The sequence below is a fragment of the Zooshikella ganghwensis DSM 15267 genome (genome assembly GCF_000428585.1).
GTDB lineage: Bacteria > Pseudomonadota > Gammaproteobacteria > Pseudomonadales > Zooshikellaceae > Zooshikella > Zooshikella ganghwensis.
Window position 1 is genome coordinate 1 of record NZ_AUAF01000026.1, and the last position, 48,191, is coordinate 48,191.

Below are 48,191 nucleotides of genomic sequence, written 5' to 3' on the forward strand. Positions count from 1 at the left end.
CCTTTGGTGTAGACTTGATCCGCTTGCCAGCTATTAGCCGGTGGTACAGGCTTATCACCGTCGTCGCCGGGAGTATCATCGCCTGGCGGTGGGGGTGGAGGAATATCACCATCACCTGGGTCTCCTGGTGGAGGGGGTGGAGGTGGAATATCATCATCGCCATCACCCGGTGGTGTGGGGGGCTTAGGTTTGTCACCGTCATCGGGTGGCGTAGGCGGCTCGGGTGGTTTGGGATTATCACCTGGCTTATTGCCTAGCCCTTCATGAATGGCTTTAAGAATATCACCATTATCAGCATCTATTTCCCACGAAAATACCCCTGCTAAGCTATTGGCCGTGACATATTGGGCTTTGGCTTTCACTGAACGAGGGTTGTCGTAAGTAATCAGTTCGCCTTTACTGGCATTCCATAAATAGGGGGCTTGTGCCGTATCATCATAAAAATACTTAAAGCCACTGGTGCCTTGACCATTGGTACCACCTAAGTACTTAGAGACGATATGCTTGTAGTCAATAACGCCAGGTTGCCAGGAGCCTTTTATGGGCTTACCGTTAGTGCCTTCCCAGGGATTATTGTCCTGGCCACCTTTAATACCTGTCCAGCCTCGACCATACATCGCGGCGCCCAGAACCAGTTTATTGCCTGGTAAGCCCGCCTGGGTGAGGTTTTGTACGGCATCATGGGCATTAAATTCAGGTACTTTTTCGTGAGGAGCGGCATATAACCCTGAATGATGACCAAGGGTACTGTCCCAAGCACCATAGAAGTCATAGGTCATGGCAAAAATGTAATCGACATAACCACTGACTTCAGCGTAATTAATGTTATCGATTTTTTTAGGACCAGCACTGGTTGCCGCGGTGAGCTGGTATTTTTTGCCCGTCTCTTGGCTTAACGCATCCAACGCTTGTCGTAAATCACGCATTAAGGCGGTAAAGGCAGCTTTGTCTTCAGGTGAACCCAGTTTGGGGTTGGCACCAGGTACGCCAGGAAATTCCCAGTCAATGTCCAAACCATCAAAGAATGGATACTGTTTTAAAAACTCAATGGCAGATTTAACAAACGTTGCACGTTTTTGTGTGTCTTTTGCTAAGTAGTAAAAGGGATCAGACAGCGTCCAACCGCCAATAGACGGCAGGACGGTCAGGTGGGGATTTGCTTTTTTCAGTTTGATGAGCTGGCCAAAATTACCGCGAATCGGATCATCCCATTTATCACCCGGATAGCTTTTTTCCAATGCGGCAAAGCGGTCATGAATCGTGACAGTATAATCAGCTTGATCAGCACATTCTCGTTTTAACGCACTGTAACCTTGGGGATTTTCTTTTTGTAATGACTCGTTCGGGCCACAGACTGCGATAAAACCATACAACACATGGGTGAGGTTTTTGGCAGGGATATCATTAACATGGAAGTTACGGCCATAAACCCCCCATTCCACAAAGTAAGTGCCGACGACTTTGTTGGCGTTATTTTCAAATAATGCAGAATCATTTGAGAGTGGAGTTGCTTGAGTTAAGTTTGATAAACCCAAACCCACAGCAATGCTTATGGCTAATTTATTCGGCAACCAGCGTCTAGTTTGCTTGGTTTGCATACAGATTTTCTCCTTAATGCATTTACCTAATAAAAAAAGCGTTATATACCCTTCACGAATCTGAAAACCCTTCGTTATAGGTATAGTTGAACGCTTTTAGGCAACTACTTTTTGCACAAATAGAGTTTGAACAAGTCGCACTATCTATCATGAACAATTTATCTATGCTTTTCCGTGCATCTCACCTGAAAAATAAACAGGTTGATCCTGAAGCTTTAATTGTCATATTCAAATATAAAGCTCATTGCAGGCCAGAGTCAGATATTTGGCTAATAATTAATAAAACGGCTTGTAATGTATAAAACAGTTCTACTTAATGTTGTGATTAATTAATGACTAAGTAATAAGGCTAACTCAATAGCGCCCATTAACACGACTTGAGGCGGTACTCTAAATTATGACAGCCTGTAACACTTTGTCGTAAATAATACCGAAAAGAAGTTTAGCAAATCGTCAGTGGAAGCGTGGTAATCGCGTTCCAATTTTGTGATGGTTATAACGGATATAGGCTAATCTGTTTAAATAAACAACATTTCGTTGTGAAATGGTTTAAAAGGGAAGGGTAGATTGTTCGCGATGATAGAAATATATAAAGCATAAGACGTATAAGTGAAGGTAGCAAATGTGTTGCAAAAAAGGAGCAAAGTATGAGTAAAACAGATCTTTTCCTCAAAGCTGCCATTGAAGAAGCTGAGCAAGGCCGAGAGCGAGGGGGTATCCCGATAGGTTCAGTACTGGTTTATCAACAGAAAATAATCGGTCGAGGCCATAACCAACGGGTACAACAAAAGAGTGTTGTGCTACATGCTGAAATGCATGCACTTGAACAAGCGGGTCGTTTACCAGCATCTATTTATAAGCAGTGTACACTTTATACAACACTATCCCCATGTGCGATGTGTAGTGGCGCAATTATTCTGTATGGTATACCTCATGTCATCGTGGGTGAAAACCAAACGTTTATGGGGCAGGAGCAATGGCTTAAGGAGCATGGTGTAAGGGTAGATGTAATACAGGATAAACACTGCGTGGAAATGATGAAAGCATTTATCAGTACCCACCCTGAGTTGTGGAATGAAGATATTGGTGAGTAATAATAACTTACTGAAGCTTAATAAATTAGACTAAAGCGGCTAAGCCGCTGAGTTAATGACTGACCGTCTTGGAAAATAGTTGTATGACAATAACACCTGATGTAATTAAAACCATGCCTAATATTGCAGGTAAATCAGGAATTTGTTTATACATCAGCATACCGACAATGGTGATAAATACGACTCCAAGGCCAGACCAAATTGCGTACGTGACGCCAACTGGAAGTGTACGTAATGTTAGTGACAAAAAGTAAAACGCCACAGCGTAACCTATTACAACAATAATAGAGGGAATTGGTTTAGTAAAGCCTTCAGCCGCCTTTAATGCACTGGTTGCAATTACTTCTGCAATGACTGCAACTGCTAATTGAATATAGATCATATTGATAGCCTAAATAATGCCTCGCAGTTTTAAATAGTAAGTTAATTGCCCTTTACGTACCACAAATTTTAATGGTAGTGAAAGAAGCTTGAGTTTTATTATATCGTATTGGTTTATGCCATACATAGTTGTTTTTAACTTTTTATGCTGTCAGGTTGGATAGAGAGAAGATGATAAGACTATTTACTTTTTCATTTAAAGCGTGGAGTTTCAAAACAGGGTAACGGTATACTAGAAATGATTGGTGAAGAATGTATATAAAAATAATTTTTGATAAATAAAAATTGAGCCAATGCACTGCTTGAAATAATTTGTACAGCCCATAGTAGAAGACCATCCTTAGTCTCTACTACCCACGTTGCTCCCAGCACTTGTTTCAGAAACCAACTTAAGCATTGCAGCCCCATCTTTTTTATATCTCAATCGAATTAAAAGTACATCTGTGGTATTTACCCATGATGGTATTTTTTGGCAGACAAAGGCGGGATAGCACACATCGAACTGTTTTCCGCAAGGATGCGGTAATCAAGCCTCCAGGGATGGGCTCACGGCGTGTTCGATGCGTGTGATCCCGCCTTTGAACAAAGGTGATTTAAAAGCCTGCTTTTGGAATGGTAAAAATATATGTAATTGCTTTGTTACTATCATCTTGGCGATGGGTATATGTTAACTTTTGCTCTATTATTGATTTCAGATAAAATACTTTCAATCAGTCAATCAATACATACCTATGGATGACAACCATTGTGGATGAAAAGACGCTCCAATCGTTAATTGATGCTCTAGCGGTATCACCAGATAACTTACCACTGTCCTTAACTGTTTTCCGTGAAAGTAAACGATTACATGGTATTGATCAGGCAATACAGCATCTTAGCCATGTTAAGTCTGAAGCCGTTACCAATGTTGAGGACCAGTTAGTTATTGCTGAAGCTTACCTAGAAGCTGGATTACCAGAAAAAGCAAAGCAATTTTGTATGAGTGATACTCCTGCAACCTATTTATTGCTGTGTAAAACTGAGCTTGCTTGTGGGAAGCCAGAGCAGGCAAAAGTCCACTATCAACAAGCTATTCAAGCCAGTTCAGCATTGCAGGATAAAACACTGGAAGCAAGGCTGGGTATAGCTGACCATGAGCGTCAGGAGAGCCGCCCCAAGCTCAAAGTCATTGCCAATGATGATACGAATATAACAGAGCTTAAGCGAATTATTGCACCTACTGAAAAGACAGTGACTTTTGCTGATGTGGGTGGGTTATCTGAAGTAAAGAAACAGATTCATAAAAAAATTATTTTGCCTTATCAAAAACCCTCACTTTTTCAGCGTTTTCGTAAACGTGTTGGGGGAGGGATTTTACTATATGGTCCACCGGGATGTGGTAAAACCCTGTTAGCACGCGCAACGGCTGGTGAGTGTCAAGCAAAGTTTTTCAATATTGAGCTTGCTGATATTCTTGATATGTATATTGGTGAGTCAGAAAAAAGGTTGCATGCTGTTTTTGAGCAAGCCCGAAACCAGTCACCTGCTGTTATTTTTTTTGATGAAGTTGAAGCCATTGGTGGAAAACGTCAATATTCAAGAGAAAGTACTTCCTCAAAGTTAGTTAGCCAGTTTTTGTCTGAGTTGGATGGATTTGCTCAAAATAATCATGGAGTTTTAGTTTTAGCCTCTACTAACGTGCCCTGGGCAATTGACTCTGCTTTTTTAAGGCCAGGTCGGTTTGATCGATTGATCTTTATTCCTCCTCCGGATCAAACAGCACGAGAAAATATCTTGAACATTTTGCTTAAAGATCGCCCGGTTGAGCGTAATTTGGATTTAGCGTCACTGGCAAAAATTACCAGCGGTTTTTCAGGAGCAGATTTACAAAATGTCGTTGAAACGGCTATCGACAATGCAATAGAAGACTCGATTAGTAGTCAGGAGGATGTTCTTTTGAATCAACAGCATCTGCAACAAGCAATGAAAGAAGTGAAAGCGACTACGATTGATTGGCTGACTTCAGCCAGGAATTATGCTAAGTATGCCAATGAATCAGGCTTGTATAATGATGTACTGAGCTTTATGAAAAAGCATGGTAAACATTAAAAAATGGAAATAGGCTATTTATTTACTGAGTAATCACAAAACAACATGACTTACACAATACCTGACGAACCCACTCCTAGTACCTTGGCAAAACTGGCTGTTAGACCTATGTGGCCACTATTTGCGTTAATGTTTGTTAATACGGGTGTATCTTGGCTATGGTTTATTGCTAATAGTTTTTTTCAAGGCAGTCCTTATCTAAAAAAAGAAGTTGCCTGGATTGCCTTAGGCTTGGCAGGCTCATGCTTGGGTGTATTTGCAATCGCTACTGCTCTTAGTCAAGGTTTTATTGATGAGTCAATGATTCCTTATTTGCTTATTATTTTAACCGTTTGGAAGCTTGGTATTTCCTACAAAATATTTGTACTACAAAATAACAGTTTTGAGTTGTTTGAGTATTTCCAAGAGTCTGTCAGTAATGGCGCTATTCCATTTATAGCAATGGTTATTATATTTCAACAAATTTCACTTTATCAGCTATTACCCAGCTATATTTATTTGGTGTTAAGGTAAGTATGAACGATAATCGAATTGAACAGCTGCTGATACACGCCAATCAACAACTGCATCATGGTGACACATATGGGGCTATTGACAGCTTAAAACAACTTCTGTCTTATGAGCCTGATATTGCAGATGCTCATGCACTGTTAGCCATTTGCTTATTTCATAGTAAGCGACTAGAAGCTGCAAAATATGAAGCTGGTATTGCTTTGCAATTAGCACCTGATTCTAGTTTTTCTCATTATGCCCAAGGCGTTATCTTAACCGCTGCGCGCCAGTTCACTGTTGCAGAGGATAATTTAAATCAGGCTATCCAACTAGAACCGACCAATGCAACTTATTTATTGGCAAAAGCAAACCTGTTGACGCTTTCCGGGAAAAATAAACAGGTTTTACCTTTACTCGAACAAGCTATAGCCACTGAGCCTGAGCTGGTTGACTGTTATGTTGCATTGGGGGAGTACTATTTAGAAAGAGGTGATTATAAAAAAGCTCAAACCTATGCGACTGAAGCCATGCATTTGGATTCAGATGACCAGGACGCTATTACCTTAATGGGGTCTATTCATTTACAGCTGGGTAATATGGATGAAGCAAAAGACCACGCGTTGTGGGCATTGAGCCATAATGCTATGGCAGTAAAACCATTATTTTTAATGAGTGCTATTAAAGCCAAACAAAGCATTTGGTTAGGGTTATGGTGGCGCTTTAATAGTTTTATGAGCAAGATTGGTGAGGCAAAACAAATTCTGATCCTGATTAGCCTATATTTTTTCTATCGCTTGGGGGATCAACTATTCAGTGATTTGGAAATGAGTAATGCAGCCACGATCTGTACCATTACTTGGTTAGCTTTCTGTGTTTATAGTTGGATGGGTCCTGTTATTTTTCACCGTTCACTTGTTAAAGAGTTACAGTCTTTTTCATTCGATAAGCATTTTTAGCGATGTCCTTATTTTTGTGGGATATGCCAGGGTTGTTTATGTATACGTTGAAATGCTGCTATTGTATCCTGATCGGCGCCTGACTTTAAAAGATAGTCTTGCATAGAGATATTTTCGGGTGGTTCTGCTTCTGACTTTTCCCATTTTTGCATGAGGTCCACTCGAAAAGTACGATAGTCTTCTCGTAATTTACACCATGCGGTAAATGTCCAACGGTCTCCCCAAAAAACCAGACCTACAGGCCAGACAAGCCGTTGGCTGGTGTTATCTTGAAGGTCAGTATACTCAATCCATAAACCAAAATTTTGTTCAACAGCTTGTCGTATTGGTGTTAAACGTTCAAGTGGATATGAATACATGGGGGGCGCATAAAGTGGTGGAATGGGTAAATTTGTTGAGCCTAAGGTAGTGTGAATTTTGGCTAATGCGCTCTTTGCTGCATCGGCTGTTTCTTTATCCGCACGGGCAGCCAACATACGAGCACCCACTTCGAGAGCCGCTAACTCACTCGCGGTGAATTTTACAGGCGGGGGGGTAAACCCCCGTTCTAACCAATAACCTTCACCTGCTTCGCCATTGACAGGGGCACCACTCATCATGAGGTCAGCCATGTCCCGGTAAATGGTTCGTGGTGATACTTCCAGCCATTCAGCAAGCTGTTGCGCGGTCGTCCGCCGACGACCACGTAGTAAAAGAAGGATTTGAACTAAACGATCTGCTCTGCGCATAACATTAATACAAAAATATTGGCGATAAACATAATATTACCTTGGTTTGTTGAGTAAGGCGAAATAATGGTATTTCTATTGGAAACTGGGAGCCATTATGGTTGAGAAAAAACTCCGAATAAATTTCCTTGACTATCTAAAAGGCATGCATGAACTAAGCCTGAGGCGGTACATGTTGGAGCATTGATTACCTGTCCACCTAGTTTCTGTGTTTTACACGCAATAGTGGTTACATCATTAACAAGGAAATAAGGAATTAAATAGTTCTGGTTTTTTGCACTTAATGAGTGGTCAGCCATTCCACCTGTAAGGTCTTCATTGTTAATTGATATACTGTAATAAGGTCGGTCAGTACCGGTTTCATATTGGCTAAATTGCCAATTAAACGCTGCTTGATAAAATTCCTGGGTTGCCTGGGTATCACAGGTACCCACCTCAAACCAACTAAAACTACCTAATACTGGAGGTGTGCTGGCTTGGTCAGCAAGACCATTGCACTTAAAAATAGAAAAAAGGTTGTCAAATGGATCTTGCATAATAGCAAAAGTGACATCGTTTACTTGGGTCGGTTTGTGGATGATTTTAGCCCCCAGAAGTACCAGTCGTTTAGAATCTGCCTGGACATCTTCAGATCGAATAGCAAGCATAATACCTTTAGGAATATTTGATGAGGCCTGCTGTATTCCTCCCATAGGTTGCTGAGCGTTTTGTGCTGTTATCATAATATAGCTTTGTTGCGGGTCACTTGTGATGGGTACGGCAGCAAAGGTCCAGCCAAAGAGTTCAGAATAAAACTGCTTAGTAGATTCTACATCTTGAGTATTAATTTCAAACCAGGCGACATTTCCAGGCACTGTTGTGTTCATTATTCGTTTACTCCATGATAAAAGTCGTACTCGACGGAAAATTTAAAATACTGTGAAAATTTGTTTTAAGCAGTACCTGTTATAGGTATTTAACTTTATACTTTATTTGAATGAAGTCATTTGGGTACTCTTTAGCTTGAGCGTCTTCTAGCTTAATATGGGACTTAGTTTTACCAAACAGTGGGATCCCATTGCCTAATAGAACAGGTGCTTGCGTGATTGTGATTTCATTAATCAACTCTAAGTTGAGGAAAGAGGTGATAGTAGAGCCTCCATCTATATATGCATGTTGAAATCCTTTACTTTTGAGTTGGGTGATTAATATTGGAATTTCTTCAGAAAACATTTCTATTTTGTCCTTAATAATCTCAGACGCCCCTTTTATTGAATGACTAAGAACAAATATGGGAATTTGGCCGTAAGGCCATTGCTCCGCGGGTAAGTTGAAACTGGCTTGTTTTTCCATGCATTTTCGGCCCATAATTATGCAGTCGATTGATGAAACAAAGTCACCAAATCCCATATCCGAAAATCACCCATTACAGCATCAGGCTTTCCTGCTTTTTCAAGCCAATCAATATCTCCATTCATAGTTGCGATGTACCCATCTGCACTAGTTGCAATAAATACTGAGCATTTCATTTGAATAATCCTTAACTAAGCGGGCATTACCAATAACACATAGTGTTAGCTTGGCAGACAGGCAGCGATGGATCTGTATTGGTGCAATCTGCATGAGGGTTATTATGAGACACTCTACTGACAGCGTACTGTCAGGATGGGTTTTGGCGTTTTTTTATGCAGAGATTTTTGGTAGTTATAGGCGTTTTGGGGAGTAACCAGGTTGAATTTCATATTTTATGAGTAAATAGAGGAGCTATTATCAGGAGTACTAAGCTGGTGTTACAGGAGACCCGCTAGGTAGCTATGAACAGTAGGCTTATACCTTCAGAAAGTAAACAATGTGCACACTAATCATTAATACGATTAGGTGAAGAGCACGAACTATAAGAAATTTTAAATAATTAGTAAAAACTAAGATTTAATAAAAAAACAGTAAATGTTTTAAAATTTAATACATCAATCCGAATGCATTATTTAAATTTTAAAGGTAATATTTTAAATGATGTATTTTTAGGTGGATATACGTTTCTTTATGAATAATGATGTTGTTTTTAGCATTTTGGGCATAATACTGGATTGGAGGTATTAGATTAAAAACACAATTATTACTAACAGATCGATAGACGTTACCCAAGGTTTGGCTTGTCAAACCAAATATTGAAATATTATTAGTGTATATTTTTGAGTGATTGAAAAGTACAAATGGGAGGGTTGTAATACTTGAGTTTATTTGTGAAATAGGTGCAGGGGACTCACAAGTATGAAACCAGCCAGTGTTTGAAGTTGACTTTTACAAGTTAGCCTAGTAACAAAAAATAACTCATGGAATGTATATACATATAACAGCTTCAAAGATCAAATACTTCTTAACCATTGGATAAGTTGTCACACATATAAATATATATTGATTTTATTAATGGATTTATGTTAAATCTACTCATTATTATACATTATATGTCGCAGGGTATTAATGTAAAGTATAGATCGATATCAATTTGTATCAAATTATGTCAAGTATTCATCAAGTGTGGGGTGGCACTGCCAATAAATATAATGCTAATTATTAAGTAAATATACTTTTAATTAAGTGTTTAGGTGTATTGCGATTAAAGTGTAAGTGAGTATAAGCTTAATTAGGTAACAACGATAAACATTAAAAAATCAATATAAATTTTGATTCCAGCAAAACATTTAACGTGTGCACAGTATGCTTAACTTAATAAGATTTTGCTTTTAAAACAATTAGGAATGTGAAGCAAACTAAAAGATATAGCCAAAACCGTATTGTTGAAACAACGGTTTAAAAATAATTTTAGAAAATAGAGCGAACGTTTTATTTTTTGCAGTCTGCTGTTGATTAAAGTCGATGAAGTACAAACCTGATAGAAAATGGTAGATGTTTAAAACCAAGGGGGAAAGAAATTGCGTGTAATAAGATTATTTTTTTGGTTGGTATTGGTTCAACTATTAACAGTAAGTTATTCATATGCAACTCCTGTTTCACTAGGAGATATGAAAATAGTAGAAGGTGAGCTATGCCCATCTGACTATCGTCATATTACAATAGAAGAAGCTAAAGTTTTTAAAAGAAAACTTTGTTCTTCTATTCAGCCATCAGAGATTGTTTGGTTGGAAAACCATGCTGCTATAGGAGGTGTTGAGCACGACTGTATGATATTTACTCAGAATGATAATAAGCCTTCTACACCATCAGCTTCTATTTGTCAAAAGCCTATTGAGTGTGATGCTAGCAGCGAGTTGATTATTGCTCCTGGTGCGCATGACTACTGCGCTGAAGTAGGTGATACGCGTGGATTTGATATAAACCATAATAATATTTGTACTAAGTATGGTCGAGGAAATTTTATTGGCTATAAATACTTATATACAAAAAGGAGCAGAAGGCCTGATGATGAGAGTAGAATTAAAACTGCCATGTGTGAAGAAAATGACAAACCCTTAAAAAATGTTATGGGTGAAATCGTTGCTTGTCCATATGCTACAGAATTTGTTAAAGGAATGAGTTCTGAAGATCATTGTGCATATATCTGGAATGAGTACATTTGGGAAGAAAAGGGGCTGGATTATAACGGTAATTCTATTTGCAAAAATTATGGCGGGTTTGAAGAGTATATTTACCGAGTACAGAGAAGGATTATTAACTTACAACCCAGTGAAAATATTTGGGAATATAGTTATTTTAGAAGGGATTTCTATGCGCCAGATGGTTCATCTCAAACATTTCCGACGGAACACGTTTTAAGTAATAAAATTGTTGGACAAAGAACTCTTATTTGTCAGAAAGAAGAAAGACCACGTTTGGTTTCAAAAGATAAGTTTATTGATTGCCCATCATATGATGAATATATTAATGGATTACGTAGCATAACAAGTAACTGTAGCATTGAGTGCCCTTTGTACTCTGAGTTTGTGAAAGGTCATAGTGTAAAAGATCACTGTGCATTAAAAGGAGGGGACTTGGGCTATGACATTAACAATGAAATTAATTTCTGTAAGAAAGAGGGTAAAGGATTTCCTGCAGAATATGTTATTAATGAGGAGGGAGTTAAAACATTAATATGTGAAAAAGAATATTCAAGCAATATAATTGCAACAAAAAATAAGCAAGAAAAATCAGGAATAGAGTGTCCAAAAGGAACAGAATTTATAGATACTAATAAATATCAACCTAGAGTACAACCGCATTGTAAGATGATTAATGGTGCACCAGGTACTAACGAAAAAGGAGTAGATATTTGTGCTAAGGCAGGTTCAAAGTTTGAGTTCTATGAGTATCCAAAAGGTATCAAGACGCTAAAATGTAATGATAATATTAGTAGTAGTGGAACTGGAGGACATAGAGCAGAAACAGCAGGAGGAAATGTCAGGTAAAAAATCTATTCTTGTTTTAATTTGATAAAATGCCAGCGATTAAGTTTTCATGTGTTACTTTCAAATTGTTGTTGTATTGTTGCTATTTTCGTTAAAATCACTGGCGTTTAGTCAACATATAAATTTTAAAAATTTAAATGTAAGTGAAGGGCTCTCCCAAAATACAATAAATGACATTGTGCAGGATAGACAAGGTTTTATTTGGATAGCAACAAATGATGGATTAAATCGTTTTGATGGTTTTGATGTAAAAATCTACCGTAATGATAAAGAAAATCCTTTAAGTATTTCCAATAACGTAATAAAAACATTATTGGTTGATAAAGATGGGAAGTTATGGATAGGTACTCTAGGGGGGCTTAATAAATATAATCCTGTAAGTGATTCCTTTGAATATTTTATTAATGAACAGAATAATCCTGAAAGTAATAAGGTTTTCTCTTTATCAGAGGGAAGGGATGGTATAATTTGGGTGGGGACAAAGAGTAATTTTTTGTATTCATTTAATAGTAAAACTAAGAGCTATAAATTGCATCATCTTCCTGGTAATAATACTAAAGAAATAATAAGTCAGGTTCTTGAGGATGAACTTGGGAGGTTGTGGGTTGGAACATATAATGGGCTATATAACTTAAATAAAGATTTTAGTCTAAGGAAATATTACCAGTTTTATTATGGTGAATCTAATAATAAGTTGTCAAAAATAATTAATTCACTATTGAGTGTTGATGGTCGGAATATTTTTGTTGGGACTTCTGATGGTTTGTATTTGTTAGATACTAAAGAAGGAATATACAAGTCCTTCTTTAGTGAAAATAATGGATTATCCTCAAACCGGATAGAAGCGTTATTTAAAGTAGATGCTGAAAGAATTTTGGTGGGTACAAGTCAAGGCCTTAATTTATTTAATAGAAAGAATAGTGGTTTTATTAGCTATAGTCAGAGTAACGATGTAAAGCAAGCTTTGAATGATAGTTATATAACAAGTATATTTCAAGATGGTACTGGTATGTTGTGGGTTGGTACATTTGAAGGAGGTGTTAATTTAATAAATATAAATTCACTAGAGTTTGGTTTATATAATAGTGATATTGACAAAAAAGAATGTTTAAGCAATAACTCAATATATAATATAATAAAAAGCTCAAAAGGAGATGTTTGGGTTTCTGCTTATGATGGAGGTTTTCACAAAATATCTTTATCAGAAGGTAAGTGTGTCTGGTTTAGCCATGATCATAGTGATGATAAAAGCATTAGTAGTAATAAAATAGCACCAACGGGGCTTTTTGAAGATAGTAAAGGAGATATTTGGATTGGTACGCTTGGGAAAGGATTAAATCGATTGCCCAAAGGAAGTAATAATTTTATTAGGTATTTACCAGATAAAAATAATAAAGATGCTATATCATCTGGTGCTGTGAGAAGTATTGTAGAAGATAATAAAGGTAATCTATGGATGGGAACAGATGGTGGAGGTTTGACACGTTATGACTATAAAACAGATACTTTTTCAAATTATCTTTATAAAAAAGATACACCTAACTCTATAAGTAGTCCGTATGTCTTTGATATTGAGATAAATGATAATGAGTTATGGATAGGAACAGAAAATGGTGGCTTGGACTATTATGATATAGAAACAAATACGTTCAAAAATTTTGGTAATAGCTATGGGATTAAGAGTGCAATTTTCTCAATTAAAGATGATGGGGAAGGCAACCTTTGGCTTGGTACTGCAGGTTCAGGTTTAATAAAGTTTAATAAAAGTAACCAGCAAGCAAAATATTATACTGTTGATGATGGCCTTCCAAATAATACAATTTATAAAATATTAATAGACAAAAAAGGTTTACTTTGGCTGGCAACAAACTATGGTATCGCCAGGTTTGATCCAAACACTGAAAAGTCAATCAATTATACTGTTGATGACGGCTTGCAAGGAAACGAGTTTAATGTTGGGGGTTTTTATGATAAAAAAAATAATGAATTGCTTTTTGTAGGTTCAAATGGTTTCAATATTTTTAATCCTGATCTTATTACTCGTGATAATCATAAACCGAATACAGTTATTACTAACTTCCTGCTATTTAATAAACCAGCGAACCACTTGTTTCAAAAATCGATTAAACTACTAAATAAAATAGAGCTAGACTATCATCAAAATATATTTTCATTTGAGTTTGCAGGCTTACACTATGCATCACCTAAACGTAATCAGTATCAATACAAATTAGAAGGTTTTGACGCTGATTGGCTTCATACTGGTGCTAAACGACGCATTGCTACCTACACGAACCTTGATCCAGGGGTTTATCAATTTAAAGTCAAATCAAGTAATCACCATGGAGTATGGGGAGAAGAGAAACAGGTTCAAGTGGTCATAAAGCCACCTCTATGGCTGACTTGGTGGGCTAAGATGATTTATACATTACTGATCATTGTGATACCTTTTAGTATTTATGGGTATAGGACACGCTCACTGCGTAGGCATGCCAGGCTATTGGAAGTAACAGTCGAGACGAGAACGCATGAGCTATTTAATGAAAAACGCCGTGTAGAAAAATTACTCAATAACAAGACTCGAGAGTTTGACAATATTTCCCATGAGTTTCGCACGCCATTAGCTATTATTTTAGGACGTGCTGAAAGTGGGCTGAGTAATACAGTAAAAGATAAGGATAGGAACAACTATCAGATTATACATAAAGTTGCGAATCGGTTGGCGGTGATTGTTGATGATGTCATTGAAATGGCAAGAACAAATAAAATTGGGCAAGCTACTGCTCAAAAAGTGATTTCAATTTCACTATTAGTACAAGATATTTGTGAAAATATGCGTGAATATGCAACATTAAAGAATCAACATTTTGATGTGTCAATAGAACCAAAAATATTCCAGGTTTGTCAGGCAAAAGCCATAGAAAAGCTAGTGAATAACCTTGTATCCAATGCGATTAAGTATACGCCCAATGATGGTGAGATTGAAGTTATCTTAAAACGGCATGATGAGAACCATTATAGTTTGTTGGTAAAGGACAATGGTATTGGTATTGCCTCAAAAGATAAGGAGCACATTTTTCAACGATTTTTCCGGATTGATAATGAGTATGTATATCAGGTGCAGGGAACTGGTATCGGGTTATCTTTGGTAAAAGACGTTGTAGAGGCTCATAATGGATGCATTGATGTGCATAGTGTATTAAATGAAGGGAGTACGTTTTGTATTCTGATGCCTTGCTCTACTAAGTCAATTGATGTCACTCCCTATGAGGTTAATCGTCAGTATATTGATGTCATTATGGAATCAATAGATACTCCCAAGGAAAGTGATCATGGTATGTGTATTGAGGAGAAGATTGAGGAAGAGGTTACGGGTGATTGTGTGACTGAAAAACCACTTCTGCTGGTCGTTGAAGATAATAAAGACATGCGTGATTTACTCAAGGATCAGCTTGAAAAAGAGTATCAGCTGATTATTGCTGAAGACGGAGTAGTTGCGCTAGAAATTGCACAAAATGCGATACCACACTTGGTCATCAGCGATATCAATATGCCTAACATGAATGGCTATCAATTACTAAACCGACTTAAAAATTCTAATGCGACGAGTCATGTCCCAGTAATTTTGCTTACCGCTAAAACGGATGCGGCTTCAAGATTAGCTGGTTTTCGTTATCAAGCTGATGGCTATGTAGCGAAACCTTATGAGCATGAGGAGTTATTAGCTATTATCCAAGCACAGCTAAGCAACAAGAAAAGAATTAAAGAGTATATAAAAGCATCATTAGAAACTAATACTACACTTGAAGAAGGTACAGTCGATGAGTATACCAATAAAGTTATAGTCAACTGCGTTAGCTATATTGAACAGCATTACCAAGATGATAGCTTATCTGTAAAACAATTGACTGAAGTAGCGTGCTTGAGTGAGCGTCAGCTCTTACGAAAGTTCCAGGATAATATTGGTATGTCACCCATAGAGTTTATTAACGACTTTCGGTTAATAAAAGGACAGTTACTTCTAAAGCAAGGGTTAAGAGTGAGTGAAGTTGCCTTCCAAGTAGGCTATAGCTCTGCGAGTTACTTTTCGAGACAGTATAAGAAGAAATATGGTATTTCCCCGTCACAAGCGTTAAAAAGTAAATCATGTACTGCTGTTTGATATTCTATATATACCCATAACCATTCACTTTCCACATCTATCTACTTTATCCATGATTGTACTTATATCAATGGTATTTCAATATGCTTAAAAGCTAAATGAAAGCTGGATAAGCCTTGTTGAACTAGTAGTAAAGAGTTCCTTTGCTTAAGAGACTATCTCTTCACTCGTACATTTCAGACGAAAACATGTACTAAACAGACATCATAGTAAGCAAATGATTTAATTCAAATTTTATAGGGAATACGCTTGTATTCACTTGATTGAAATAAGTTGGCTGAATTTTTTTTACTAGCTTTTTGATCAAGTCTCCACAAAGTTTGTTTGAGAGAGTTTGTCTGTCACTCATAACAATAAATATCGACTTTCTTTATATAATTTGGAACTGGAGTGTCTAATGGTTGAAATATTACTAACCAAAATGAATCCAAAGTCATGTGTGCTAAACGAACGTGCTAAGGTGACTGCAGTACAAATTACAGGCTATGACATCGCTGCAGCGTTAAGCTTTGGACAGTTGTCAAAACCCGCTTACTATTTTGCAAGGGCAAAGTATTGTGATGACATTCAGGCAGCAAAAAAACTAGAAGAACACTTAATTGAATTTATCCACTGTGAAATAGTAGTGAATAATTGGTCATTAGGTGAAGGTAGTATTATAGGTATAACTGAACTGCTTATTGAAGAAGGTGTATATGGGGTTAGATGTAAGAAGTGTAAAGGTAATGGGAACATTTATATAAAGCATAATCAACTTTCCTCAGTAGAAGATTGTACACGATGCAGTGGTAGTGGATTTGGTGCTTTTAGCCAACGAGAACGAGCACGAACAGCAAATATTCCATTAACAACATGGAATAGACATTGGGAAAGAAACTTTCAATATTTATTGGGTTATATAGAAGAGTTAAATAGCCAGCTGATTAGACATATGAGTAAACAGTTTGAATTTCTAAATTAGACTTTCTTTATGATTGTCGAGAATATTATATAAAAAAACGATTGAAAGTATTGACGGTTGGAACAAAATGAGGTTTAATTTTTCCATACTCGACGTACTGTGCCTTGAAACAAATATCGTTCAGTAAAGTACGTAAATCCTCCAACTTAAAAGTAAGTCATAGTAAAAATTCTATTGTGTTATCATGAAAAGACCAGCCAACGGCTGGTTTTTTTATGATTAAATTTTAGTCATAACGTGTTGAAGTTTGGGTATGGTGATCACCCATTTTTATTATTCTGAAAGGCGATCTGATAGAGAACTTCGCGCATTTAATATAAAGCTTGGATGGCAAGGGATTGCCTTTTTATTTATCTCCTCATTATAAGTGGATCAGCAATATAGTATAAAAGAAATGATTTTATATAAAGACAAAGTAAATATAAGACTAAGTCTTTAATCATTATCCGTCTCATACCGATACTAAAATAAGGGATAAGCAATGGCTGTTCAAGATATGATTCCAAAGTCAAGAATGACTTTACGTTATCGTACAGAAGTTAAAGGTGAGGTTGAAGATGTTGAACTACCGCTAAGGATACTTGTTCTTGGTGACTTTTCGGGAAAACATACAGAAAAAGTGCCTTTTGCTGAACGAAGTATTGTGCGATTTGATGGAAAGAATTTGAATGCAGTTATGGAAAAAATGAAGATAAAAACAAAAGTAGAGGATGGTGATGGTAAAACCCATACGATTCCTATTGAAAATGTTGATTCATTTTTGCCATACAGTGTTTGCCGTGAAATTAAGAATATGAATGACTTGGTAACCTTCAAGAAAATGCTTAATACGTTACTATCGAGTATTAATAACAGCGGTAAATTTCGACAGGCCATAAAAAGCTTAATTGAAAACCCAGAAGCCATAGAAGCGCTAAAAAAACTGATGGCGCCTAGTTATGAAGAAGATTCTAAGTTTTTGCCTGCATTAATGTCGCCTGATGCTGAATAAAAATAAAAACTAGGAAAGTAATCAATGTCAAATGAAATCCAAGCTGTAGATCATACACATCTGGCATCATTAGGAAGTAGTTTAAACTACATGCCAGAGACACTTGAGTCATTACTTGTTAAAAAAGCAAATGCAAATAAAGTTGTAGATTTAAAAGAAAAAGTTGCAAATATTATTTCACCTGTTGCCGAGTATCAAGATAATCAGGCACTTTCAGAAATGAAAGGATCTATAGAAAATATTCAACAGTATTGTGCTGAAACAGCTAGTTTTCTTAACGAAAGTTCAGAAGTTATTGATAAAGATGTTGTTAGTTCACTAAATAGTATATTAGAAAATATTGAATCAACTGCAACACTTGCTACTGAAAAATTTAATGAATTTTCTGAAGATGGTATAGAGGATAATAAAGAAGCTAATTTTCAAGCACAAAACTTATACTCTCGTGTTGTTAAAGATGTGTATAAACTTAAGAAAAAAGAAACCGAAATAAGTGACTTACTAATCTCAGATAAAACCTTACTTTTAACTGAGAATGAGCAAGCCGCTGACTTTTTTTTGGGATGTATTGCGACGGCTGTTTTTAACGACATATTACCTGCGAATGATACCGATGGTTTAGCAATGGCCACAATACGGCAACGAGTGCTAAACCTAAGTGCTGATATTGATGATAAAATTAATCAGCATTTGAACTCAATATTACATAACGAAAATTTTAAAAATCTGGAATCAAATTGGCTTGGTTTACAAGGATTAATTGAGAGTACAGATTGGTCAGCTAATATTATGATCGATATGTTAGACTGTACCAAAGAAGAGCTCAAAGATGATTTAGCAAATAACTCCGTTGATTTGACGAACAGTGACCTGTTTAAAAAAGTATATGTGGCAGAGTACGATCAATATGGTGGTAACCCATACGGATCAATCATCGGATTATATGAATTTGAAAATTCAGACCCAGACCGTAAGTTTTTAAGTACCATGGGTAAAGTTGCTGCAGCAAGTCATGCACCATTTATTTCATCAATCGGGCCTGAATTTTTTGGTTGTGAAAGTATACAAGAATTAGCTGATATTAAAGATCTTGATGCTCATTTGAACCATCCTCGTTTTGAAAAGTGGCATGAACTTCGCGAATCTGAAGAAGCAGCATATATTGGCATGACATTGCCAAAGTTTTTATTACGAGCACCATATCAAGCTGATTCAAACCCTGGCGGAATTGGATTTGAAGAAAAAATAGATATTGTTGAAGGTCATAAAGATTATTTATGGTGTAATGCGGCATTTCTATTTTGTAAAAATATGATTCGATCATTTACTGAAACAGGTTGGTGTCAATATATTAGAGGACCTAAAGGTGGTGGTTTAGTCAAACACCTACCCAGTCATGCATTTCAGCTCAATGGTCAACAAGAACTAAAAACACCCATTGAAATGACCATACCTGATTATCGTGAATTACAGTTTTCAAATGCAGGGTTTATTCCACTGATTTATCGGAAGGGGACTTCTGATGCTTGCTTTTTTAGCAGTCAATCAATTCGTAAGAATAAAGTATATAAAGACCCTAAAGAATCAGAGAATTCACAGCTAGTGTCTAACTTATCTTACACATTTTCTATCACGCGCATTGCTCATTATATTAAATGTATTATGCGTGATAATGTAGGTAGTACTGCAACTGCTGAATATATCAATGAAACAATACAAAGCTGGTTGTCACAGTATGTAACAACGGTAGTCAATCCTGATGACCGTACTTTGCGTTACTATCCATTTAAAGCTGTCAGTACAGAAACTGAAGAGCGTGAAGGTATGGTCGGTTGGTATAATAGTAAAATATCCGTTTTACCTCATTTACAATTTGAAGGCTTAGATGCTGAGCTAAAGCTTGATGTACGCACCTGATAAAGCACTAAAAACTGATTTCACTTCTTATTAAAAGGAATACAGCCTCATACGAGGATGTGTGTTGTGTGCTATTAACTGTCTATAAAAGTATAATTATCATTAAGGGGAATTATTATGGCAGCTTCTTCATTTGACTGTTGTGTAAGTCAAGGGTTTAATTTTCAAAAAGATTCTCAGCGCTTAGTAGGTCATATTAATTCATTGACTATTGGTGGGACAAAATTTAAAGCTGATTTTTCAGTGATGGACCCAACCAATATTAGTGATGAAGGTGGCAAGGTAAAAGTTGTTGGGGTTGTTTCTTCAATATACTGGAATGGTGGATTTGCAGACCCTGTTAGTTTTTGCTGTAATTTATCAACAACAAATAAACAGGAAGCTGCTGTGCTACAGCATACCAAGCTAAGTAACACTAATGTTGAAATGGCATTTACGATTTATGAGTACGACCCAAACGAAAAAGTATTCTTTAAATCTTTTCATACCAATGATCAACCAGTTAAAGGATTGGTAAATAAAAGTGGTGGAGAATTGAATGTCAGTGTGGATATGGATGAATCAAGCATAGTGACATCACCTAAAAACTTTGCATTCTATTTGGGTGTAATGCCAAAAGATGAAGAGCAAGATATCCACATGGCTGTTTCTAATAAATCTAAGTTTGTGAAGAAATGGGGAGTATCTGTAGGCGAATAATAAATTGGCTTTAAAACCTTTTGCAATCAATCTAATAATTGTAGCTATTTCCCTTCTTGAATATCTCTCGTTATAAGGATATTTTGCAAAAGGTCCATTCGATATTATGACTGCATATTTGACAATATAAGAAAAATTAAGGAGAAGCTTAAATGGCTAATGATGTGCCAGCTCCTGTTAAATGGGAATTAGGACAACCTTTACTGCCAGAACATTTAATGGCACAGGAAGAGTCTCTTATTGCTGAAGCCTCAGAGCGTCTGACAATAATGGGGTTACCAGCATATGGACTGAGTGTGGTACAGTGGGATGAAGCCTTGCTGCGTGATGAAGGCTGTCTACAATTAAAAAAACTAAGATTGCTCACTAAAAACTATAATGTATTTGTCGATTATCCAGGCAATACACGAATTTTAACACCTCCCATCGCATTGCAAGAACATCGTGAGCCGACAATTTACTATTATATTCTAAGAGAAAAAGCACCTAAGTATGATTCTACAGTAACGCCATTAATCCCAAAAAATGAAGGCATTAATCGTCGTTTATTGAAATTGATTATCAGTGCTAGTCAAGTATTACCAAGTGAATATGAATACATACTCAATGATCATGACTTTATTGAGCAAGGCTGTTTAGGTCAATTTGAAAAACCTTATGATAAGGGATGGCAATTATCCAGTGCTTTTGTACCTCCTTTATTACAGTTAGGTCAATCACCTTATTTAACACCTTCATTGAAGCAGTTGCTCACAATATTAAGGCGGTATCGAGCAGAATTACGACAAGAATACACAGCTAAAAATTTACCCACCTCTTTGTTATATGGCGTTAAACAATGTTTGCATAGTGTGCAAACCAATTTGCGTTTACTAGAGAATTTAAATGTTGCAACAGATATCGAAGGTGAATTAAAGCTTCATCCATACTATTTGTACGATTCATTACAAGGCTTATTGACGGATATTACCCTCTATCGTGGTGAATGGCCTGAACGTGATCCAAAACCCTATCGTCACCAACAATTACATATGTTGTTTAGTCAACTTATTCAACAACTTGTGGTTAGGATGAAGGTGAATAATGAACAAGCACAATGTTATGAATTTATGCTTAAAGATGGCTTATATTCAACACCACTACCACCAGGAATAAACACAGATGATACATTATATCTTGTCATTGATCATCAGCATCATGCCCCTCTAACACAAGATGAATTACCACGAATTACCAGTTGTGCTCGTGTATCTACATTACATAATTATTCACTGAAAGGTGTTGATTTAATTCCAATAGAAAATCCAACATTTGGCTATGAATTTGGTCAATCGGTACAATGCTTCAAGTTAAGTTCAGAAGGTGAAAGACTACATATTCAAAAAAATAATGATGTTGGTTTTTACGCTCAATCGTTATATCAGACACTGTCTTTTTACTTATATCGTAAATTGCAATTTGAAACTGTGAAAACTATGGATTAGCTGAAATAGACCGTAAAAGTCATTAATAATGTTTCGAATGGTTTCTACGTTATACATAGAGTCACAGTTCAGGTGATTAATATATGAGTGCTTTGCTATGTCGAATTGAGTTAAGTAAAAAAAACGGTATCGTCATAACAGTTAATAATGAATCTGGAAATATAAAACACACTATTGTTCTCGATAATGACTCAATCACTACGACATCAAAAGGAAATAGCAGTACTAGCACAATCAAGCAAACTCCTGACAGTGTAACAATTGACTGCAAAACATTTAAAGTCACAGCAGATAAAATAGAGTGTACATCAAATCAAGCCACAAAGCTTTCTAGTGGGACTGATTTTTCTATTTCTGGTGGAACTACTTTTACTGCTAAAGGCAATACAAATGCGACGCTTTCTTCTACTAAAGTTGATGTTAAGGGACAGGCAATGGTTAATATTCAAGGGGCAATGATCAAGTTACAGTAGTGTAAATAATAATTATAGAGTGGTGATTTGTCATGGATCTCAGCACACAACTTAAGAAAGCTTACAGCGATGAGCTATCCTTTATTAATGAATTTAATGAACAATTGACAACAGGCTATTCAGAATTGCCTGTTGATAGCCAAAACCCTGAAATAAAACAGTTACTAGAGTCGGTTGCACTATTAATAGCGCGAAATAGAGTCACAAGTCAGCAGCATATTGACCAATTGTATCGTCGGCTCTTTTATCAATTGTATCCGTATTTGACATCACCTGTACCTGCAATGGCTCTTGTCAAAGTTGAGTCATTGCATAGTTACGATCGTGTTCAATTACCAGCAAAAACAGGTATGATTTTTTCGACGCCTGATGATGAATATGCTTACTTCCAAACGTTGTTTGATCTTAGTATCGAACCTATCCGGCTTGATACGGTATCTTGTTATGGTAGTTATACTCTCCAAAGTAAGCTTGAACTAAAAATTAGCAATCAATCAACTAAACCTTATCCGCTTAGGTCGACTCATTTCTTTTTATGCGCAGGAGATGATTATTGTTTAACGCTACAGTTGCAACAGTTATTAAAAGACAATATCAAAAATGTTGAGGCAGAGTTTGAAAATGGCTGTCGTTATCCTTGTGAGGTCAGTATTGGTATACCAAACATAGATAACAGTTCACTATATCAAAAAAACCCTTTAGCAATTGAACGGCATCGTTTTCAATTACCAATGATGGCATCTTATTTAACAATTAAGTGTCCGGAAGCACCTGAACAATGGCAAATGTGCAAGATTAATTTAATCATTGATAAGCCTTGGCCTCCTGTACTCAATATCACACGGCAAATGTTTCAATTAAATGTGGTACCGGTTGAAAATTTACAGCAAGAAGAAGCAGATACAATTGAGTTTGATGGTGTGCAAACGGTTTGGCCTATTTTACCACCTCGGACTAAATCCACATTATCATTATGTACTTTGGAAGGGGTCTATCAGGTTAAAAATAATGAGCGTATTGCACTGCACTCAGGCGTTGTTAAATCAACATCAGGGCATTATGCCATTCATGATGTGGTGTCTGGAAATCAGCAAAAACATGAAGTAGCGATAAATATGCCTGAAGCATTTGATGAACCTGTTGATATTATTATTCAGGGACGTTGGCATGATCCTACATTTAGTCAATTACTCTGGAAACCATTAGCGATTCGTTGGTATGAGCATGATCTTCCAGATTTATCTTTACAGTTATTACCTTCAACGAAACAGGCCATTGTTCCTTTCTGTGCATCCATTACGTTAACGCCAGAACAGTATCTAGCCTTATCCGCTGTAAAAAACAAAGTTCGGTTAGATTTAGGTGATATTTTACTTATTTTAGATTCGATGGGTACAGTGTGGTTGAGAGAATTTAAAAGAATTCGGGAATTGTTAGCTAAATGTTATTGCTACGATTATCAAACGGTAAATAATCAAGGAAAACAATGTCTTGGACTGCATTATGTTATTGCTTTTCATCCCTTTGAAGATCATTTTAATCCACTTATAAAAGCGTTTATTGATCGTTTGGCTGCAATTCTCAAATTATGGATAACGGCATGCCCAGTTAAACTAACTACTGATGCAATACCAGAGGCATAATACCGTAAACTAGTGCATTTGCTTGTGGGAGAGTGAGTCATGAATTTTGAATGTTGGCAAAGTATTTATACATTTATTATAGAAAGAGACAAAGTATTAACAGATCAACAAGTGGTTAAAACTACTTCGACTGAAAATCTAACGGGGGCAGAGTCTTCTGCAAATATAAAAGCATCTATGAATACTCATTCTATTGCACAAGATACGACCACACTGCAGATTTTTAATCAGGTTTTAAGTGCATTAGTTGCCTGTCAGAAGAGTTTAAGTCGTGAGTTAACCGAAGAACAAGTGTATTGGATTATTATGGCGCTGGCTATTCATTCAGATGAAATCGCACGTAATCAATGTTCTGGTATTAATCCATGGGACTGGCCAGGTTTACAAGAGAAACATCTAAATGTAAAAGCCGGTGGCAGTTACTTTTATGAATGTATTGATCAGCTAATTGAAAAGCGCATTCATTTTGCGGATGCATTAGACGTATTTTATTTTTCATTGAATCAGGGCTTTGTCGGTCAGTATCATGATGATGACCAAAAAAAACATGAGTATTTAACCCTGATTGAAGATAATCTTGATTGTGTTATTCGTGAAAATCCGTATGCTTCAGTAGTTAAATTTAAAAGAGTGACAAGTAAGCGTGCACAACCGGACCTTCGCATATGATAAGCCCGTACAGCACCTGCGCAAAAAAAATAAACAGTCACCTCAATCGTTTTGATATTTTAGCATTACTCAAACTATTAGATTACAAAGGCTATACGACAGATAAAATTAGATTTAAAAGTAATGCAAACTTAACTTCCCAAAAACGCATCATTGAGCGTGTAGAGTTCATTTTTGAATATGTACATATAACATTAAACTTAGGTTTATTAGGAGCGCAAACTCATTTGCCTTCATATTGGTTAAAAAAGCTTGATCATTATACCTTAGACAGACCTCAGTTAGAGGCGTTGCTCATCTTTTTAGATCATATGATTATTTTGGACTTTTTAGGTCAACTTTATCCAGAAATCAATCGTTATTACTTTACACAGTGGCACCAAATAGTACAGCAACATGTTTTTTTCGATACTACGCCTTCAAGTATGAATTTACATTGGTTATTAACCAATGTATTTCCTGAGTTTGACATTATTTTAGAACAACAGCCAAGAGCACAATCAACGCAAGCTAAGGCACATACCTTTGGTATGTCGACTTTCAATTCAACAACAACGTTAGGCGGTATTGGTTTTCAAACGGTCAGTTCATTGCTTATTCGACTCACGTTAAGATATGCTGATTATCGTCATAACCTAAACTGGGAAAATGAAATTAATTATCGTTTAAGGCACTATGTTTTAGTTTTTTTTACTAATAAATCTGTAAATTTTGACATTGTCTTTACGACGTCGATACCTAGGGAAGGGCTACGCCTACAACGGCAAAGCCAACTTGGTCAAGATACACTGATTGGCATGGATAACAGGACTAAACACATACACCTATACGAAGGCCAAATGGTAGATGCCAAACCTAAACCAGCAACCCAGTATGGATGGACTGATTTATGTCGAATCCAGCTTTAACGTATCTTGTTAATGATGTTGTGTTAGAAACAGATGTTTCCGCACAAATGATTGAACAACATTTTACAACGTTAGCGAGTTGGTGGATTAATGGTGAGTTTGAAAAGTTAGTAGCTCAGGGTGATGAGATAATCCCCGTTGATATTTATGATATTCGTATCGTTACCTATTATTTATACAGTGTTTGGGTTGTAAACAACCACCAGCAATTTGTAGATGTCATTCAGGTTATTTTACGAATTTTCGAAAAACTTTATAGTGAAGATGATATTGCTTTTAAAAGTAGTGCCGAAAATGTCAAAGCAATAGAAGACTGCACAGCATTATTAATAAAAAAAATTCACAAGCGTTTAGAAAGATTTACACCTACATTAGCTACAGTAAACGAAGATCCTCAGCAAATTGTTGATCAGCTCATGGCACTTATGGAGTGTTTAGCGCCCTATACTCAGTTAGCATTAACCGTTAAACAGTTGGCAGAAATAAAAGCATTGTATTGGCCGCTTATTGAAACTTTTACGCATGACGCAGACGATGCCAACCATAATGAAATCAATGAGGTTGACTCCGATGAGCAGCAAAATGTAAACGATGACGTAGTAACGCATCCATCCACAATGGGCATGGAAACGTGGTCACATTCATTAACTTTACTGATGGATAAAATTGCGTTGTTAGAGGCGCTGGTTAAGCGTGACCAACTGTATAAAGCTGCTGTTGTAGTAGAAGATATTCAACATGAATTAGCTAATTTTAATCCATTGTTGTATTTACCGCAGTTATTTCAAGGTTATACAGCTTTAAAAGCGCAACATATTAGTACATTTACTCACTATATTCACAGCCATAACCCACATCAGTGGCAAGCGTTAAGAGAGCATTATACCGTTGATAAAAAAGCTTTTCTGGGGTTGAGCATTACGCCAGATCAACAAGAGTATGCTGATGAAAGGGAAGTGAGTGGCATGGTTTATGACGATGATTAAGTTTAAGCGCTTCCTGAATAAAGAGGAAATCGGTCATGCAACATGAGTGGTATTATCACTGCCATAAGCCACGCACTGCTGCGGACTTATTCAATGTTGAAAACCAACCGGTTATTCCACCAAAAGTCGTTGATAGTTTAACAATCAGTTTGTCACTCACTGTTAATGGATCAACGGTGAACATTCCAGGTGGTAATATCAAATCCGTTGATGTAGCGCTTAATCGAGCAGGGTTCCATGGTTATATTGCGTTCTGGATAGGTACAGAACGCAAAGCAGATGACGTTCTACCGTTGGTTAATAATGATGCGCTTATGCAGTTACGATTAACGATAGAACCCGCGATTGACCGTAATAAACGTATTGAGCCCTTAACCCTACAGGGTATTGTCACTGAAAAGATGCTGGAGGAACAGCACTATCATGACATTCGTAATCAGCCCGTATTGTCGCGTTATTACCAGCTTTGGTTTAGCGATGCCGCGAGTGCATTATGGCACCAGCATTTTCCTTGTGAGTTATGGGTGAATGCTACCATGCAACAGTTAATCGATAAGCAGTTAAACCCTGCGATTAAAGTGAATTACACGCATCAGGCATTATCAGTCAAACAACCAATGATAGCGTTAGGCTTGGCAAAAACAGATGGATATCGATTAATTCAATCGGGCCCACAAAATAACGCCAGTTTTTATGATTTTTTATTGCAGTACCTTGATAGTGTGGCTGGTCATTGGGTGTATGAGTATCAACAACAACAATACCGTATTTTAGAAAAGCTTCCAGAGCCTGCCAGTGCAGAAGGTTTTTTAGTGCATGAATTACAGCAGGTTAAAGTACATTGGCCATCGCAAACGCGTTATCAGATTCGCTTACGGAATGGTATTGCAGACGGCGCCAGTACCGATGTGTTAACACAACAACACGCATATAAGGGACTGTATCAGGATATTTTATATCGGCAACCCATTCCAAGTGCGTTAAAAGAAGTAAAACAGTACTATAATAAACAACTCACCGCTCATGGTGAGGAGCTACATATCACCTGTTGTCAGTGGCCATTGCAGACTTATTACCCTGGTTGTGTATTTCAGATTGTTAAAACGGGTTGGGAACAAAAATCTATTTTTGCACAGCAAAAATACCGTAGTTATCAGTTACGTATTATGGTGGAGGCTGTAGATAGTGATCAAGCCAATGATTTAGATAGTGATGTAACACAGTATGCACTGATTTATTTAATAAAGGCAGAACGCTTACAGAACTGCCGACAACGCTTTCCTGACTATACTCCAGTCAATTATCCTATGTATGTTGAAGGCATTATTCTGAGTGAAATAGGTGATAAAAAAGAAAAAACCTATCAGTTGCATAAAAATCAGCAGACATCACAGTATGAATATCAAGTACACATTCCACTATGGGATAAAAAAATAATGGTGTTATTTGAACCAGAGGCGTTAACACCACATTTTTTTTTCCCATTGTACAAAGGCACACACGTATTATTGGCCATTGATTTATATCGTGCGACCATCGTTAAAGTTTTAAATTGGGGGACAGGTGTAAAACTCCCTTTTGATCCACAAGGTAATCATATTGTATTTGGTAAAAAAAACGATGATCAAACAACCGTAAAATATGATTATCAACAGAATAAACCGGTATTAAGTATCAAGCGACAAAAAGCAAAAGACACCGAATTAATACAGTTAGAAGAAGGCACACTCATTTTACAAACCGCCGAAGAATAATTATTTAAAACCCAATCTCACGATAACAGTTAAACGAGCTGAGAAACATTATGCCTAAATGTGTATGCATGGGGGCCACAATGCAATGTCCCTTTGGCGATATTCCTGCACCACTCACGGTAACACCACAAAATCGTGTTCTGGAAGGTGCAGTACCAGCCGCGAATATCTTAGACCATAAACCGTTAATGAATATTCCCACCTTTGGTTTATGTAAATCGTTGGCAAATCCTGCGACCGCCGCCGCGACTGCCGCCGCATGGGGGGTATTGACGCCTATGCCATGTATTCCGGCCACGGTTGCTCCCTGGGTACCCGGAGATCCTACCGTGCTATTAGCAGGTTCACCCATTTTAACGCAAGACAGCAAACTGATGTGTATGTGGGGTGGCGTTATTCAAATTAATCAACCTGGACAAATAGAAGTAGAGGCCGTTAGATGAATAAATCAGCATTTACGACAGGAATCGTTCTGGTTGTGATCAGTTTAATTAGTGCAGAAACCTTTATCTTGTTGCGAACGATTGTACAATTAGAAACAATGGTTTCAGATGCCATGTTAGCAGCACTAGGAAAATTATGTCTTATTGCTGCTGCTGTTATTTTTTTAGCGCTCGTCATTTATATGTTGTACAGCTATATCAAAGCGTATCAAGGTTACCACCGAAAATTAATTATTATCGGTCATGATCAACCCGATAGTAATCAACTGACGAAGCTATACAGCCAAAAATATGGCGATGAAGTCGTAGAGCCTGTTATTGTACCTAGTTCATTTATTGGTAATGTATTGCCAAAAACCAGGCTCCAATTACAGCGTGTCAGAGGCTCATGGTTTTTCCCAACGGCCCATATTATGGTGACGTTTAATGCTAAACACTTGCAAACACTCAGTGATGAAGAATTACGCACGCATTTACATGATATTCGTGCCATTCTTAAAGATTTAACGTGGTGGCAAAAAGATGCAAGACTACTTGTGGTTGTACATAATATGGAATGTTTTGAGGGGTATCACCTTTTTGAAAAATATGGTATCGAAGATACTCCGTGTTGGCAGTTAGGTCACGGACAACAATTCAGTCATGAATTTGAATATTTCCGCACTGAAGCACTTCATAAACAAACGAAAATGAGTGCGAAAGATTTTATAGCATTGGTTAGCTTTTTTTACACAGCAGAATGCGCTATTCGAGCTATTGATACCACATTCAACCACTTTAATCCATTGGCACACAATAATTATATAACCCGCTAACTCTTGAATATTAACGAGTAATACGATATCTCACCTGGTGGGAGTATGATCAATGAATTTCGACCAGCTAAAATCAGATTTTATTAACACGTTGCACGTTAAAGGTGGGTTGGATAACGTATCGCCGGCACAGGCCAAACAGGTTAATGCTGCATTTCAGCAATATGCAATTGAAGCTTTTTATCAAGACTTAAATAAAAAAGCCAAAGTGGAAGCCACACATTTAGCTAAAGTAGTTCGTGCCGTTAATCGCCATGATGCGCATGTTGCACAAGTGACGAGCTTTATGACGGAGCTACTCATCAGTGGTATTAAAACTATACCCGCAATTGGTGGTTTTGCGGGTCTTGTTCATAAAATGATTAATAACCCATTATCAGGCACCTGGCAGGTGGTGCGTTGCGGTTTTGGTAATGAACGTTTTGGTACTGATGGGTTTAACTTGTTTGGTGATGCTAAAAACAATGTGTGGTCTCCACTAACATATAACACCAGTAACCCTGATGGTGCTTATGGTTTAAGTGGCATGAATCTGAGTACGGGTAATGCTACGCTGTTTCAAAGTGATCAGCGTAAACGTTTTGAGCAATTTGAGAGTGAGTTAGCTAATCTGATCAGTCCTGTGATCAGTGATAAGCTCGGCATAAAAAATATTCATGGTGCTTTTAAAAAAACACCCATAGAATTAAAACAACAACCTCACTTTAACGCTGGCGATTATACCACAGACGCTTCGGTTAGAGTCTATTTGGCTTATCAACGCCGGCCTAAGTATTTTTTCTTCCGTGCGCTCAGCAGTATCATTTTAGTAGATATTAATGATCATGATGGTATTAAGGATATTCTGTCAGGGAGTTTTTTAAATGATGAGGGTATCATCGTTGACCGAGATGAACTTAAAAAACGTGTTAGCACTCTGGGTAAAACATATATTTCAAAACATAGTCCGGTATACCATATCCTGTATAAATCCAGTGATACAATACAAGCCGTGTATAAACAGTGTTTGGCAGAAAAAGGGCGATTGCAGATAAGTGATAAGCAGGCAATTAATTCAATTATCACACCGGTTCGATTGAGTGAAACGCTTTTAGTAAAAGTAAAATATTTGAGTTATTGGGAGCCACTGGTAGGCCACCGATTTTTCAGCTCAGCGCTGGATACCTTGGTTAAATCAATGATTGAAAAACATTACCGGTTTTCCATGAGCTTATCCATGTCAAATATCGGACAACGGTTAGCAATATGCTTGGCATTTTGTGAGGAGTTGTTACTCAGTTATTTAGGTACAACAAAAATGAGTCTATTACCGCCCACTGCGTTATATCTGGATGCTGTTAGTTACGTTATTGATGATTGTGCAGCCAGTGCGGCGGACTTAATGCATAAAAATAATAATACCGAACGCCAAAAATGGCGAGATTGGTTTTATCTGTTTTTGCTTAAGCTACCGGAAGTGAATGTATTTTTTGATCGTTGTCAACAACAAGGGCTTCTGAATCAACATAAAACGTTTTCAGGTAAACAAGTGGTGGGCTTAAGTCCACTCGTTAACCCAAATTTATTAGGTGTCGAATTTAGCCCCTATCCACGAAAAACACTGACTTTTGATGGGATTGGACAACACGAATCTGAGATAAAACAGTATTTAGCTCCCATTGTAGTACCGGCGAGTGATAAACTGAAACGACCTAGTTGGGAAAAATATGCCGCAGCACATGATCGGGTTTATAAGCCTATTGAAATTGATGGTAAATCGTCAATTCCGTTATGGGAAGACATTGTGTTATCGGTAGACAAAAAAGAACACTATATCGAATCGGTACAGAACCCATGGGCACGGTATAAAACCTTTTACGATTTGATACAGTACAGTGGTGAAATCAATCTAGATGAATTAAAGCTGTTAATTAAAGGACAGCATGAAGTGATTAAAGCCATTTTATGCCATACCGGTATGCGTAAAGAAGTAATGAGTAAAACAAATAAATAAAGCCAAAAAATATATACCCATAAAGAAGCATGACATAATATGTTATCCTATTAAAAACGTTGGTTACTATTACTTGTCTTAACGCACCAGTTTAACCCTGAAAAAATGAATTGCTCTGGGTAGAGTGATGCTTATTATTTCCCTCCCCTTAAAAAGGGGAGGGTTAGGGTGGGGATATTATTCTATATTAAAGCTGAGTCGTTGCGGTATACCCCAACCTTTTCATTTCCTCTACAAGAGGAATGCTTTTATGTAAATATTAAGGAAGTAAACCTGGTGAATAATGCCATACATGGAGCGTTAGCGCATTTATGTGTTGATGTCCAAGCACAGCCCACATTTTCACATAATGACTTTAAGCTATTAGTTAAGCCCTTTACACATTGTCAAGCACTTGTCGTTGGCTACGGTTGTAGTCATTTATTGTATAAACAGCAAAAAATGTTACGTGGCTGGCAACGGGTTATGTATTCCCCCGGGTGGTATTGGCAGATAAACAATAACTATAAACAGTTTAATGAACAGCAACGGTATTTATTACCACTTTTAACTAATACCCTGGACCGATCAAAACCAGTTGTATTAGCAGGGCATTCAACAGGTGCCAGTATCAGTTTGATGTTGTCGGAGGAATTACTTAAACATAATTTTATTATACAAGAATGGGTAGGTTTTGGTTGTCCACGTATGTATAAAGGTCAACAGTATTGGCAAGGTTTTCCCTTGACCAGTTATCAATACGGGAATGATATTGTTCCCTTACAGCTCCCTATTAAATGGCCTTTTCAACAACCGGTTAAACTAACTAAAGTGGGGTGTGGTTTTAATATAAAGCCTAATTGGGGAGATCATCAGTTAGAGAATTATGTGAATGCGTTAAATTAAAAAATAAAATTTAATTGGTATTTGAAAGGTGTCTATGAAAAATATAATATATAATTTCTTTGTTATTAAAAATTAAATACATTCTATCTAATGTTGAATCTGCTGGAAATTATTGCATCTGATACAATCATTAATCAGGCATTTACATGGTTGTGTAAAAGACGCGAAAATGGCCATCATAATGATGATATCTGGCACTTACGCTTCCATTGGCAACAGTTAAAACCTGTTATTCAACAAGCGTTAATCAATGAAGACTATCAATTTAGTCCATGCCAAGCGGTATCAACAAAAACGGTGACTATCTCCCACTGGTCAGCACAGGATGCACTGGTATTAAAAGCCATAGCGTTGGTGCTGTCGGAGGAATTAAAACCTAAACTCAGTCAACACTGTTTTAACTGGAGCAGCTTGAGGTATTAATTGACGATACACGTGTTATTGCATTAATAAGTCGTATGCTTGATCGGATAGATGATGTGAATGGATATTTAATGAGTGCCACACAAGGTATTACTAAAAGCTGCCCATTATCACCTTTATTAGGTGCCATTTATCTTTCACCTCTTGATGAAGCGTTAGAAAATTTTGCAAAAAAAGATCAAGCCATTTATGTACATTTTATGGATGACTGGGTTTTGCTTTGTAAAACACGGCACCAATTACGTAATGCAGTGAAAACAATGAATGTCGTATTAAATAAATTAAAGGTAACCAAACACACTTTTAAAACGTTTATAGGTAGAATGATTAAAGGGTTTGATTTTTTAGGCAATCGACTAAATACATCAGTCAACGTTTTACACATCGCCTGGATGACCTGGGTTAATCATAAAAACAAAGTGGCTCAGCTTTATGAGCAAGGTGCTGATTTATTGAGCATCGAGCGCTATGTTAAGCGATGGTTAACGTGGGTGAAAGGTGGTTTGAGATTTGATGTAGAGCTGGCTGATAGGCTATTTCTTGAGGCTAGTGGGGCTGGCTTTTTGCTGAGAAAGTGAAAAGTGGATGTCTCTTTTTTTCTTTTTATGCAAGATGAATAGATTGATAATTACTTTATGAAAAAATATATCTTAGGTTAATAACACTTGACTAAGGGACATATTATGGCGGGTAAAAATTATGATTGGTTTGGCCCAATCTCAAGTCTAAATAGCTGCTTACAAATGCCAAACCGTTATACAATAAAAGACTTATACGATCCCAGGCGTTGGAGACTTAATCCCTTGAATATATATGAAGGTGTGCAAAATCTTCGAGAAGAGAGTGCCACACGGTCAAATTACCATACCAGCTCGAAACATGGTGCGCATAATACACTAACCGATGCAATGGCAAGAGTTTTTCCAAGGCCTACATCAGATCGTAGGCCTATGAGTTGTATGAATAACAAATATACGGACGAACCTGTTGACTATCAGGGACGTCAAGGAAGGTTTAATTCAGAAGCATGGGAAGCATATTCTTGGAGGATTGCAAAGAGGTGGTTTGAAGTGGGCATGCCAAATGATTGGAGCGTTAAGTGGTGCCATCGTAAACCTAACAATGATAATCCGCACAGCTCATGGAATTCTTGGTTATTGTTTCCAAATGCTGACGTAGGGATAAGTATCGAAAATAACGGACATATAGGTAATACTATCATTACAGAAGTTTCATGTGCTAAAGTGGCTATAAACTATATGCCCTCCGATGATGGAACCCATGGTAATACCATAGATGCATGGAACGGTCAAATGTTTCCATGTCATCGACCAGCAGATAATGGTGATGCACCAGTTAGACTAGATGATAGAGTAACATTAAGATGTACAAATCTAGTCGGAACAGTTCAGCCAGGCCACATAGGTATTCGATTTAATGGTTATATATTGGAAATAATACCTCCAACCGGAGCACTAGACTACTTAAAGTACTGTTTAGGTGCCTCATGATTAATGAGGGAATGATATGTTTTTCACATCGGTTGAAAAAGCACGGTATGGAAGGGGACAGCCACTATTTTATAATAATTAATTCCGCTTAATCGTGCCTCGCGCACGCGACAGATACTTAAACAGTGGGCGAGCGTAGGAGGACCGGATTCTACTTTTCAGTGTTAATTAAACAAACACGCGAGCAGGACCAAATTGGACAGTGCCTCTCATTGAAAATAAAAATCTACAAATGACTCACGATGATAAAACTTTGTATATGAAAACCTTAAGTAATAATTCACTAAACTACAACAGACAAAAGAACTAAAATCAGCAAGTTTTATTTAAGAGATAACACGGCTTAATAAATACAATTGTTACCTGTAAAATAAATTCTTTACAATATTATGTGACGAATATAACGATAAAATCAAATAAAGGGCGAACAAATTGAAAATAACCAAAAATAAAACAACATCTATATTCTCAGCTCTTAGCTTAGCTCTAACAGTAAACTCCTATGCCGCACACATTGTTATTGATCCCGCTATGGAAATTGTCAACATACAAACAGCAATTAATAATGCAGAATCGGGGAGCACCATTAAATTTAACCCAGGGATTTATAACCTTACCTCAGGTTTTGTTATAAAAAAAGACAACCTTCAGCTGTTGGGTGAAGGAGCGATTCTCAGAAAAGTATCGGGGGACAATTATACTGCTATTGTAGTGCAGAGTAATTACAACGTCATCAGTGGGTTTACTATTAATGGAGGCAAATCGGATGGTAAAACTATACAGGGGGATGGGATTTTTGTTTACGGACGGCACAACGTGATCGGTAATGTACGTGTGCACGATAATACCGGACATGGTATTGGTTTGGGAGGGCATATTGATGACTTACCTTGCGGTGGCAATAAAGTCGTGAACTCAAGTGTCTTTAACAATCACATGATTGGGATCTCTGAATATAATTGCTCCAATAATATCATTACAGGAAACCATGTTAATGATAATGGGCTAGAAGGCATCACCATCGATGTGGGTTCGCACCGTAATATTGTCAGTGACAACCGACTTCATGCCAACTGCCAACGTGGGGGCGCAGGCGGTATTGGTATTGACCAAGCTGAATTTAATATCATTCAAGGCAATATCATCACCGCAAGCCAAAATAAATGTGGTGGGATTAAAATGAATAATAGGGAAGGGCACTCACGTTATAATGTTGTTAACAGTAATGTGATTTTAAACAATGATGGCCCAGGTGTGTGGCTGTCAACCTATGGTGAGTACCGATCAAATCATAATACTTTGACAGGGAATGTATTTTCTCAGAATACAATCAGTATCGAAATGGACGAATTGAGTACCAATAATGTCACTGTTGGAAATATAGTCAAGAAAGAAGAGAGTGAAGGCGAATCGTTATAGAAAACAACTGAAATTAAATACTATGCACAAATCATTTAAGTTCCTCCCCCTAGTTGAAGGGGGAGGTTAGGAGGGGGTAGGAAGGTTATTGATTGAGCACTGTGGTTGTCTGAAATAAACCCCACCCTAACCCTCCCCTTGCGAAGGAGAGGGAATATATTTGATGCTTGACTGATTATTAAAGTCTAAGGAAATTCCCTTTTAGTAAAACTCTAATTAATAATAATTGCCAGCCACTGGTGGAACTTCGAATCCTTCCACCTTGTTAAAGGGATTAAAGTACTACGTATATTCTACGTAAGTATGCAGTACAAAACTTTTACGCATCTTCTCAACTTAGCATCTATTTCATAAATATTTTCTTGTAAATGATGAACCCATAGATTAATGCTGACTTATTTGTTTTTTTTAGACATAAAGGTCTGTATAGGAATGAATGGTCTTATTAAGTGTTATGTTTAAAATTGGATAGAATTATAAGTATAATGTGTATCTTAACTTTATTGACTTTTTATATAGCGATATGGAATAGATATATGCAACAAAGTCATCAATCTACTTTTACTCGAATAAAACATTTATATTCATGAGGGCTTTGTATGCGTTGAACGGTTATTAAACAGTTTAAAATTCAATTTATAAATCTTGATATGTATTTACAAGTAAGGAAAATGCTCCGAGATATTCAATTTGTTATTTCAGTAAAGCATAGATACATCTACACGTCAGTTTTGATTGTAGTCATAGCTAAGATTAAAAATTATACAGAGTTTGCTTCAATCTAGAGCCATATAGCTAGTGAATTTCTTTATAAAGACATCCTTGCGTGTGAAAATCTAATTATTTAATTAATCACTTTTTTAAGTTTTTGTTAAAGTGATTGATTTTCCTTTATTTTGTGTTGATTTTTGTTTTGGTTTATATGACTATGGTTTTACCGTTAAGGCTAGACGGTAAATAATAAAAACAAGGAATGTATATATGAATATAAAGATCAAATTTACTTTGAAATCATTAGCGTTAGGCTTGTTAATTGCTGGCAGTAGTGCGAATGCGCAAACAGATACTTTTAGTAGTAATGTACTTAGTGTTGATGATATAGCTGCTGCAGCAAATAGTTTCTCTGTTTCTAACCTGGCAACTGCTGCGGAATTTTCATCTATTACTGATTTAAAGGTACTGGCGGCAAATACAGTATCATTTGATTATAACTTACCAAATGATGGTGAACCTGGGAAGGTGCTAATTTGGTATGAAGCCATGGATGTAGACTTAACAAGAAAGCCAGATTTTTCCATGAATTTGCCAAATCATAAAGGTAATGACTTTGTCTTAACCGATCGTGGCATTAACTTTCAACAAGGTATTTACACCATTGCCATTACAGCAGGTCAGGCTGATAACACGGTAGCTGCAACCAAAACAATGATTGTTGGGCAGCCAGCACATACGGGCAGAAGTACCCTTTTTGTCAGTGCAAAAACTAAAGGGAGAATTACTGCTGTATATAATAGCCCTGCTAATGTAGTTGCAGATCAAAATATTACCTGGTTTAGACTATTTGAAGGGGAAAAACTGGTAGGTGGTAATCTTATGATTCAACAGACAAGACCACCATCACGCTCATCAGGCCTTGTTTCAATGGAGTTTGCTCCTGGCACCTTGATTGATGGACAGACTTATACATTAGTATTAAATCCTGGTCCTACTACGCAAGCAGTATCAGCATCATATACTTTCCAGTACACTTTACAGTGAACCGATACTGAGTAGGTATTAGTAAATCATCCCCTTCTCTTTTATACAGAGTAGGGGATGTGTAATTAAGATACTAAGGACGATACTTACCTTCCAAGTTATCACTTAATAATGTGTCATAACAAGGTGTATCTTTGCTTTTATTTTTGCATGCATCTTTTAGCATTTGTAAGCCTTTATTAAAGGCTTCCACTAACTTGGGACCATCAGCCGTATTTTTACTGATGATAACGTGATAGGCACGGACATCGAGAGGTTTAGGGTGATTTGTTAACATGTTTTGTGCCGCTGGTGGTAGCTTATTGGCAATAATTTCATAACCAACTTCCATTGTAGCTGGAAAAATGTCAACTTTATTATCGAGTACTTTTTTTAGATTGTTTTCATCTTTTGCTGTGCGATATACTTTAATGGTTTTGTTTTCTTCAGCTTCGTCAAACTCTTTGCCATAGGAATAGCCTGTTGAGGCACCGATTTTATATTTTTTTAAGTCCTCAATGGTATTCCAATCGAACTGAAAGTCCTTTCGATGAAAAAACACATCTTTTAATTCAATAATCGGATCTGTGAATAGAAGTGTTTCTTCTCGCTCTGCATTTTTACCCCAGCCGATAGAGCCAGCCCATTCTTTCCCTGCTTCAGCTTCTTTAAAAGCACGCTTCCAAGGGAAAAATCCAAATTCAACTTTAACACCCTGCGTTTTGAATGCTTCTGAGACAATGTGGCTCATAACACCATAGTGCTTATATTTCTCAGACATGTAGGGTGGCCACTCACCATTGGTTAATTTAACCAATGATTCTGAATAGCCATTCAATGAAAAAACAGTTAGTGTTACAAATAGTAGCTTTTTGATTATTGAAGTGTGCATGTTATGGTTACCTTATTAATTTATAGGTGTTAAACAAGTAATCAATCTATAATCTTAAAAGTGTTTGTAATTGGTATTCATGAGTTTAGACCATCTAAAATCTATTGATTTATTCTTATAGAAGAATTTTCATTTAAAATTCCAGTAGCGTAAACTGAGCTGAAACTTTGCCTAAAATTTATTTGTATGATCGTTAAATACTTATATATAGTTATCATTTATTTGCTTATGGTAATGCCCGTACAAGGCGGTGAAGTGGTGACCTTTTCAAGTGGGGAATGGCCTCCTTTTCTTTCGAGTTACTATAAAAAGTATGGTGCTGGTTCTCATATTGTTACAGAGGCATTTAAGACTCAGGGTATTAAAGTTGAATATCGTTTTTACCCATGGAAGCGATCAATGGAAATGGCTAAACAAGGCAAAGTGGATGCAACCCTACTTTGGTCTAAAAATAAGGAACGAGAAGCCTATTTTTATTACAGTCTCCCCGTGATGAAATTAAGTCATGTATTTTTTCATCGGGTTGATATGGAATTTGAATGGAATACAATTCAAGACTTAAATGGCTATAAAATAGGAATAACCAGAGGTTACTATTATGGAGAAATGATTGATGAAGGTATAAAAAATGGCCTGCTGAATACTGAGATAGGAAATTCTGATTTAATCAACTTCAAGAAGCTCATTGCGGGTAGAATCCAACTATTTATTATTGAACCGGAAGTAGGCTATGAAATATTGAACGAGCACTTTACTAAACCAGTAAAAAGCTTAGTCACAAATAACCATCAGCCAATTCAAGAAAGAAAGTGGCATGTACTTATCTCAAAAAAGTCTCCTCGAGCACTCTACTGGCTAGAAAAATTTAATACTGGCTTGAGTTCCATTGAGCAGTCTGGGGTAATTGAAGAAATCATGGAGAATGTACTGCGTGGAAAATATCATCCAAATTACAAAGACTGATGGGGTTGATAACAGATGCCTAGTGGGCATCTGTATAGGTATAAGTTTATTACTTTTAAAGGAATTTAGTACTGTGCATTAAGATTGTTGAGTATTCACTCCAAGCACAAACTCGGCTTCATAGCCATAAGCTTGCTTTTGTGTTTTAAAGTTCAATAAAATTTCCTCTGTAAATAATATATCTTCATCATTCCGCACCCGTCGTTCAGTATTCTTATTGTACGGTGGTGCTTGATGTACTTGATCTGTCAGGTCATCAGGGAAATAAAGTTGAGTAGTAACCAGGGTTGACTGATTCAGGAGCACTTTTAAATGAATATGGTTTGCGCGGCCGGTATAATGTCCTGGGTAAATGGTCCTAAAACAACACTGTCCATGAGGATTGGTAATTTGTGTGCCACGTAGAAATTTTTCTCCTGTGGTATCGACATTGCCATCTTTGCCTTGCTCTGGAAAACCTGAGTAATAGCCAATTGCATCAGCATGCCAAATATCAACGATTGCATCTCTCATCGGAGCACAGGTTGCGGTATCGACAACGGTAAAATTTAAAAAAAGTGGTGCGCCAGGTTTACCCTCGGTAATATCATGACGGACTAATCCTGTATCTATATAGAAAGGTCCTTCTACTTGTTCTGGTGTAAATGTGCAGTTAGGGATATAGTTAGGTGCTTTCTTAGGTTGTGATAAACTTGAGGTTAGGTTCTGGCTGATGGCTTGGCCGCTTATGAGTGAAAATGAACCTACTCCGATTCCTTTTAGAATACTTCTTCTTTTCATTGTTTCATTCCTTGGTTTATTTGGGTAACTTTATGACGACTTCCAGTCCTCTGGGCGACAAGTTATTGAGTATTAATTGTCCTCCATGGTTTTGAATAATATCTTTAGTGATGGTTAAACCCAGGCCGATTCCACCTGAATTGCTATTTCGAGAACTTTCTAAACGAAAAAAAGGTTTTAGGACTTCATTCAGTTTTTCTTTGGGAATACCAGGACCCTGATCTTTAACGCTAATTTTTATAGAGTGTTCTGTTTCAAACAGGGAAACATGAGCTTGTTGACCATAGCGCACAGCATTTTCCAGTAAGTTTCTAACCGCTCGGCGTAAAGCAATCGGCTTGCATTTAGCCGTAATAGACTTATTCAAGTTCATTTTTATCGGCATACCTAAATCTATTAAGTCTATAGCAACACTGGATATTAATGAGGCAAGATCAACACTCTGAAATTGCTCTGTATCGGCAAGCACGCGGACATGGGTTAATGTGGTTTCTACCATATGTTGCATTTCTTTTAGGGTGAGTAACATACGGTCTTTATCTTCGCAGTCGGGAAGAAACTCAAGTCTTAGAGCCAGGCTGGTAATGGGTGTTCGCAGGTCATGAGATAATGCTGCAAGTAACTGGGTTCTGTCGTTTGTGAAACGTTGAATTCGTGTATACATCTCATTAAAAGCTTTAATCGTTTCCTGTAATTCAATCGTACCTTGTGGAGGTAAAGGCGGTAACGATTCGCCACGGCCAAACCGATGTGCATATTCACTTAGTAATCTTAAGGGGGAGGTAATGTGATGGGTAATTGCGGTGACGACAGCAATCATAATAAGTCCGCAAATTACTAAGAAAGTAATAGTACGATTTGTCGAAAGTGCAGAAAGCCGTGGTGGAGGAAGTAATGCTGCATTGAGCCATTGGTTATCGGTGATTTGAAAGGAGGCAGCATGGGTTACTTTTGAATTAGTAAAGATTTCTTCGTTAATCACTGGCCAGGACATGCTTTTTTTAATATTGTCGCTGAAGTCGAGTACATCAGGATCACACAGTAACCCTGCATGAAAATAACACGGCTCTTGATGCCAGACATAAAGTGTTTTGGGAGCGTGTTGGAAAATGGGTTGCCATTTTCCAACAGTTTTATTGATTATGGGCTTTTTTGCCAATGAAAAATTGATAATGCCAGTGGACGCGGCGTTAAGTACGAGTTGTCGTTGCTTTTTATCTAAAGTAGGAATTAATTGATTTAATTGATTGAGGCGATATTCAAATTCATTGATAAAATTTTGATTGATTTTTTTAAACTGTCGCTGCCCTATAACGACGGTACTAATAAACTGAGCAGCAACAAGCGCAAATAACATGAGTAAAATAAGCTGGGATGCAATTTTGCGTGGAAATAAACTCATTATGGATGTTGAACATCCGTATTAAAACTGTAGCCCCCTCCCCACACCGTTTTTATGAGGCTGGGTGTTTTAGGGTCAATTTCAATTTTTCTACGAAGGCGGCTAATCTGGTTGTCAATTGAGCGATCGAAAGGTGCAGCCTGGCGTCCTTGTGTCATGTCTAATAGTTGATCACGGCTAAAAATAACATGAGGTTGTTGAACAAATACTTTCAGCAGTCGGAATTCACCAGTGCTTAATGACACAACGACGCCATCATCTCGCACTAATTGTTGTTTATGTAAGTCAAACTCCCAGCGATCGAAATAAATAAATTTACTGTTTTTATTATCGGTAGGTGCAGAAGCGGGTTGTTGATGGCGTCTTAGGACTGCTCTTACACGTGCCAATAATTCTCGTGGATTAAAGGGTTTAGCCAGATAGTCATCGGCGCCCACTTCTAGGCCAACGATTTTATCCGTGTCTTCACCTAGAGCAGATAAGATAATTATTGGAATGTTGCTGTCATGGCGTACTTCGCGACAAAGAGTGAGCCCATCGTCTCCTGGCATCATTAAATCCATAATAATTAAATCAATAGAATCTTTAGCGAGCACTTCTTTCATTTGCTCACCATTTTCTGCCAAGCTCACTTCATAGTCTTGTTGCTTTAAATAGCGACCGATTAGCTCCCTAATATCACTATGGTCGTCAACAACCAGAATCTGCTGTTTCATAACTGCTTTTTTCGCTATGTCGATAAAATTTCCTAAGAATTACTGATTATAAGAAAAGCTACAATCGCTGTGAAAGCATATAATTGTCGCAATTTGTCGTAATTTGCTTCCATACAATTTAATAAGCTTATGACAAAGTTTTACGACAGACGCATGTTCTAATTGCTGGCATTTATTAAGATCTTCCCTTATACCTCCCTTAAATTGAATTATAGACTGCAAAGTCAAAATCTCGCTTTGTTGAGGAACGCTTTTTATGAGTGCAGTGCATAATGATCAAGGAAATGTTCAGCAGAACAAGCCATCCCGCCAACTAGCAGGACGAGCAATTCCTCCTCATCACGGTGAAGGTAATCAAACAACGTCAAAGGCAAGTCATAAAAGTATTCTTGTTACAGTATTTCTCGGTTTGCTGGTGCTCGCTATTACCGCAAGCATTGCGGCTTACTGGCTTGTTCATCCTTCCAGAATTCCAAAGCGACAAATAGAAGTACATCCTCCCATAGTAACAACCATGAAAGTCGGAGAACCTAAGGCTCAGCCTATTATTTCCGGTTTTGGTCATGTTGAGCCGATCCATAAAGTAACGGTAAACCCTGAAGTTACGGCAATGGTTAAACAGGTTTCAGCAAAGCTGTCGCCAGGCAACGGGGTAGAAAAAGGCGATGTTTTGGTTCTGCTTGATGCGAGAGAATATCAAACAGCACTGCGCAAAGCGGAGGCTGCTTTGTCCATTGCCAAGGCAGAGTATCAGCAGGCACAAGGCTTAAAGGATAAAGCGACTAAAGAATTCAAGTTTTTAGGGGGCGATATGACCCCGGCGCAGCGGGCTTTGGAACGCTATGAACCGCAGCTAAAAGCCGCTGAGGCGAAACTGGATGAGGCTAAGGCAAATGTTGAGCTGGCTAAGTTAAATGTTGAACGTACGATATTAGTTGCACCTTTTAGTGGTGTGATCAGCCATAAACAGGTTGAAGTAGGGCAGCGGGTCACAACACAGCAGTCGCTATTTACGATAGTGGATACCCATGCTTTTTGGGTTAACGCAGCCATACCGGCTGATGTATTGAACTGGTTGTCATTTGGGGCCGAGCAAGGGAACAATGGCTCATCGGTTGAAGTAGCGTTAACTTCAGGGACCGTAAAAGCGGCAGTGAGTCAAACCAATATTCGTAATGGTATTGTTTGGCAGCGCTTGCCTGCATTAAGCGCTGATTCCAGGCAAGTTAATATTTTAATTAAAGTGAACAATCCGTTAGGGACAAAGCCTGTAAAGGGTTCTGTATCGGAAAAGCAAGCTTTAACACCCTTGTTTATTAATGATTTTGTGGCATTAAGTATTCAGGGACCTGCATTGGAAAATGTGTTTACCTTACCTGAAGGTATGCTTCGGGATGGCAATGTAGTCTGGCTTTTTGATGAAAAAGGACGGTTAAAAAAGCAGGCTGTTAATGTCGTATATCAACAAGGTCAACAGGTATTAGTGAGTGGTAATTTAAAACCAACAGATGAGCTTATATCAAGCCACCTCAGTGTTGCCATTGAAGGGATGCCTCTGCGCAGAGAGGCTGAAAAGCAAATGACGGCACAAAAAAATAATACTGTGTCTATAACCCCTCAACAGCCGTCTATAATCCCTCAACAGTTGTCTGTGCCTGAGCAGATAAAATTTCTGGCTGGAGATAAGTCATGAGCCAGAACAAGGCGAAAGGCGCTATTGCCTGGTTTTTACGGAATACCGTAGCGGCTAACTTATTAATGTGGGCGTTTTTGGTGGGCGGTTTAACCGTCACCTGGCAAATTAAGAAGGAAGTTTTTCCTGCTTTTTCACTGGACGAAATTTCCATCACCGTGAGTTACCCTGGCGCAGCGCCTGAAGCAGTTTCTCAGGGGGGGTTGTTAGCGATTGAAGAGGCGCTGAGTGGTGTAAGCGGCTTAAGTGATATCTCTGCTACTGCGAAAGAAGGTAAAGCGTCAGTGACCGCTGAGCTGCAAAAATCTGCCGATGCGATGGCTGTCTACCAAGATGTAAAGCAAGCCGTTGATCGTATCACAACATTTCCTGAAGGGGCTGAGCAACCACAGATTACATTAGCATCTAGAGATCATCAGGTAGTTGACCTAACTCTTTATGGTGAGGCCAGTCAACAGGTTTTGCAACAATATGCCAGTCAAGTTAGGCGCAAATTATTAGCAAACCCCTCCATTACCAAAGTCGACTTGTCTGGAATGAAAGATTATGAGGTGGAGATAGCATTACCCCTCAGTAGTATCGAGCGATACGGTTTAGGTCCAACTCAAATAGCTGAAATTATTAAGAAAGCGTCAGTAGATGGTGCAGGAGGTAGTCTGTATGCAAACTCTGGCGAGTTAATGCTCAAAGTAGATGAAGAAAAACAGTGGGCAACTGATTATGCGGCTATTTCTGTAAAAACCTTGGCGGATGGTTCTGTCATTAAGCTAAGTGATATTGCGGTCGTTAAAGAAGATTTTGAAGAGTCAGCAGATGCACAAGGTTACAATGGTTTTCCGGCAATTATTGTACAAGTGTATCGGCAAGGGAATGAGTCCCCTATGGCTGTGTCAAGTGCGGTACAGTCATTGTTACCTACTATTCAGGCGGAATTGCCCACTGGCTTAACTTTAAAAGTTACCCGAGACCTGACGGATGTTTTTCAGGAGCGCCTAGATTTATTGTTGGGTAATGCTTTTATTGGTTTGGTATTAGTGGTTATTGTATTGGGGTTATTTTTACAATGGCGTCTGGCCATTTGGGTAACAATGGGGATACCTACGGCATTTCTTGGGGGGATGTTATTGTTACCCGTGATGGATGTTTCAATCAATATGATCTCCATGTTTGCATTTATTTTGGCGCTAGGTATTGTCGTGGATGATGCGATTATTGCTGGCGAAAATATTTATGCTTATCAACAGCAAGGTTACTCTTTTTTTGAAGCGGCTTTGCTCGGTGCTAAATCGGTAGCTATTCCTCTCTCTTGTAGTATTTTAACGAATATTATTGCATTTTCGCCATTGTATTTTTTACCTGGATTTTTAGGGAAAATATTCCAAGTAACGCCTCTCGTTATTGCGGCTGTTTTTATTGTATCTTGGATTGAGGCATTATTTATTTTACCTGCGCATTTGGCAGCGATAAAATCTTCCACAAATTCAAACCCTAGTCTTTTACAGAAAATACAGTTGCGAGTGGATAAAATGCTTAATTATTTTATTCATGGTATTTACGAACGGGTTCTAAGTCGTTGCCTGCAGTATCGTTATTTATCTTTATTGTTGTTTATTTGCATTTCCGGCTTGGTGATGAGTTATTGTGCCAGTGGACGCATGGGGTTTAGTTTAATGCCGCGTGTCCAAAGTGATTATTTACTGGCAACAGCCATTGTACCCATTGGTGCTTCAGCAGAGTTTATCCAGGAGGTAGAGCAGCAAATGGTCAACGGCGCCAAACAGGTAAAACTGCACAATGATGTGATTGACGGCATTAGTACCAAGGTTGAAGAAAATACCATTGAAGTGCGTTTGATGTTGCTTACAGAACAACAAGCAGAGGTGGATTTACAACAATTAACCCAGCAGTGGCGGGCTTTTGTAGGCACTATTCCTGGCTTGGAACAGTTAAAGTTTGAAGCGGATGCTGGGGGACCAGGAAGGGGAGCTGCGCTGACCGTAGAGTTATCTCACCAGGATCAAATAATTTTAGAGCAAGCCGCTCAACAATTAGCTGCTGAGTTAGCAGGATACGCGCAAGTAAAAGACGTCAACGATGGTGTTTTACTAGGGAAGGAGCAATTACGTTTTAGGCTATTACCTGCAGGCGAAAGCCTTGGCTTAACGCCAGAGATGGTTGCTCAGCAAGTCAGAGCCGCGTTCTATGGTGCAGAGGCTTTGCGTCAGCTCCGTGGTGAAGATGAAGTCAAAGTAATGGTTCGTTTACCAAGAGCGGCACGGGAATCACTATCTACATTAAATCAACTAAAACTGCTGACGCCAAGCGGCCACTTTGTGCCTTTAAATCAAGTGGTAAGTGTCAGTAAAAGCCGCAGCTATCAACAAATAACGCGTAATAATGGACAACAAGTATTACAGGTAAGTGCGAATATTGAGCCTATTTCCCATACTCAGCAATTATTAAATACCTTGCAGCAGGAAGTATTTCCTATTCTTAAGCAACAATACCCAAATTTATCCATTAGTTTAAGGGGCAAACAGGAAACTACACAAGACAGTATATCAAGCTTAATTACCAGTAGTATTATCGTACTAATTGTTTTGTATGCAATGCTCGCTATTCCGTTTAATAGTTACAGTCAGCCATTGCTGGTATTAGTGGCAATTCCTTTTGGTTTGATGGGTGCTGTCATTGGCCACATTATTATGGGGGAAAGCTTAAGTATGATCAGCATACAAGGTATGGTGGCATTAAGTGGGGTGGTGGTTAATGATAGCTTGGTATTGATTGACTATGCTAATAAAGTAGCGCGAGAAACGACCAACAAATTTGACATAATTATAGCTGCCGCTAAACGTCGTTTTCGGCCAATTATGATGACAACATTAACTACATTTGTGGGATTGGCACCTATGATGTTTGAAACGGCGGCACAAGCGAAGTTTTTAGTACCAATGGCTATCTCGCTTGGTTTTGGGGTCTTATTTGCAACAGCCATATGCTTATTACTTCTGCCATGTATGTATATCATTTTGGAAGATGCGAAACATTTGATGAAACGGGTGCAACGCCTCACCGGGAGGAGGGCAGTTGCCCAAGTCTCAGGGACTATTGCATAAACTGAGAGGGAAAATTTTAAAATAAATATATGAGGAGGAACGTTAGTAACGTCCTCCTGTTTCAACAGTGTCTAAAACACCATCGCGAAAAATTAAAAACTTTAAAAACTGACCTTTTTTGCCATAGGTCCACTTTTCTACGATGACCTCTTTTTTAGAAATATGAGTTCTGCCCGTGGTTTCATTATAGTCGGGGTTGGTGTAACGAATATGAGCTCGCTCTTCTGTTACGCGGGTACCTAAATATTCTTTTTGTAAAGGCTCGCCACAGGTTAACAACACTTTAGTTGTTGAATCTCCCGATTTAACCAGTTTACTGCCACAGCGCATAGTGTCACTGTAGGTGTTGGCTGAAAAACCTATGCACACAGCTAACGCCAGTAAGCTGAGTGATTTGCTGATACTTTTGCTGATCATAGGGAACACCTACTTATTGTTTAAAAAGTGATCTAAGTTTAGCGTAAACAAAGACTTGGGGGAACCCGATTCATGTAACTTTGCAAAGCTTGCCTGCTTTTTAGACAGCGAGTAATCATTTTTTTCTAAAAAATAAGGAGGTTAGTGCTTTCGTTTTCTTATAAGCCAACACGTGTTTGAATAAAAACATCTCCAACAATAATTGACGAGATTATATTGCTAAAATTATGCTTGGTTAAGCACTGGTTGCTGGCTTTTTTTATTAATTTTTTTCCTGAAAAATTATCATTTGTAAACAAGCTGACTTTAAAACCCTCAGGGATAAAAATTCCAGAAATACTGTTGTCGTTGATACCTAGGCTCTATATGGATTCCTAGGGGGTTATATCAATAGCTCTACTAGATCATTAAGTAAGCTTTTTCCTCGGCACTTTATATTGTACACAAACTCAAATAATGCTAAATAAAAAGGTAGTTTTTCTTGAGAAATACCTCGATGAGGTCTTAACCATGAGCGTAGTAATGACCAACAACCTTCAATGGTGTTAACATGTACTTCGTGAAAACCATCCCCATCTTCATCACGAGCATACTCCCCTTTCCCATGACAAACGGTT

At 37.7% G+C, this 48,191-nt stretch carries 40 protein-coding genes and 1 pseudogene; 29 read left to right on the forward strand and 12 right to left on the reverse strand.

The features are described from left to right. Positions 1-1,598: glycoside hydrolase family 18 protein (locus F607_RS28705; RefSeq protein WP_211233613.1), on the reverse strand; the 1,598-nt coding region annotated here is incomplete at its 3' end. 647 nt (positions 1,599-2,245) lie between these two features. On the opposite strand from F607_RS28705, the gene F607_RS0108170 reads away from it, so the two are divergent. Beyond that, positions 2,246-2,692, forward strand: coding sequence for a nucleoside deaminase (locus F607_RS0108170; protein WP_027707706.1), 447 nt, complete (start codon positions 2,246-2,248; stop codon positions 2,690-2,692). A gap of 52 nt (positions 2,693-2,744) precedes the next feature. Here the strand turns inward: F607_RS0108170 and F607_RS0108175 are convergent, their stop codons facing one another. Next, the gene (locus tag F607_RS0108175; RefSeq protein WP_027707707.1) at positions 2,745-3,074 is read right to left on the reverse strand and encodes a DMT family transporter; all 330 of its coding nucleotides are present in this window, start codon (positions 3,072-3,074) and stop codon (positions 2,745-2,747) included. Between the two features lie 746 nt (positions 3,075-3,820). On the opposite strand from F607_RS0108175, the gene F607_RS0108180 reads away from it, so the two are divergent. The 3 genes from F607_RS0108180 to F607_RS0108190 are packed head-to-tail and all read left to right on the forward strand — an operon-like array spanning position 3,821 to position 6,609. Then, positions 3,821-5,161 carry an ATP-binding protein gene (locus F607_RS0108180; RefSeq protein WP_027707708.1) on the forward strand — a complete coding sequence of 447 codons (1,341 nt, stop codon included), beginning with the start codon at positions 3,821-3,823 and terminating at the stop codon, positions 5,159-5,161. A 45-nt stretch (positions 5,162-5,206) separates the two neighbouring features. Then, positions 5,207-5,674 carry a hypothetical protein gene (locus F607_RS0108185; protein WP_027707709.1) on the forward strand — a complete coding sequence of 156 codons (468 nt, stop codon included), beginning with the start codon at positions 5,207-5,209 and terminating at the stop codon, positions 5,672-5,674. A gap of 2 nt (positions 5,675-5,676) precedes the next feature. After that, positions 5,677-6,609: a tetratricopeptide repeat protein gene (locus tag F607_RS0108190; RefSeq protein ID WP_027707710.1), complete on the forward strand. Its 933-nt coding sequence runs from the start codon at positions 5,677-5,679 to the stop codon at positions 6,607-6,609. Between the two features lie 8 nt (positions 6,610-6,617). Here F607_RS0108190 and F607_RS28710 read toward each other — a convergent pair whose 3' ends face one another. The 4 genes from F607_RS28710 to F607_RS35100 form a co-directional block, all read right to left on the reverse strand. Then, positions 6,618-7,337 carry a helix-turn-helix transcriptional regulator gene (locus F607_RS28710; RefSeq protein ID WP_084611160.1) on the reverse strand — a complete coding sequence of 240 codons (720 nt, stop codon included), beginning with the start codon at positions 7,335-7,337 and terminating at the stop codon, positions 6,618-6,620. A gap of 95 nt (positions 7,338-7,432) precedes the next feature. After that, positions 7,433-8,203 carry a VOC family protein gene (locus F607_RS0108200; RefSeq protein ID WP_027707711.1) on the reverse strand — a complete coding sequence of 257 codons (771 nt, stop codon included), beginning with the start codon at positions 8,201-8,203 and terminating at the stop codon, positions 7,433-7,435. A 79-nt stretch (positions 8,204-8,282) separates the two neighbouring features. Beyond that, positions 8,283-8,669: a dihydrofolate reductase family protein gene (locus F607_RS28715; RefSeq protein ID WP_211233614.1), complete on the reverse strand. Its 387-nt coding sequence runs from the start codon at positions 8,667-8,669 to the stop codon at positions 8,283-8,285. Positions 8,670-8,686: 17 nt separating this feature from the next. After that, on the reverse strand, positions 8,687-8,845 hold the full coding sequence (locus F607_RS35100) for a dihydrofolate reductase family protein (protein ID WP_211233615.1): 159 nt from the start codon (positions 8,843-8,845) through the stop codon (positions 8,687-8,689). A gap of 1,494 nt (positions 8,846-10,339) precedes the next feature. On the opposite strand from F607_RS35100, the gene F607_RS0108210 reads away from it, so the two are divergent. The 22 genes from F607_RS0108210 (at position 10,340) to F607_RS0108315 (ending at position 37,613) form a co-directional block, all read left to right on the forward strand. Then, positions 10,340-11,719, forward strand: coding sequence for a hypothetical protein (locus F607_RS0108210; RefSeq protein WP_157365403.1), 1,380 nt, complete (start codon positions 10,340-10,342; stop codon positions 11,717-11,719). Between the two features lie 49 nt (positions 11,720-11,768). Next, complete coding sequence (locus F607_RS0108215) at positions 11,769-15,881, forward strand: hybrid sensor histidine kinase/response regulator transcription factor (protein WP_027707713.1); 4,113 nt, start codon at positions 11,769-11,771, stop codon at positions 15,879-15,881. Positions 15,882-16,278: 397 nt separating this feature from the next. Beyond that, positions 16,279-16,842: a hypothetical protein gene (locus F607_RS0108220; protein ID WP_027707714.1), complete on the forward strand. Its 564-nt coding sequence runs from the start codon at positions 16,279-16,281 to the stop codon at positions 16,840-16,842. A gap of 481 nt (positions 16,843-17,323) precedes the next feature. After that, positions 17,324-17,833, forward strand: a complete 510-nt coding sequence (gene tssB, locus F607_RS0108225) for a type VI secretion system contractile sheath small subunit (protein WP_027707715.1) — start codon at positions 17,324-17,326, stop codon at positions 17,831-17,833. A 24-nt stretch (positions 17,834-17,857) separates the two neighbouring features. Continuing rightward, positions 17,858-19,750 carry a type VI secretion system contractile sheath large subunit gene (tssC, locus tag F607_RS0108230; RefSeq protein ID WP_157365404.1) on the forward strand — a complete coding sequence of 631 codons (1,893 nt, stop codon included), beginning with the start codon at positions 17,858-17,860 and terminating at the stop codon, positions 19,748-19,750. Between the two features lie 117 nt (positions 19,751-19,867). Continuing rightward, complete coding sequence (locus F607_RS0108235; protein ID WP_027707717.1) at positions 19,868-20,449, forward strand: hypothetical protein; 582 nt, start codon at positions 19,868-19,870, stop codon at positions 20,447-20,449. A 152-nt stretch (positions 20,450-20,601) separates the two neighbouring features. Further along, positions 20,602-21,933: a type VI secretion system baseplate subunit TssK gene (gene tssK, locus F607_RS0108240; RefSeq protein ID WP_027707718.1), complete on the forward strand. Its 1,332-nt coding sequence runs from the start codon at positions 20,602-20,604 to the stop codon at positions 21,931-21,933. An 83-nt stretch (positions 21,934-22,016) separates the two neighbouring features. After that, positions 22,017-22,406 (forward strand): hypothetical protein, encoded by a 390-nt coding sequence (locus F607_RS0108245; RefSeq protein WP_027707719.1) that lies wholly within the window; start codon positions 22,017-22,019, stop codon positions 22,404-22,406. A gap of 32 nt (positions 22,407-22,438) precedes the next feature. After that, positions 22,439-24,049: a type VI secretion system baseplate subunit TssF gene (locus tag F607_RS0108250; protein WP_027707720.1), complete on the forward strand. Its 1,611-nt coding sequence runs from the start codon at positions 22,439-22,441 to the stop codon at positions 24,047-24,049. Positions 24,050-24,088: 39 nt separating this feature from the next. Next, positions 24,089-24,718, forward strand: a complete 630-nt coding sequence (locus F607_RS0108255) for a DotU family type IV/VI secretion system protein (RefSeq protein WP_027707721.1) — start codon at positions 24,089-24,091, stop codon at positions 24,716-24,718. Continuing rightward, a complete protein-coding gene (locus tag F607_RS0108260; RefSeq protein WP_027707722.1) occupies positions 24,715-25,626 on the forward strand; it encodes a hypothetical protein in 912 nt (303 codons plus the stop codon). The genes F607_RS0108255 and F607_RS0108260 overlap by 4 nt, the downstream gene beginning before the upstream one ends. Further along, positions 25,608-26,612: a type VI secretion system protein IglI family protein gene (locus F607_RS0108265; RefSeq protein ID WP_027707723.1), complete on the forward strand. Its 1,005-nt coding sequence runs from the start codon at positions 25,608-25,610 to the stop codon at positions 26,610-26,612. Before F607_RS0108260 ends, F607_RS0108265 begins: the two co-directional genes overlap by 19 nt. A 35-nt stretch (positions 26,613-26,647) precedes the next feature. Further along, positions 26,648-28,366 carry a hypothetical protein gene (locus F607_RS0108270; RefSeq protein ID WP_027707724.1) on the forward strand — a complete coding sequence of 573 codons (1,719 nt, stop codon included), beginning with the start codon at positions 26,648-26,650 and terminating at the stop codon, positions 28,364-28,366. Between the two features lie 68 nt (positions 28,367-28,434). Further along, positions 28,435-28,809: a DUF4280 domain-containing protein gene (locus F607_RS0108275; protein ID WP_268967636.1), complete on the forward strand. Its 375-nt coding sequence runs from the start codon at positions 28,435-28,437 to the stop codon at positions 28,807-28,809. Beyond that, complete coding sequence (locus F607_RS0108280; protein ID WP_027707726.1) at positions 28,806-29,624, forward strand: hypothetical protein; 819 nt, start codon at positions 28,806-28,808, stop codon at positions 29,622-29,624. The genes F607_RS0108275 and F607_RS0108280 overlap by 4 nt, the downstream gene beginning before the upstream one ends. A gap of 52 nt (positions 29,625-29,676) precedes the next feature. Continuing rightward, positions 29,677-31,617: a hypothetical protein gene (locus F607_RS0108285; protein WP_027707727.1), complete on the forward strand. Its 1,941-nt coding sequence runs from the start codon at positions 29,677-29,679 to the stop codon at positions 31,615-31,617. 276 nt (positions 31,618-31,893) lie between these two features. Continuing rightward, complete coding sequence (locus tag F607_RS0108290; RefSeq protein ID WP_157365405.1) at positions 31,894-32,502, forward strand: lipase family protein; 609 nt, start codon at positions 31,894-31,896, stop codon at positions 32,500-32,502. 90 nt (positions 32,503-32,592) lie between these two features. Continuing rightward, the gene (locus F607_RS0108295) at positions 32,593-32,925 is read left to right on the forward strand and encodes a hypothetical protein (protein WP_027707729.1); all 333 of its coding nucleotides are present in this window, start codon (positions 32,593-32,595) and stop codon (positions 32,923-32,925) included. Between the two features lie 35 nt (positions 32,926-32,960). Further along, positions 32,961-33,503 carry a reverse transcriptase domain-containing protein gene (locus tag F607_RS0108300; protein WP_084611161.1) on the forward strand — a complete coding sequence of 181 codons (543 nt, stop codon included), beginning with the start codon at positions 32,961-32,963 and terminating at the stop codon, positions 33,501-33,503. Positions 33,504-33,608: 105 nt separating this feature from the next. Next, positions 33,609-34,436: a hypothetical protein gene (locus F607_RS0108305; RefSeq protein WP_027707731.1), complete on the forward strand. Its 828-nt coding sequence runs from the start codon at positions 33,609-33,611 to the stop codon at positions 34,434-34,436. Positions 34,437-34,868: 432 nt separating this feature from the next. Continuing rightward, positions 34,869-35,855, forward strand: coding sequence for a right-handed parallel beta-helix repeat-containing protein (locus F607_RS0108310; protein WP_027707732.1), 987 nt, complete (start codon positions 34,869-34,871; stop codon positions 35,853-35,855). A gap of 981 nt (positions 35,856-36,836) precedes the next feature. Continuing rightward, positions 36,837-37,613 (forward strand): hypothetical protein, encoded by a 777-nt coding sequence (locus F607_RS0108315; protein ID WP_027707733.1) that lies wholly within the window; start codon positions 36,837-36,839, stop codon positions 37,611-37,613. 73 nt (positions 37,614-37,686) lie between these two features. Here the strand turns inward: F607_RS0108315 and F607_RS0108320 are convergent, their stop codons facing one another. Further along, a complete protein-coding gene (locus F607_RS0108320; protein WP_051311125.1) occupies positions 37,687-38,484 on the reverse strand; it encodes a substrate-binding periplasmic protein in 798 nt (265 codons plus the stop codon). A gap of 186 nt (positions 38,485-38,670) precedes the next feature. On the opposite strand from F607_RS0108320, the gene F607_RS0108325 reads away from it, so the two are divergent. Beyond that, positions 38,671-39,447 (forward strand): substrate-binding periplasmic protein, encoded by a 777-nt coding sequence (locus F607_RS0108325; RefSeq protein ID WP_051311127.1) that lies wholly within the window; start codon positions 38,671-38,673, stop codon positions 39,445-39,447. 78 nt (positions 39,448-39,525) lie between these two features. Here the strand turns inward: F607_RS0108325 and F607_RS28720 are convergent, their stop codons facing one another. Genes F607_RS28720 through F607_RS0108340 form a run of 3 tightly spaced genes read right to left on the reverse strand, consistent with a single transcriptional unit; the run spans position 39,526 to position 42,345 of the window. Beyond that, positions 39,526-40,227 carry an intradiol ring-cleavage dioxygenase gene (locus F607_RS28720; protein WP_051311129.1) on the reverse strand — a complete coding sequence of 234 codons (702 nt, stop codon included), beginning with the start codon at positions 40,225-40,227 and terminating at the stop codon, positions 39,526-39,528. A 16-nt stretch (positions 40,228-40,243) separates the two neighbouring features. Then, entirely contained in the window at positions 40,244-41,629 is a 1,386-nt protein-coding gene (locus tag F607_RS28725; protein ID WP_051311131.1) for an ATP-binding protein, read from the reverse strand. After that, positions 41,629-42,345 carry a response regulator gene (locus tag F607_RS0108340; protein WP_027707736.1) on the reverse strand — a complete coding sequence of 239 codons (717 nt, stop codon included), beginning with the start codon at positions 42,343-42,345 and terminating at the stop codon, positions 41,629-41,631. Before F607_RS0108340 ends, F607_RS28725 begins: the two co-directional genes overlap by 1 nt. Before the next feature lie 256 nt (positions 42,346-42,601). On the opposite strand from F607_RS0108340, the gene F607_RS0108345 reads away from it, so the two are divergent. Beyond that, positions 42,602-44,038 (forward strand): efflux RND transporter periplasmic adaptor subunit, encoded by a 1,437-nt coding sequence (locus F607_RS0108345; protein WP_027707737.1) that lies wholly within the window; start codon positions 42,602-42,604, stop codon positions 44,036-44,038. Further along, positions 44,035-47,157: an efflux RND transporter permease subunit gene (locus tag F607_RS0108350; protein WP_027707738.1), complete on the forward strand. Its 3,123-nt coding sequence runs from the start codon at positions 44,035-44,037 to the stop codon at positions 47,155-47,157. Before F607_RS0108345 ends, F607_RS0108350 begins: the two co-directional genes overlap by 4 nt. A gap of 42 nt (positions 47,158-47,199) precedes the next feature. Here the strand turns inward: F607_RS0108350 and F607_RS32660 are convergent, their stop codons facing one another. Together F607_RS32660 and F607_RS34580 are read right to left on the reverse strand one after the other, a co-directional pair. Beyond that, positions 47,200-47,574, reverse strand: a complete 375-nt coding sequence (locus F607_RS32660) for a DUF2845 domain-containing protein (RefSeq protein ID WP_051311133.1) — start codon at positions 47,572-47,574, stop codon at positions 47,200-47,202. 382 nt (positions 47,575-47,956) lie between these two features. Continuing rightward, positions 47,957-48,191 (reverse strand): annotated as a pseudogene (locus tag F607_RS34580) (IS1595 family transposase); the annotation flags it as partial.

What these genes read in the sequence shown, in the direction of transcription:
- F607_RS0108350 (WP_027707738.1), top strand. Translation starts at nt 44,035, where the DNA reads ATGAGCCAGAACAAGGCGAAAGGCGCTATTGCCTGGTTTTTACGGAAT.
- F607_RS0108175 (WP_027707707.1), bottom strand. Translation starts at nt 3,074, where the DNA reads ATGATCTATATTCAATTAGCAGTTGCAGTCATTGCAGAAGTAATTGCA.
- F607_RS0108280 (WP_027707726.1), top strand. Translation starts at nt 28,806, where the DNA reads ATGAATAAATCAGCATTTACGACAGGAATCGTTCTGGTTGTGATCAGT.
- F607_RS28710 (WP_084611160.1), bottom strand. Translation starts at nt 7,337, where the DNA reads ATGCGCAGAGCAGATCGTTTAGTTCAAATCCTTCTTTTACTACGTGGT.
- F607_RS0108220 (WP_027707714.1), top strand. Translation starts at nt 16,279, where the DNA reads ATGGTTGAAATATTACTAACCAAAATGAATCCAAAGTCATGTGTGCTA.
- F607_RS0108215 (WP_027707713.1), top strand. Translation starts at nt 11,769, where the DNA reads ATGTGTTACTTTCAAATTGTTGTTGTATTGTTGCTATTTTCGTTAAAA.
- F607_RS0108340 (WP_027707736.1), bottom strand. Translation starts at nt 42,345, where the DNA reads ATGAAACAGCAGATTCTGGTTGTTGACGACCATAGTGATATTAGGGAG.
- F607_RS28725 (WP_051311131.1), bottom strand. Translation starts at nt 41,629, where the DNA reads ATGAGTTTATTTCCACGCAAAATTGCATCCCAGCTTATTTTACTCATG.
- F607_RS0108275 (WP_268967636.1), top strand. Translation starts at nt 28,435, where the DNA reads ATGGGGGCCACAATGCAATGTCCCTTTGGCGATATTCCTGCACCACTC.
- F607_RS0108170 (WP_027707706.1), top strand. Translation starts at nt 2,246, where the DNA reads ATGAGTAAAACAGATCTTTTCCTCAAAGCTGCCATTGAAGAAGCTGAG.
- F607_RS0108325 (WP_051311127.1), top strand. Translation starts at nt 38,671, where the DNA reads ATGATCGTTAAATACTTATATATAGTTATCATTTATTTGCTTATGGTA.
- F607_RS0108235 (WP_027707717.1), top strand. Translation starts at nt 19,868, where the DNA reads ATGGCAGCTTCTTCATTTGACTGTTGTGTAAGTCAAGGGTTTAATTTT.
- F607_RS0108270 (WP_027707724.1), top strand. Translation starts at nt 26,648, where the DNA reads ATGCAACATGAGTGGTATTATCACTGCCATAAGCCACGCACTGCTGCG.
- F607_RS0108260 (WP_027707722.1), top strand. Translation starts at nt 24,715, where the DNA reads ATGATAAGCCCGTACAGCACCTGCGCAAAAAAAATAAACAGTCACCTC.
- tssK (WP_027707718.1), top strand. Translation starts at nt 20,602, where the DNA reads ATGGCTAATGATGTGCCAGCTCCTGTTAAATGGGAATTAGGACAACCT.
- tssB (WP_027707715.1), top strand. Translation starts at nt 17,324, where the DNA reads ATGGCTGTTCAAGATATGATTCCAAAGTCAAGAATGACTTTACGTTAT.
- F607_RS0108200 (WP_027707711.1), bottom strand. Translation starts at nt 8,203, where the DNA reads ATGAACACAACAGTGCCTGGAAATGTCGCCTGGTTTGAAATTAATACT.
- F607_RS0108295 (WP_027707729.1), top strand. Translation starts at nt 32,593, where the DNA reads ATGTTGAATCTGCTGGAAATTATTGCATCTGATACAATCATTAATCAG.
- tssC (WP_157365404.1), top strand. Translation starts at nt 17,858, where the DNA reads ATGTCAAATGAAATCCAAGCTGTAGATCATACACATCTGGCATCATTA.
- F607_RS0108300 (WP_084611161.1), top strand. Translation starts at nt 32,961, where the DNA reads ATGCTTGATCGGATAGATGATGTGAATGGATATTTAATGAGTGCCACA.
- F607_RS0108285 (WP_027707727.1), top strand. Translation starts at nt 29,677, where the DNA reads ATGAATTTCGACCAGCTAAAATCAGATTTTATTAACACGTTGCACGTT.
- F607_RS35100 (WP_211233615.1), bottom strand. Translation starts at nt 8,845, where the DNA reads ATGAAATGCTCAGTATTTATTGCAACTAGTGCAGATGGGTACATCGCA.
- F607_RS32660 (WP_051311133.1), bottom strand. Translation starts at nt 47,574, where the DNA reads ATGATCAGCAAAAGTATCAGCAAATCACTCAGCTTACTGGCGTTAGCT.
- F607_RS0108250 (WP_027707720.1), top strand. Translation starts at nt 22,439, where the DNA reads ATGGATCTCAGCACACAACTTAAGAAAGCTTACAGCGATGAGCTATCC.
- F607_RS28720 (WP_051311129.1), bottom strand. Translation starts at nt 40,227, where the DNA reads ATGAAAAGAAGAAGTATTCTAAAAGGAATCGGAGTAGGTTCATTTTCA.
- F607_RS0108320 (WP_051311125.1), bottom strand. Translation starts at nt 38,484, where the DNA reads ATGCACACTTCAATAATCAAAAAGCTACTATTTGTAACACTAACTGTT.
- F607_RS0108255 (WP_027707721.1), top strand. Translation starts at nt 24,089, where the DNA reads ATGAATTTTGAATGTTGGCAAAGTATTTATACATTTATTATAGAAAGA.
- F607_RS0108190 (WP_027707710.1), top strand. Translation starts at nt 5,677, where the DNA reads ATGAACGATAATCGAATTGAACAGCTGCTGATACACGCCAATCAACAA.
- F607_RS0108185 (WP_027707709.1), top strand. Translation starts at nt 5,207, where the DNA reads ATGACTTACACAATACCTGACGAACCCACTCCTAGTACCTTGGCAAAA.
- F607_RS0108265 (WP_027707723.1), top strand. Translation starts at nt 25,608, where the DNA reads ATGTCGAATCCAGCTTTAACGTATCTTGTTAATGATGTTGTGTTAGAA.
- F607_RS0108305 (WP_027707731.1), top strand. Translation starts at nt 33,609, where the DNA reads ATGGCGGGTAAAAATTATGATTGGTTTGGCCCAATCTCAAGTCTAAAT.
- F607_RS0108315 (WP_027707733.1), top strand. Translation starts at nt 36,837, where the DNA reads ATGAATATAAAGATCAAATTTACTTTGAAATCATTAGCGTTAGGCTTG.
- F607_RS28715 (WP_211233614.1), bottom strand. Translation starts at nt 8,669, where the DNA reads ATGGAAAAACAAGCCAGTTTCAACTTACCCGCGGAGCAATGGCCTTAC.
- F607_RS0108245 (WP_027707719.1), top strand. Translation starts at nt 22,017, where the DNA reads ATGAGTGCTTTGCTATGTCGAATTGAGTTAAGTAAAAAAAACGGTATC.
- F607_RS0108345 (WP_027707737.1), top strand. Translation starts at nt 42,602, where the DNA reads ATGAGTGCAGTGCATAATGATCAAGGAAATGTTCAGCAGAACAAGCCA.
- F607_RS0108210 (WP_157365403.1), top strand. Translation starts at nt 10,340, where the DNA reads ATGAAAATAGTAGAAGGTGAGCTATGCCCATCTGACTATCGTCATATT.